Here is a 57,671-nt window from a genome sequence, read left to right as displayed (position 1 = left end):
CTTATTAAAAACGTTGACAGGACAAAGCACCCAGCAGCACATTCACGATAAGCTGATAGAAAAGGCAAAAGAAAAACTATCCACTACCAATTTATCAGTAAGCGAGATTGCCTACGAATTAGGGTTTGAACATCCCCAATCGTTCAGCAAATTATTCAAAACAAAAACCCATTTTTCGCCGCTGGAGTTCAGGCAGTCGTTCAATTAACGGAAATATGGGAAAAATAGGTCAGATTGTTTTTGCTATAACAAATAAGCCCAACGTGCCTCGTCAAACCGGCGGCACTCTTAGTTGACGTACTTTTTTATCTGACAAGGGTAACAGTTCCTTTTTGACGTGAGCTTGTACCATCGGGCATATTATAGGTGGCAATCCAATAGTACTCGCCAAACGGAGCCTGTTTGCCTTTATAAGTTCCATCCCAGCCCTGGTAAATACTGGGCGACTGAAATAACTGATTACCCCAGCGGTTATATATATAAAGTTTAAAATTGAGGGGGCTACTTTCCTGGTTCGGCCTAAAAATATCGTTTACACCATCTCCGTTAGGGCTAAACGCGTTGGGGAAAACCACCGGTTCGCATTCATCCTGTGTTATATCAATATCAATTTCATCTAAAATACACCCCTGCTGGTTAAGTATAATAAAATGATTAGGTCCCGGGGTTAAGCCTTTAATTGTTTGATCAATTGAAAATACATCATTGTCATGTTTAACTTTTACGGCACCTTTACTGTCTCCATTTATGCTGAATTTTACTTCGCCGAGTAATTTACAAACTGCGGCTTTAACCTTATAAATAAGGGCCGGTTTATCTAATGTAAAATCAGGAACTACTACCTGCTGTTCCTTATGATCACCTCCAGACGAGTTAATTATTAAGGTGTAAGTACCCGGTGTCAGAAAATCAAATACCCCTGTACTATTACTCACGTTATTTAGGGTATAAGTGTAAGTATCCGGATGGTTTTGGGTAGTTACTTTTACATTGGCCTGTCCGTAGGCATAGCACTCCGGCTGCACTTGTATATTATTTATGGTGATAGGTGGGCAATTATCCTGCAACAAGGTATAATCCTTTTCATCAGCAATACAACCATTTTGGTTTATGATAGTAAAATGGTAGTTACCCGCTGCTAAACCTGTAAATGTATGATCAAAAGTAAAAATCTGGCCGTTGTACTTTATGCTGTAGGCTGAGCCAACCGAACCCGCATCTAATTTCAGGCTGCCTTTTGCATCACATAAAGGTTTGGTTTCAGTAAATTTTATAGTCGGATTGCCTAACGTAAAATCAGGGACTGTTACCTGCTGTTCTTTATGGTCGCCGCCTGATGAGTTGATTATCAGGGTATAGGTACCCGGCGCCAGAAAATCAAATACTCCTGTATTATTACTTACATTATTTAAAATGTAAGTGTATGTATCGGGGTGAGCTTTAGTAGTTACTTTTACACTGGCTTGCCTATATACACTACATTCGGCTTGTATTTGCACGTCTGTAATGGTTATGGGCGGGCAATTATCTTGTTGCAGGTTAAAATCTTTTTCATCGGCTATACAACCATTTTGGTTCAGAATAGTAAAATGGTAGTTACCGGCAGCTAAACCGGTAAATGTATGATCGAAAGTAAAAATCTGGCCGTTGTATTTTATGCTATAGGTAGCAGAAGCTACGCCTGCATCAAGTTTAATGCTGCCTTTGGCGTTGCACAGGGGCTTTGTTTGCGTAAATGTAATAACCGGGTTTTGAAGCGAATAATCTGGAACTTCAAAATTCATGCTTGTGGCTTTGTTCAATCCGTCTGATTCTACCACTACGGTATAGTTACCTGGGTTCAGATTATTAAATACCCCTGTTGAATTAGTTGTTCCATTTAAAGTATAAGTATAATTATCTGTATGGGCCGGGGTTATCACTCTTATACTGCCCTTGTTATAAACATCGCACTCTTGTAATATCTGTTTATCAATGTCTGGTATTGGCGGGCAATCGTCCTGTGCCAGGGTATAATCCCGCTCGTCAGTTACACAGCCATTTTGATTTAATATGGTAAAATGATAATTGCCGGCTGCCAGGTCGGCAAAAGTATGGTCAAAGCCAAAAATCTGCTCATTATACTTAATACTAAGTGTTGCATTTGCGGCACCGGCATCAAGCTTAATACTTCCTTTTTTTGAGCAAATGGGGTTAGTTTTAACAACGGTTATAGCCGGGTTATTACTTGTGTAATCCGGCACTTTCAGCGTAACCTCATTTGGCGGTTCTGTGCCATCTGATGAAATTCTTACTGTATAATTACCCGGTGTAAGATTATCAAAAATACCCGTTTGATTGCTTTGCCCGGTATTTAGTTTATAAGTGTAATTACTGGTATGTGGCCCGGCAACCACTTCCGCGTGTCCTTTATTAAACACGTTACACTCCTGCCGGATGTTTACATGATCGATGTTGATATACTGTACAGTGCCTGCTTCCGAGTCACTCGCGGCATCCAAAGTTTGATATGGCAGCACACCAACAATACCTTTAATAACCCTTTTCTGCATATCAAGCTCATAAATCTGCCGTACGGGATATTCAGTAAAAGCATATACTTTAATCACTCCATTTATAGACGCGGCTGTTAAACTGTAAATACTTTCGCCCGGTATGGATATATATAATTTGCTTAGCGCAACATTCGCTAAGTTGATTTTCGCTATACCCTCGGCCGCGGCCATGTATAACTCATTGTTATAAAACATAAGATCGCCCTGGGCAGAATAAGGCATAGTCCCTATAAAAATGGTCAATCTTTTAACCGGGTCATATGAATATAACAGGTTACCAGTTGCGTAGTATAATATCCCCTTCTTATCAACGGTAAGCGCATTGCCAAAACCTCCTGCTCCCAAAAAAACACAATTGGTAATGGCAGGTGAATTGCCACCCGTGATATCGCCAACAAACATCGCCGAGCTGTTGCTGTAATATATTTTATTACCTAATATAGCTATAGAAAAAAAATCACCTGCTCCGCATCCTTCAACTGATACAGACACAGGCCCCTGGGGTGTTAAGGTAACGCGATGAAGCCGCAAGGGCTTAGTATCATATGCCGCTATATAAAATTGCTGACTATATCCTTTTAACAACGTTAAAAAAAAGATAGCAAAGCAAATTAATATGCCTTTAATATGAAAAGCAACAGTATTGGACAAGGATCGATTTTTATACACAAATATAAAAAATTACCCATCGGATATTACCTTTTTATAAACTAATAGCGCGCATATTTCATATTTCTCCACGATAATTCTATATACTAAAAACATATAACCCGGTTGACTTGCCCACCCGGGTTAACGCATCCGCCTACTGTTACTCTTTCAACAGGCTGTAAAATTGGGGCATAGAACCGGAGACATGCTCCATGTCATTTTGATACCACTTCACCATGAATTGCGGTACCATCCCCACACGCAAAATACAACCTACCCCTGGTTTAGCGCTTTTACATACTGGTTCAGTTTTTCCAAATTCTGCTTCAATCCTTCATCAGCTTTAAAGGTTTTTACAACTTGTATAAATTGTTCATGTGTTTCAAAAAGCATATGCCAGCTAAGATGGGTTTGTTCGCCCCTTGCTTCAAATTCAATGGTGGCAACAAACTTAGGACTGCTAACATGTTCATATACTATTTTTTTGAACGGGATAACCTCCTTAAATATACTTTTGTTTTTATAATCAGTTCCGTCGGGGCCATGCATTACCAGGTCCCACTCGCCTTCGGGTTCAACATCCATTTTACTAATGGTGTTTGTAAAACCGTTTGGCCCCCACCATTGGGCAATATGCTCTGGCTGGGTCCATACTTCCCATACCAGTTCAACGGGGGCATCTAATGTTCGGGTTAGGCGTAATTCGCGGTCGGCAGTGTTACTTTTTGTGTTTTCCATTTCGTTCATTTTTTAATTGTACTACATAGTTTTCAAGATTATCTAATTTACTTTCCCAATGCTGGCGGTACTGGTCTATCCAGGCCGATACCTCGCCGAGCTGATCGAGCCGGGCTTCGCAAAACCTGTCGCGTCCATGCTGCTTAACGTTAATAAGGCCGCAATCGGCCAGGATCTGGATATGCAACGATATGGCCTGTCGTGTAACATCAAAGTTTGCGGCTATAGTGTTCACATTATGCGGCTGCGTAGCAATCATGTTAATTATGGCCCTTCGGGTAGGGTCGGCTATGGCCTGGTAAACGTCTCGTCTGGTTTTCATTATTCGCAAGTACTTACTTGCAAATATAAGCGCAAGCATTTACTTGCGCAAATGTTTTTTTAATTAGATTTGAGATGTCAGATATGGGATTTGAGACCCTCGAACAGCGGAATCTGCGGGCAGCGGCCTGAAAATATATGCCATTGCTAACTGTCTATAACCACCACCCAAATCATTTTTTACTTTTGAATTTTAACTTTTAACTTAATCATGGGGTACGCCGCTGGTAGAAGCGGCGCCAGGCTATCCACTCATACGCCTTCAGGCATTACGCTCATTGGCCGGTACCCGTTTCTATCCTTTACGCAAGCTGCAGGTATATAAAAACACCCGGATGAAATTAAACAGCCGGGAGTTGCATATATTCAGTGAAAATACAGTAGGTATAAACTACAAGCATAGCCGTTCGAATACAAAGACATTCGAACAGCGACAGACTAAGAACAACTGGGGAGATCGAACAGCGGAAGACTACGGATAACTGGGGGCACAACTCGCAGTAGCTGGAGGGTTATTTAACAACCAATAAGGTGAACTTTCCAATAATGACCTTTGGAGTTGAATAGCCATGATCCCCAGCTTGAACTTTCCAAACAATTGTGTCGTTTGTGGGAAGCTTGTTAAAATCAGTCATCATTGAACTACCATAGCCACCATAAAATGTGCTGTCTTCCTTTGCTCCAATCAGCCAATTGTAGTCTATACCTTTTAAACTTTTTTTATCCGAAATAACAATTAATGTATATCCTTCGCTATCAATAGATGTTTCTTGTGTATTGAAGGAGCCTGTATAAGTCCATTTATGTTCCAGCCACGCTGATTTAACATATACTGCTAAACTATCATTTATTTTATAGGGATTTTGGGGTGGCATATACCCATGCACAAAAACACCTCTTTTTTTAGATTCCCCCATATCCGCACTTATCCCTTCCATTCCTTTGCGCATATGGAAATTGAAGTTTTTAAATTTTGGAATTACGAATAGGAATATTATTACAAGAAATAAAAAAAGAAATAACCAAATTTTTTGTTGCATAAATATGTTTTTCAAACCTAAGATAATACGTTTCATATTGCTTATTTATTTTTTTGGTGGATCTGGAAATTTAGGTGGTGATAATGATCCCGGTACCAAAGGGACTTGTATTGGCCAACAACAGGCACAAGTATTTGGATGCTTCTAAATTGAACGATCAATTTAGTGTTAACTATGTTAAAATACAAAAAAATGATTATTAAGTATTTACAAAAAATATATTTGAAATGTGTTAAGTTATGTTAACCCAATTAGCTGCGTTTGCCCTGACGGTACCAGGCTGTTGTATGTTAAAATATTTTTTAGCCAGGCAAACAATTAGCTGAATACCATATCTTTAACTATCTCGAAAAATGTACCGGAAATTCATCTCACTTTTACTGTTGAATGGTGTGTTGCTTGTCGCGCACGCACAAAAGCTGGATAAAATCCGGCCGGCTTATATTTCGGTAAAAGATGGCTTGCCTGATGCCACTATCAATACAATTTGCCAGGACGATGATGGCTTTTTATGGCTGGGTACCAGCTACGGCTTAAGCCGGTACGACGGGGTTGAGTTTAAAAATTTTTATCACTCCAAAACAACAAGCTCGCTGCCGGGCAACAATATCATCTCCATACAAAAATTACCCGGGCACCGGTTACTGGTAGCCACCTCAACCGGCTTATGTGTTTTTAATACCAGGGTCAATACATTTAATAACCTGCTGGTGCCGGCTTCGGCAAAAATGTTCCCTTTCGAAAATAATTTTTATATCGCATCGGTAGATAAGCAAAATAATATATGGGCGGCCTCGCAAACCGGGCTTTATAAGCTTGATCAAAACCTTAACGTCCTTCAATTTACCAGGGGGGCTAATGACCAGGGAGCAACCTGGGTTATGTTCGTCGAAAGCATCCACCCCCTACCCAACGGGAGCGTTCTTTTCAGATTGGTGAAGGGTAAAAAAACTCAATATCATATTTATACTCCCGCAAGCAATAAAATTATTCCGTTAAACCAGTTAAAGAGGTATCCCCTATCGGTGATAGATAGTTTAAATGTCAGGGATATCGCATTTGATAAAAAGGGTAATTCGTGGTTTGTAAAGCATATGGTTGATAGTATTTTCTTTTTTAACTCAACATCAGGCCAGGTTACTTCCTCGGCCTTCAATCATTTGCCCGGAAAAGGCCAGATATATTATAACACGCACATCAACCTGCTAAACAATGGGCTTGCAACCTGTACCCTAAGCGATGGGGGACTGGCATACTGGAATACCGACGCATCGGCCTTTGGGCGTACCGGTTTTAAAAGCGGCGTATTACTACCCAAACAACATGTGTTTTGCACGTTGTTTGATACCGAAGGCAACCTTTGGGTGGGCACTAACAATGGTTTATATAAGTATACGCTCATGGGCAACGGGGTTTCTACAGCTGAGCTGCCGGCCTATAACACCGAAGATCACCGGGGGATAGATCTATCGGGCATTTTTGTGGTTAAGGGTCATATTTTTTTAACCACCACCGGCGGCGGAGTGTTTTATACCAGCCAGTTTAATACGCCATGGAAGGAAATATTAATAGGGGAAACTACAGGCGTAAATGACACCTGGAATATCAGGGCTGCGGGAGGGGATAAATTTTGGATAGGTACACAGAGAGGCATATATGAATGGAAAAAAGGTATGGCCAGGCCCCGGCCTGTAAATGTACCAATGATTGGAAAATGCCCGGTAATTACCCAGTTTACCGACAACGAAAACTTACTTTGGATGGGCCTTGGTGAAGGGAATGGACTTGCCGCTTATAATTTGGCCAACAATAGCCTGCAGCTTTATTCAAAAAAAGACAAAAAAAACCAACTGCCCATCAGGTTCCCCGTTTGTATTGCCGAGGATGAATTTGGCGATCTGTGGATGGGCGGTACCGAAGGCCGCGGGCTGGTAAAATGGAGCAGGGCCAATCATCAATTTGCATTGTTCCCCCCGGCTTATAATACCGATTTTGATAATGGGGTTATCAATACCATCTATGCAGATGGCAGGGGCAAAATATGGATGGGCACTAATGCCGGCCTGGTGAAATTTGACATCAGCAGCCAAAAGTTTAAAAAGATTGATATGCCCGAAGCCCTATCATCAAACACCGTTTACAGCCTGGCTACCGACAATAAAGGCCGCCTGTGGATTGGCACCAAAAACGGATTAAACTGCATGGAGCCCGGCACCGGTCACTTTTTTTTATTTGGCGGTTATTACCCATCGTCAGAAGATCCTGTGTTAAGCGTAAAGTACGACAGCACCGTAGATAAGATATATTTTAATACTGCTCATATATTTTACAGCGCGATACCAAACCAATTGCTGCGGCCGCGCCGGGCCCCGGGCGTATTAATTACGGCTGTAACTTCGTCGGGTAACAATTTAAATCCGGCCCAAAACATTAGCCTGCCGGCCAATGATAATAATATCAGTATCGCCTTTAGCGCGGTTAACCTGGTTGATGGCATGCAAAACAGGTATTATTACCGGCTTAACGACCTGAGTAAAAATTGGATCTCGGCGGGCCGCACCCGGCAAATATCGTTTTCGAATCTGCTATCGGGCAATTACATTTTCAGGGTTAAAGCGCAAATGGCTGATGGTACCATGAGTACAAACCAGGCCATCTTGTTTTTTTCGGTGCAAACCCCTTATTATAAAAGCTGGTGGTTTATTGTTTTAGCCGTAACAACCACCGGCGGCATCATCTACTCCATCTACCTTAATCGCATCAGGCAGGTGCTGCGCGTTCAGGCCATCCGCAATAGTATCGCCACAGATTTACATGACGACATTGGTTCAACCCTCAGCAACATCAATATACTTACCGAACTCAGCAACGCCAACCTATCGGCGCCAGAACAAGCCCGGAGGTTTTTGAAACGGATAACCGAAGAAGTAAACGCCTCCAACCAATCATTAGATGATATTGTATGGAGCATAAACACCCTTAATGACAGCTATGAACAAACCGTGGCCCGGATGAAAAGATATACCGCCGAATTGTTTGAAGGTGCAAACATTGCCTACCATTTCCACTTTGACGAGAAGATAGCCAGCAAAAAGCTGCACATGGAAAAAAGAAAAGATATTTACCTGGTGTTTAAAGAGGCGGTAAACAACATCTACAAACACGCTGCCGCAACGTATGTCGACATCAACCTCCAGAGCCACCAAAACCATTTGCAAATGATTATTAAAGACAATGGCAAAGGCTTTGACCCAGCACAACCTACGGCACGTAATGGTATAAAAAACATGAAAATACGATTAGCAAAGTGGAAAGGGAGTATTTCAATTTTGTCGGCCAGCAATGAAGGTACTTTACTTACCATTATAATACCCCTGCTTTAATCACTCAAAAGAGTGATAGGCCAGTTAAATAGTAAACTGTAATTTAGCACTTATGCCGGTAAGTATAGTTTTATTTGAAGATAATGACCGCCTGCGCGAGTCATTGGCCTACCTGCTTAACAGCGACCCTGAATACGCGGTTAAGGGCGATTTTGATAATTGCAACCAGGCGGCAGAAATTATACAACGCCTTAGCCCCGATGTTGTGTTGATGGATATAGATATGCCCGGCAAAACGGGTATAAGCGGGGTTGCTATGGTAAAACAGGCCCGCCCGGAAACTGCCGTGATTATGTACACTGTTTTTGAGGATGACGAGAAGCTTTTTCAATGCCTTTGCGCTGGGGCCAACGGTTATTTACTAAAAAAAACACCGCCTGCCCGGCTATTTGATGCCATCCGCGAGGTGTTGGATGGCGGGGCACCTATGTCGCCCGTAATTGCCAGAAAAGTGCTGATGTCATTTCAGCGAAAAACTGATAACCAATATAACCTCACTTCGCGCGAAACGGATGTGTTGCAGCTTTTAATAAAAGGGAACAGTATTAAAATAATAGCCGATGAGCTGAATATGGCTTTTGACACCGTGCGCTCGCACCTCAAAAAAATATACCTGAAACTGCATGTAAACTGTGGCAAAGAAGCCATAGCCAAAGCGCTGAAAGAAAAAATATTGTAATAAGCCAATCTGGTCAACCAGCACCCAATTCACTCAAAAAGAGGATTGACCGTCATCCTAAATATGCTCAATTTCATGGGTAAGTAAACGCAGCTTTAACATCATAAGCTAAAACGTCAAACTATACCTTATGAAAACAAAACTCACCTATTCCATTTGTATACTTTTTGCGCTGCTTGTTATTTTACCCTCCTGTAAAAAAAGCAGCCCGGTAATCATACCTGTAAAAATACCTGCGGTTAATACCATCAGCCCTGCTTCCGGCATTGCAGGCACTGTCGTCACTATCAGCGGAGTAAACTTCAGCGCTACGGCCGCCGATAATACCGTAAAATTTAACGGAACTGCTGCAAGTGTTACATCGGCTACCGCAAGTACTTTGGTTGTAACAGCGCCCGCGGCTGCCAGCACCGGGGCCATAACCGTAACCACAACCGGCGGTACCGCCACCGGGCCGGTATTTACTTATTTATTGGCACCAACAGTTGCCACAATCAGCCCTGTTTCGGCCAAAGCAGGTGCTGCCATAACAATCACCGGGACAAACTTTGACGCAACTGCTGCCAATAACACCGTAAAATTTAACGGCGTGGCAGCGGTTATTACATCGGCTACAACCACCAAATTAGTGGTTACCGCGCCGGCCGCGGCCACCAGCGGGGCCGTAACCGTAGCCACTTCGGGCGGAACCGCCACCGGGCCTGTATTTACCTACATTGTAGCGCCAACTATCACGGCAATTAATCCAACGTCGGCTGCCGAAGGCGCGTCTGTAACCATTACCGGGACTGATTTTGATGCCGTAGCCGCTAATAACACTGTTAAATTTAACGGTACTGCCGCCAGCGTTACCACAGCAAGCACTACGCAACTGGTTGTTAAAGTGCCAACCGGCGGCAGTTCAGGAAATATAACCGTTACCACCGTTGGCGGCACATCTAACGGCATAGCTTTTACATACATCGTAGCCGGCCCAAGTGTTTATGTACTTGGTTCCGATATCGTCAAAGGCTTTGGTTATTGGAAAAACTCATCCTTCACGGCCATAGCCGATTGTACAAACCCTTACGCTATGGTGGGCTCGGGTACCGATATTTATGTAGCCGGGCCTGCATCTACCAATACACCAACCTATTGGAAAAATGGCACAGCTGTGCATCTATCTTCACAAACCGGGTACACGTTTTCGATAGTTGTTTCGGGTACCGATGTTTATTGCCTGGGCCAGGTTAATGGGGCTTACAATGTCTGGAAAAATGGCACGGCTACCCAGTTAACAACTACAACGGTCACTAATATTGGCGGCTCGGGAACAAGTAATTATTTAAACAACGCTTTAGCCGTGAGCAATGGCGATACCTACGTCGCAGGGTCACAATACCTGGGCAGTTCTACCATTTTAAAAGCAACTTACTGGAAAAACGGCACACCAATTGACATAACCGATGGCATACACTCGGGTAACGCGCTGGCCACGGCAATATGTGTTTCGGGCGGCGCAGTTTACGTGGCCGGTACTGAAGAAATAAGAGACCCTGCTACGGGCGGAATCATAAATAAAGCACCACGCCTCTGGAAAAATGGTGTTTCCGTCCCATTAACCACACCAGGCAACAGTTTATTCAACAGCATTTCCAGCATACTGGTAGCGGGCGGTAATGTATATGTGGGCGGGCAATACAATGGGGCGGGGGCAGTTTGGAAAAATGGCACCATGCTTACTCCATCGGCCTATGCAGTTGCCGAAAACGTTTCTTCGCTGTTCTTATACAATAACACCGATTTATATACCGGCGGCGCATCGTCATCATCGGGCGAAAACGGCTACTGGAAAAACGGCAGTTTTGTTGAAATGGATCCCGGATGCACGGTACTGAGCTCAAGCTGTGCGCGTACATCGGCTAACCAGGTTGTTTCTGTATATGTTAAATAAATTAGTGTTTAAGTTAGCACAATACGTTATTCCAACTGCCTTCAGTAGCCCCAGCCACCCCGATAGTTATCGGGGCGGCTGGGCAGTAATTATAAACTACAAACATAGCCGTTCGAAGCCGGAGACATTCAAACAGCGGTAGACTACAAACAGCAGGCTTATACAGCTGCCCCCACCCCCGGCAACATTTTTTTGAATTTTGAATTTTGAATTTTGAATTAACAGAGAGTTCCCCCCGCCGGTAGAAGCGGGTAGTTAGTATCAATACAAGAGGGTTTCGGGAATTGGACAGGGGCAGGTTTTAGGTACTTGCTGAGGGCAGCCTCCAACAATTATCCAAATATCAGCAAGCAATCGTGTTTTAACGATATATCGCCGCGCTGTTATAAATTAATATTAGTTAATTATTTGATTTTAAGCTATTTGTGTAATTGGCATTTGTTTGGTAATCATCGGTGTAAAAAGCAAAACACATTTACACTTAACACCATTACCATGAACGCATTATTTGTACTTACCCACATTACCATGGCTGTATGCCTATTGGCCGTGGTATATGTATCCGTGTTAAAGAGCGCAAATCCGCAACAAGAAATAAAAAGATGGGTTGTGCCTTTTGCCTCCTTTAAATTAAAACCTGTCCGGTTAAGCCGGCTCCAGCTTTATCGTGCGGCCGTAGGGCTTATTACGATAATTATGAGGTGGCGTTACGCCGATGCTCCCAGGTTACCGGCATAATTTTAAGGAGATGCGCTTTGGTAAATTTGTTGCCTGGCTGGGGTTGACAGCTATTTATTAGCCACTATTTTAAATACGCTCCTGGTAACACGCTGAAATATGGTGGCATCTTCGGTAATAATTTCGGCCTCGGCTATCATGCCTTGTTTTAAATGAATAGGGCGTTTAATATTTATCGGCTTGCCCACTTTAAAATCAACTTTCGATACAAAAACACTGTCGTTATAAGGCACCTCGGCAATGTAATTTATTTTACCTTTTATTAAGCCATACTCCTCAAACGGGTAACTCCTCAGTTTTATCAGTACCTGCTGCCCCTCCTTAACTTTTCCCATATTATCTTGCGGGATGTCCATTTCGCCAAAGAAAGCTTCGTTGCCGGGGTTTACATAAAAAACTTCCTGCCCTACGCTAAGCACCTGGTTTTCCTGGATAATGCCCGGAAACGATATTTTACCTGCCTGGGATGCCCTGAGAATATATTTGTTTTCCCAATCTTCGGCCTGGCTTATTAAACTGTTGAGCGACTGCCTGAACCTGGCTTTTTGTTCACTAATCTGGTTATCCAATTCCAAAATTTCTTTTTGTTTTCCTGTGTAATTGTTATTGGCGGCAACCAAAGCCGACTCTGTTTGTATCAATGGCGATTTTTGGGCCAAAAATTTGGCCTCTTGTTGCCGTAATTCAGACTGGGTTTCTACTTTTTGATCTGCAAGCTTTTTATGCATTGCATACTCATCATCTGCAAGTTTAAAATTACGTTGCTGGATGGCCTTGCTTTGTTGTAATTGTCCTGTTTGCCGGTTGATATCGGCAAGATCTTTTTCAAGATACGCCTTCTTTTTTAGATAAAATCCATTGTTAACGGCCGATTGATAGTTAATAAAATCCTGGTAAAAAGTTTGATAGGCAGTTTGAAGTTCGCCCAGTGCAACGCTGTTTGCCTGCATAAAAAGGCTGTTATTAATTGGTTTACCCGTGGCAATATCATTTTGTAGCATCGTTAAATTTTGAGCAAGGTGCATTATTTGCACATGATTGCCCGTACTCTCAATGAATGCCAACGGCTCGTTTTTTACAACCAGTTCATTTTCGTTCACCAAAAGCTTAACCAGTTTGCCCGGTATCTTTGCAACAACCGGCTTTGGCGAATTGGGTGATTGAATTTTTAACCTTGTTTTAATAATATCCGGGTATTTGATTAATGCCGCCAAACCAATTAATAAAATTAATATTGCAAAAAACAGCGTAATGCCCCAACGTAATATCCATGATGGCACGGCGGTTATAATATCCTGCATATCATCGGCATGCCTTTGCGGCAGAGATTTTAAAGCTATAACATTCCCCAGTACGGTGTTTTGGCCTTCGGGCGGAGTTTTTAAAACAATAATGCTCTTCGAGCCATCAGTTTTCTCGGGTGGTGGAGTTTCAAATACAATTGAAGGCATTTGTTTTACGTTGGCTTTTTATTTGTTTAATTATTTAACATGTGGAATTAGCATCTTGTAATCAAGTTCCTAATTCCAGTTGGTTTTTAACCAGTTGATAATAGCTTCCTTTCAGTGCCGTAAGCTCAAAATGACTTCCCTGCTCAATTATCCGGCCTTTATCTAATAAAATTATATTATCTGCATTACTTACTGTACTTAGGCGGTGCGCTACTATCACCACCGTGCGTCCGTTAAAAAACTCGCCCAGGTTATTCATAATTATCCGTTCGTTATTGGCATCAAGGGCATTGGTAGCTTCGTCAAAAAACAGGTATTCGGGGTTTTTGTAAACAGCTCTTGCTATCAGCATCCGCTGCCGCTGTCCCTGGCTTATTCCATTACCTTCGGCGCCTATTTTGGTATTAAGGCCTAATGGTAAACCATCAATAAAATCATGTATGTTGGCAACCTTTATAGCGTGGCGTAGTTTTTCTTTGTCTGGGTATTCATCACCCACCGCAATGTTACGTTCAATACTGTCAGAAAATATAAAGCCATCCTGCATTACCACCCCACACTGGCTGCGCCAGGTTTTAAAGCCAATATTGTTTATGGGGTGTCCGCCTACCTTAATTTCGCCTTTTTGCGGTTCATAAAAACGGAGCAGCAGTTTTAATACAGTGGTTTTACCACTACCGCTCATACCCACAATAGCTGTTGTTTTACCTTGCGGAATTTGAAAACTAATATCTTCCAGCACAGGTTCATTCCCTGCTCCCGGATAACGGAATGTAATGTTGGAAAGACTTAAACTTTTATTTTCGGGCAGGGTATGGTTCCATTCTTTATCCAATGGTTCTTCATCGGCCATCTGGTGAATTTCGTTTAATCGCTCTAAACTGATGCGGGCATCCTGAAACCCTTGTATGAAGCCCAGCAATTGCTCAATGGGGCTGCTTAGTTGGCCCACAATATATTGCACGGCCACCATTGCACCCAAAGTTAAATTACCATTAATAACCGCCTGCGCACTTAAAAAGGTAATAAGCAGGTTTTTGCCTTCGTTAATAAAGGTAGCGCCGCCCTGCTGATACTGGCTTAAGGCAAGGCTTTTAACATTAAACTTAAACAAACGGGCTTGTATATGTTCCCACTCCCAGCGTTTTTGCTGTTCGCAGTTGTTAAGCTTAATTTCCTGCATACCGCCTACCAATTGCACAATGCTGCTCTGGTTTTTTGAAGCCACATCAAAGCTTTTATAATTGAGTTCGCGCCGGCGTTTTAAAAACAGCATTATCCAAATGGTATAAAGGGCGCTGCATGTTGCAAATACCAAAAATATAGTGGCATTGTAATAAGCCAACACAACAGAAAATATTAAAAGGTTAAATAACGAGAATAAAGTACTTAAGGTTGAACCCGTCAAAAAACCTTCAATTTTTTTCTGATCATTCATTCGCTGCATAATATCGCCCGTCATTTTAGTATCAAAAAAGCTGATGGGCAATTTCATAAGCTTAATTAAAAAATCGGTAAGGATGGATATGTTTACCCTGGTGCTGATGTGCAGCAAAATCCACGACCGGATAAAATCAACACTTGCCCGCCCGATGATCAGGGCCGTTTGTGCAAACAGGATAATGTAAATAAAATTAAGGTTACGTGTATTAATACCAATATCAACTATAGATTGTGTTAAAAACGGGGTTATTAACTGTAGTAAACTACCTATACCCAGGCCAAATAAAAGCTGGGTTACCAATTGGCGATAAGTAACAAGGTAGCGCAATAAAAAGCCCCAGCGCAGCTCGCTGCCTTTTTCATCTTCCTGTTCATAAAATAGTGGGGTTGGGCTTAGCAATAATGCTATGCCTTCGCTGCCATCGGCCGTACTTAGCCAGTTGCGGTTAAAATCATCCTCGTTAACCACCACCAGGCCATTTGCCGGGTCGGCTATATAAAATTTATTGTTTTTTATTTTGTAAAGTACCACAAAATGGTTCTGTCTCCAATGTAAAATACAAGGTAATTCGGCTTCTTTCAAGCCGGCAATACTCAGCTTAACTCCTAATGACCTGAAACCTATCTTTTCTATCGCATCGCTCATACCCAACATGGATACGCCCTCCTTGTTGATCTCGCAAAGCTCGCGCAGGTTTTGCAGGCGAAAATTACGCCCGTAATGTTTAGCTACCATGCGTAAACAAGCCGGGCCGCAATCCATTTGATCATGCTGTTTATAAAATACAAACGGTTTCATGGGTAGTGATGTAGGTGTAATATTATTAACAACTGTTTCCCTTTACAATTTATCAAACAACTTTTCAAGGGCAGGATTACTGGGCCTTGGGGCATCCCAGCTAACTACCCTGCCATCCTTATTTAAAATAATGTAACGGGGGATGGACACCTGGCCTTGTTGATAAACAATTTTTTTTATATCCGACTGTAAGTTTTTACCCGCCAGGATATGATAGCCATCTAAATGGTTTTGCGTAACAAGATTAACCCATTGCGTTTTCATTATTGGTATATCTATGGATACAAATACCGATGTTATGTTTTTTTGTTTAAGCTTTGGTTGAAGGCCGGGGTAGAAGGGGAACTCGGCCCGGCAAGGAACGCACCATGTTGCCCATAAATCAATATAAACCGACTTTCCTTTAAAATGCCGTTTTATATCATTAAAGGTATTGTAAGTGGTAATAGTATCTATTGAAATGTTTGTAACCGGTTTAATGGTTTTAGCATTGGCGGCTGCCAATATTAATGACCTGAGCATGGCTATATATGGACTTTTAGGAAAATCATTGCAATACTGAGCAAAGGTGGTTGTGAAATCGAATTCACTGGTGCCAATTATTTTTTGAAATAGTAGTATATCGCCCAATAAAAAATTTTTTATTTCAGTGGGAGCTAATTGATACCCGTTGTAAGGGCCTAATTTATAAGTGTTTGATTTGTTGGCGTTGCTTTCTTCAAGTTTAGATTCATAGTAATAACCTAAAAACATAGCACCAAAGTATGTTTGGGTGTTGGTGATTTTGCCGGGGCCTGCAAAGCTGAATAAGGCATTTTTAATGCGTTGGTATTTATCATTTACCTGACTGTTTTTGTTTTTTTCCTGAAGAGTGGTAATGCCTTTAATTAAATTAAGTGCGTGCATATCCCGGATATCGGTTTTAGCAAGCAGGAAAAACTGAGGGCTTATTTGCTTTAATTTGTATAACGAATCAAGTGGCTGGGTTTGCTCAAAAATAAATTGCCCTATTTTTTTTAACCCCTGGTCTTCACTTTCGTTTGCAAGTGCCAACAATAGGCTTCCGTGGTGATTATAGTTATCAAGTGGTTGAAAATTATATACGTTATACCAGTACTGGCCGGTAGCATTGGTACCTTCAAATTTTAAAGATTTATATTTATCGGGATTGTCAAAATACTTGAAGCTGATATTATCGCCAGGAGCAACAATTAAGTAAATTGTTCTTAAACCAATCCTTACTCTGATAAACACCTCAGATGAAACATTGAAATTTATATTAAATTTATTATTTACAACAGGGTAAATTGTTTGGCGATAATCATTGGGGTGATTTCCAACCGGCAAAAATACGCCTATCCCTGTTGCTCCCTTTATGCCAACCAACTCTCCGCTGATTTTAACATTGCAAAACCCGCATTGGGAAAATAACATGAAGCATAAAAATGATATGTATTTCATATTTGTATAAGTTACGAAGCAAGCTATCAATTTGCATCGATAGCTTGCTTCATTTTGTTAGTTAAATTTAACTAATGGTTACTATGACGCAGGTTCTGTACATTGGCAAGAACCACCGCCGCTGCAATAGGTTTGAAGATCATGATACGCGGCCGATGCTGAGCTGTATGAAGCGCTCCAGGTACCTGCGCCATTGCACTGGCAGTTACAAGCCAATTTTCCACCAGTAATGGCTTTCATCTCTTCTCTTGAAAGTTTTTTCTGCATTTCCATAATAATAGTTATGTTTTAAAATCGATAGTCAATTTCACCTGACAAATAGTGGCATACATTATCGAAGTACATGCTCCTTCACCTTTGGCCAAAAAGTATTTTGAACGCTTATTCAAGCATATATTTTAAATCGGGTAGTTGGTAAATATTTGGAAGGCGGTATCCGTTAAGTAATAAAGCCGGAGTTGCCGTAACCTCAGCCATTTGGCACCAGGCTTTTTGCTGGTCTATTTTATAAAATTCTGTTTCATTTAGTTGTACCGGGTAGGCTTTTGCCCATGCATCGTAGCTTTTTTGCTTTTGCCTGTACCAATCATGCAGGGCATGTTTAACAATGGTTTTATCGGCCAGCTTATTAAGCGCCATCAGATGACGGCTTACCGGGGTTTTAATATCACTGTCGTTATTGTTGGCGGTAAATATAATACGCGCCTGTAAATTTGGATTTTGGTTAAGCCAGTTATCAAGCACCTGGTGGGTTTTACTACAGGGCGGGCAGTAAGGGTTGGTTACCATCGTGATAATATTATCGGCCTCGGCGTTGCCCAAAACGATGCTCCAGTCTTCGGCAGGCATAGCGTACCGGGGCTGTGCTTTAAGCATATTATTAAACAATTCAACATTGTATTTAAATGTTCGTAATTGTTTTTTCAGGGGGGATAAAAGCTGTAGCCTGAGCAGGTAAGGTTTTACTATTGCCCACAATACAATGGGCACTAACAGGCATATAACCAGGCTGCTTAAGCCGGCAGCGGTAAACACCGGCACCCCGGTTATGTTTGATAAAGCCATGGTAATAAACTCCAGCCACAATATGGCCTGCACCGTACAACAAAGCAAACACCATTGTTTAGCAATGCGGGCCTGATAATAAATAGAGTAAAATGTATATGGCAGGCTTACCAGGTTAAGCGCAAGCAATGTGTACCAAACTAAAGCCGAACCATCACCAAAAAGCAACAGCAACCACGTGCCTGCAAAATAAAGAAAGCCAACTTCGCTCCAGCTAAGCCATGCAAATACGTTTGCCGCTTTGGATGTTAAAACAGCATTACAATTGCTTTTACCTACGCTTTGACACAGTTTTTGCACCAATGGATTGTTGCCGTCAATACCCTGGATAAGCAATAATACCGTGGTAGCCAGCCCGGATGTTTTAACGATGGTTAAAAATGCTTTTTGCCACGTTAAATTAACAAGGTAAGTTGAATGGATAATTAATGAACCTGAAAGTATAATTAATATACCGGCAATAATAGCAGGTAACCGATAGCTTGCAACCGATAGTTTTGTTTTAGCCTGGCGTTCCAATAAATCGCTGCTTTTTTCGGCGGTTAGCACAACGCCACCAAAAAACTTATCAAAAGTTGTCCGTGGTAATTTCTGTTTCCCTTTATCGTTATAAAAAAACACTTCCCCGGCGTTTAATTTATCTACTACAATAAACTCACCGTCGCCCCTGTTAAGGTTGGTAATAAAAGGGCAGGGTACCTTGCCCGCATCGTGTATGCTAACCTGGTAGGCAGCATTATTCACGTTAAAATTTTGTAATACATCACTTATAGCCAACAAGCTTGGATAGTCTGGGTGTTTGCTTAATTCAGCTACTATTTCATGAGCGGGAATATTTATCCGTAAACATTTTAAGAGCATGATGACCACGGCATCAGCATTTTCATAATTATTGATAAACAGCATTCAGGTAGATTTTCGTTGAAGTTAATCTCTGTTTCTATCAGTCGCAACCCGTATTTTAACGGGTTACTATCACCGTTAAAATACGGGTTGTATATATGAAAAATATTCTTATAATATTTGGAGTGCTGTTCGCCGGGCGCTGTAAATGCCGGGATGAAACAGGCCCCGGCCGGGATTTACCATCATAAATTGGAGCACACGTGAAATTGCAGGTACGGAGGCTAAAGATTGTTTTTTTCGGCTCTGACCTGCACGCTTATCTTTTAACGGTGCAAACACACAAACATTTGCCGCAATAGCTGATAGACTTGCAACCTCATTTGCCAATTTTCCAAATAGCGTGCATCCAACCGTGTTTTAACGATATATCGCAGCGGATATAGTAATTAAAATTGCTAACTAACTGATTTTAAGCAATTTATTTAATTGGCCCGTATTTGGTTATCAGGGTTATAACCAAAGCAAAACTCATTTACACTTAACACAATTACCATGAACGCATTTTTTGTACTCACCCACATTACCATGGCTGTATGCATGTTCATTATTTTATATACATCCCTATTAAAGAACGCGAGGCCGCAGACCGAAATAAAAAAATGGCTTACTCTTTTTGCCTCGTTCAAATTAAAACCCGTAAGGCTAACCAGCTTCCAGCTATATCGTACCGCCACAGCGCTCATCACGATAATTATGAGGTGACATAGGGCATGCGCACCAGTATTTTAAGAAATACTTAAGTAGGCAGAGCGCCAACTACACAACACATGCTTAAAAGGAGGCGACCTTTAATAATTATGGCTCGGGTGCAATGGCAGCCGGCTGTTCTGTATCATCAAAACTTTCCCAAGCATACTGGATGCTTTTCATCCTGATATAATAGGGAATAATAGCAATTAACTCCAGCCGAACTAAAGCCGTGATCGGATTCAACAATCGACAAAATAATGGCTACGGGCATGATAACTAAAAATGCGGTAAAAACCATAGCCGTTAAGCTGGCCTGGCAACGCCAGCACAGCCGGGTAATAACTTATTTAAGATCGACGTTGAATTTACCGTTGGTAATTGTTTTGGTTGCGCCAGAGTTGTTTGCTGCAATTAAAGTTCCGTTAAAAGTGCCTTGTATATTGGTGCTGGTGATGGATGATATAGTTATTGATGCCGGATGATTGCCTGTGTAATCAATAACATAAGCGTTAGCAAAATTACTGCTGCCGCTAATTTTATAGATGATTAAAATTCCGAAAGGTGGGTTGTAATTTTTAGTCAGGCTGTATGTGCCCACAGCAATGGGGTTTGGCGAATATATATCCAGTTCCATTTTATCGGCGGTAGCGGAGGTACCGGTTTTTGCCGAAACGAAAGCCGAGTAATACGTTGCGGTATTGCGATAGCCCGAGCTATCAACAGTAATGAAATTTTCACTGGTTCCGTCGATAGTTGCTGATATAGCACTGCTGGCTGCCACCACTGGCGCGGTGGTTTTATTGCACGATTGCCAAATAAATGCCAAACAAACAGCAAAAATGGACAATTTTATCATCTGCGTTGCTTTCATTTCCGGTTGATTTTATTAGTATGAATGTAAGGTTTTTTTGAATTAAAAATAACGTTGGTCCATGTAAATTATTCCTTACAGAACCGTGGCTGCCTGCAACCGCAGTGCCCTCAATAATACTGTAAATAAATACGTTAAACAGGCAGGCCATCGCTTTTAAAAGTTGATCCTGAAGAAAGGTAGCTCCTAAGGACAAGACACAACACCCCGGATGTTCAATTTCATCCGGGTGTTTTTGTATACCCGCAGCTTGCGTTAAGGATTGCAGTGAAAAGCCCACAGCGCGGGCAGGCCGGGGCGGCAAAGGCAAAGCGAGGACTTGTAACGGAAAGCCTGACCGCCGCTTCTACCAGCGGGGGGAACGCCCTGTTCGTTCATTGGTTCACTGGTTCATTGGTGAAAAGTTTAGTACCTGCAAGGCGATTATTGAATTGGCAAAGCCGAAAAACAACGCTTTACTTGCCAGCCCTATCCCGCTATCCAACTAATGAACCAATAAATTTGCATATATGTAGTTAACTACGTAGATTTGTACATAAATAAATTATTATGAATACTTCACTTGAAATTACCCCCTTAAACAACGCTTACTGTGAGCAGATCATCGATATCATACTACCCATACAGCAAATAGAATTTAACGTGCCTATCACCCTTAAAAGTCAGCCCGATTTGCTGGATATTGAAAGCAATTACCACCAAAACGGCGGCACTTTCCTGGGCGCCAAAATTGATGGTGAACTGGTGGGCACCATAGCCTTAATAGCCATCGACGGTAAGGCCGGTGCCTTGCGCAAAATGTTTGTGCGTAAAGAGTACCGGGGCAAAGAACTGGGCATTGCGCAGCGTTTGCTGGATGAATTGATTGCTTATTGCAGGCAGCAGGATATTACAGCTATATACCTGGGCACGGTAGATATGCTGAAGGCGGCACACCGCTTTTACGAAAAAAATGGCTTTACCCAATTGGCCAAACAGCACTTGCCGCCATCGTTTCCGTTGATGGGTGCCGATAATATTTTTTATGAGTTACATTTGAACAATTAACCACAAGCAGATGAACGTTATTGATGAATCGGGCATTTTAGCCATTAGTACCCGGCTGCAGCGCCTTGCCGATACCCTGCGCAAGGATGGCGTGCTGATTTACAAAGCCAACAATATTGATTTTGAGCCCAAGTGGTTCCCGGTTATTTATACCCTGCATTATAAACCTGTACTTAGCGTTGTGGAGCTGGCAAATGAAATTGGGTACACCCACCCTTCCACCATCAGCCTGCTGAAGGAGTTGGAAAAAGAAAAACTTATCCGGTCGAAAAAAGACAAGGCCGACGAGCGCAAACGCCTCGTGCTGCTCACCGCCAAAGGCCAGGAACTGGTGGAGCGCATGCGCCCCATTTGGGCCATCATCAAAGCCGCCGCCGCCGAACTTACCAACACGCAAAACAACATCATGAAGGCCATCGACGAAGTAGAAGAGCAAATAAGCCTGCAAAGCTTTTTCGCCCGGGCACAGCGATTAAAGGGGGAGAAGTAAACCGCCCGGATTTTTTGTCGGATGGCGTTTGGAACGCTCGTTTCAAAATGAGGGGGAGGATTTCTTTACAAACATCGGCTGTTGGATTGTTTGGGGAGGTGGCCGAAAGACTATCGCCCGCCTGCAAAAATACCGGGTGCCTGGCAAGGGGTAGTAAAGGTGTAGCAAGTAGTTAACAATAGCTTGCCGGGGGTGTGGCAGGTATATATGAAGGGTTGGCGAGGGGGTAATATTTTACGCTGATTTTTATAAAAATGGGGTGGTGCAATAGCCAATTTTCTCGCAAAACCCAGAAGCCCGAACACAAAAACCAAAACCCCGAACACTTAATTAATTAAATAACAATACCTTACACGTTCGGCAGTTTTCCCCGAACAGTAAGGTGTAAATCCGAACACCCGTACCGCGCTGTTAAACTGGTGTTATTTTTGCTTGTGTTAAAAATTGCAATCGGCAAACCAAACTGGCGGTTGCAAACCGGCAACTGCCAACTAAATTTGCTATTTTTACACTACACATGGATTTTAATTTAACTTCCCAATACTTCCCCACCGGCGATCAGCCTGAGGCCATCAGGCAACTGGTTGAGGGTGTAAACAATGGCGATCCGTTCCAGACCCTTTTGGGGGTTACGGGCTCGGGTAAAACTTTTACGGTGGCCAACGTTATCCAGCAAACGCAAAAGCCCACGCTGATACTGAGTCACAATAAAACCCTTGCGGCCCAGCTTTATGGCGAGTTTAAGCAGTTTTTTCCCGAGAACGCAGTTAACTATTTTGTATCCTATTACGATTATTACCAGCCCGAGGCTTTTATACCCACCACTAACACCTACATTGAAAAGGACTTACAGATAAACGAGGAGATTGAAAAGTTGCGCCTGCGCACAACCTCGGCCCTGATGTCGGGCCGCAGGGATGTGATTGTGGTGTCCTCGATATCGTGCATTTACGGTATGGGTAACCCCGAGGATTTCGCGCAGTCGGTATTCAAATTCGCGGTGGGCACCCGCATCAGCAGAAATGCTTTTTTACACCGCCTGGTCGAGATATTGTACGCCCGCACTACAGCCGATTTTAAGCGCGGCACTTTTAGGGTTAAGGGCGATACGGTTGATATTTTCCCAGCCTATATGGACCATGCTTACCGCATTTCCTTTTTTGGCGATGATATTGAGGAACTTACAACATTTGATGTAAGCACCGGCAAAACCATCGAAAAAATGACCCATATGGTGGTTTACCCTGCCAACCTGTATGTGGCCCCGCGTGAACGCTTTGTGCAATCTATCTGGGCTATACAGGAGGAACTGGAAACCCGCAAAAAACAATTCATAAACGATGGTCGTTTCCTGGAAGCCAAACGCCTGGAAGAAAGGGTTAATTACGACCTCGAGATGATCCGCGAACTGGGCTACTGTTCTGGTATCGAGAACTATTCGCGCTTTTTCGATGGCCGTTTGCCTGGGGCGAGGCCCTTCTGTTTATTGGATTATTTCCCGGATGATTACTTGATGGTTATAGATGAGAGCCACGTAACTGTACCCCAGATCAGGGCGATGTATGGTGGCGATAGGTCGCGCAAGATGTCGTTGGTCGATTATGGCTTTAGGCTGCCGGCGGCATTGGATAACCGGCCGCTCAACTTCCAGGAGTTTGAAAAGCTGGCGCCGCAAACGGTTTATGTAAGCGCGACTCCGGGCGATTTTGAACTGGAAAAATCAGAAGGTGTAGTAGTACAACAGGTTATACGCCCCACTGGGTTGCTTGACCCAATCATCGAAATACGCCCGGTGATAAACCAGGTGGATGATTTGTTAGATGAGGTTGACCGCACCATAAAAATGGGCGACCGCATATTGGTAACTACACTCACCAAACGTATGGCCGAAGAATTAGCTAAATATATGGACAGGCTGGGTATTAAATGCCGTTACATTCACTCCGAAGTAAAAACACTGCAAAGGGTTGAAATTTTAAGGGGATTACGCCTGGGCGAGTTTGATGTATTGATAGGGATAAACTTATTACGTGAGGGATTAGATTTGCCGGAGGTATCGCTGGTGGCCATCCTGGACGCTGATAAGGAAGGTTTCTTACGGTCGGAACGTTCGTTGATCCAAACCATTGGCCGTGCCGCACGTAATGATCGCGGGCGGGTTATCATGTATGCCGATAAAATTACCGACTCAATGCAGATAACGATGGATGAGACTAACCGCAGGAGAGAAATCCAAATTGCATACAATACAGCGCATGGCATTACACCAACTACAGTCGGCAAATCAAGGGAGGAGATCATGGAGCAAACATCGGTTGTCGACTTTAAAGGCGGGGTACAAAAGGCTTATGTAGAAGCTGATATGGCAACGTTAGCCGCCGACCCTATCGTTCAGTACATGACCAAACCCGATCTGAAAAAATCGATAGACAACACCAAAAAAGAGATGCTGGCCGCAGCCAAAAATATGGACTTTTTATTGGCAGCCAAACTGCGCGATGAAATGTTTGCATTGGAGAAGATGATGGAGGAAAAGTTTTGATTTGAAAATTTGAGGGTTTGAAAATTTAAAAATGGGAAGTCACAGCATCTTCAAATTTTCAAATTGCCAAATCTTCAAATTGAATCGTTATTTTTGATTAAAAAAAGTTATGCAACTATCTGATCTTGATCTTACTAAAAGCTATTCGTACGCCGATTACCTTCAATGGACGTTTGAGGATAGGCTTGAATTGATTAAAGGTAAGATTTTTAAAATGACGCCGGCACCGGCATCAAAACACCAATACATCTCTTGGATTATTGCAAGTGAATTATACGCCTATTTAAAAGGAAAGAAATGTAAAGCCTATCCAGCACCTTTTGACGTTCGCCTCCCACGCAGGGGCGGGGACGAGGACAAAAAGATATTTACAGTGGTGCAGCCTGACATATGCGTTATATGCAACCCTTTACAGGTTGATGCCCGTGGTTGTACAGGTGCACCTGATATTGTTGTCGAAATTCTTTCTCCCGGAAATAATCAAAAGGAACTTCGTAATAAGTATGAAGTATATGAAGAAGCTGGTGTTAAAGAGTACTGGATAGTATCCCCGCAAGATAAAACTTTTTTAAAATACACATTGACAAACAGTGCTTACCAGCCATCAAAACTAATGACGATGGGCGATATCATTACAACAGAAATACTCCCGGGACTTGAATTGAGCCTTGAAATAGTTTTTGCAGATAATTAAATGCAGATGCGCAAATTATAAATGTGCAAATATGCAGATGAAAAAATTGCACGATAGGTTTGATACCTGATTGTAAAATGATTGCAAGATTTGTCCGTCTGCATACCTGAAAATCATCTGCACATCTGAAATCTGCACATTTGCACATCTATCCATACATCTAAAAAACAATTTCTCCGTTATATACTTATATTTGTAAGCTTAAAATTAATCAGATGTTACTTATTCGTTTCCTGATCATATCAATTTGTGTTTTATACATTATTCGCAGTTTAATGCGTTACCTGATACCTGCTTTGTTTCAAAGCGTTATCAATAAAGCGCAACAACAGGCTCAGCAGCAGCAAAACTATCAGCAAAGAAAGCCCGAAGGCGCCATAAAAGTTGATTACATTCCCGAAGGAAAAAAAGGCAAATTACCGGATACCGAAGGTGAATTTGTTGATTATGAAGAAGTAAAATAGACCTTTTATGCTGCCCGACGAAGTATACAAACGACGCCCAAACCACAATAATACGCCCGAGTCGATAACATTGATTATTGCAAATTTTATTGTTTTTGCTGCGGCTACGCAATTATTTGTATCTGCTGCCAGGATCAATACTTTTTTTTGGGTGATAGTTGGCACACTGGCGGTTTATAACTTTTTTAATATCCGTAAATACCGTGAAGATTATAATAAAGCGCAGGTGATAGCTTACGTTTTAAGCCTCGTTATCATGGTTATTTTCTTTTTTGTAATGCGCGGCCGCTCCTAAGGCTGTTAAGTAATTCCTTTACAACTAATAATTCCTATTCCCGTTCAATTTTCTATTTTTGAGGAATTAATATCCATTTCAAAAAACTTAAATGAATAACTGGTTCAAGCGCAATAGTGTCCATCTCATTATTGTAGCAATTTTCATAGCAATTTCCTTTGCTTACTTCATTACTCCGCTAACACAGGGTAAAGTATTATTTCAAAGTGATGTATCTCAGGCACAGTCCATGCAAAAAGAGATCAATGATGTTAAGGCCGCTACCGGCAAAGCACCGTTATGGACCAATCAAATGTTTGGTGGCATGCCGGCTTACCAAATCTGGGCTTCGTTCCCCTCAAACATTACCTCACATGTTATTGATGTTTTAAAGGTGGTATTCCCTAACCCGGTTGATACTATACTGCTTTATCTATTAGGTGCATACCTGTTATTCAGCGTATTGCGGCTTTCGCCCTGGCTGGCAGCCGCGGGGGCAATAGCTTTTGCGTTTTCGTCGTACAATTTTATTTATATCACCGCGGGGCATAGTAACCAGGCTTATGCTATTGCATTTTTTGCGCCTTTGCTTGCGGGCATTATTTTAACGTTACGTGGCCGGTACCTTTTAGGTGCTTCGCTTACAGCGTTTTTCCTGGCAATGGAGATCCGCAGCAATCACGTGCAAATGACTTATTACCTGCTGTTATCTATAGCTATATTATTGGGTATAGAGCTTTATTATGCTATAAAAGACAAGCAGACCAAGCCATTTTTAAAGTCGATGGGCTTTTTGGCGGCAGGTATAGTGTTGGCTATCGCGGTAAATGCAGGTACTTTATGGACAACTTATGAATACAGCCAATACACTATCAGAGGCAAAGCAAACTTAACCGCCAAAGGCACAGACGGCCCTAACCATGGATTAGATAAGGATTATGCTTACACCTGGAGTCAAAGCGTTGGCGAGTGCCTTACCTTTTTAGTGCCTAACGCTTATGGCGGTGGCAGTAGCACGGTTGCCGGCGACGACTCCAAAGCTGTAAAAATATTAACCGATAAAGGTGTTGATGCAGGCCAGGCGCAGGGGTTTGTTTCCCAATCATTGTATTACGGGAATAAACCAAGTACATTTGGCCCCTGGTATTTTGGCGCAGCCATATGCTTTCTTTTCATTTTGGGCCTGCTTATTGTTAAAAACCGCATTAAATGGTGGGTTTTAGGAGCGGTATTGTTAAGCATGCTGTTATCATTCGGTAAAAATCTGCCTTTCCTGTCCGATTTCTTTTTCAACTACGTACCCATGTACAACAAGTTCAGGGCGGTTGAATCAACTCTGGTAATCGCGGCATTTTGCTTCCCTATATTGGCACTGCTTGCTGTTAACGAAGTTATTACCAATACAGACAAGGCATTTATTTTCAAGCGTGCTAAAATTGCGTTTTATATTACGAGCGGCTTATTATTAATTATGATAGGGGTTCCGCAGATATTGTTAAGTTTCAAGGCTGATGAGCATGCGGCATTTGTGGCCAACCTTACCCAAATATTCAAAGGCGACACCAGCACTGCAAATTCTGTTGCCAACGCAATAATAGATGATAGGGAAAGCCTTGAACGTGCAGACGCTATCCGCTCGCTAATTTTCGTTTTGTTAACTGCAGGCCTGTTATGGTTAATTATCGAACAAAAAATCAAAGCGAATATTGCTGCCTTAGTCCTGGCCGTTATTGTTATAATTGATATGTGGGGCGTTGATAAGCGCTACCTGAAGGATGCAAACTTTGTAGCCAAATCCGACCTGGAACAGCAATATACACCACGCGAGGTTGACCAGTTTATTATGAAAGATACCGATCCAAACTTCCGCGTATTTGACATGACATCGGGCGATCCTTTTCATGACTCACACTCATCTTATTTTTATAAAACTGTAGGCGGTTTCCACTCAGCAAGGTTGAGAAGATTTGATGAATTGATTCAAAACCAATTTACCAAAAGCGTAAACCATGATGTACTGGATATGCTGAATACTAAGTACATCATCACTGTTGACCCTAAATCGGGCAATGCCGGTATGCAAGCTAACCAAACCGCCTGTGGCAACGTATGGTTTGTAAAAAGCGTAAAATTTGCCGATAACGCCGACCAGGAGATGCAAGCCATCAGCAGCTTCTCGCCAAAAGATGAAGCCATTGTCGATAAACAATATAAAAGCATGATTGATGGAAAATCGGTGGGTGCCGATCAAGCTCCAACTACCACTATAAAACTAACCAAATATGAGCCGGAGCACCTGACCTATGAAAGCAGCAGCCCGGTAGCACAGGTGGCCGTGTTTTCAGAAATTTATTACGATAAAGGCTGGAGCATGACTATTGATGGTAAAGAATCGCCTTACTTCCGTGCCGATTATTTATTAAGGGCTGCAGTTATTCCTATCGGCAATCACACCATCAAATTCGATTTCCATCCCACATCTTATTATGCAGGTGAAAATATATCTTTAGCGGGATCTATATTATTGGTATTGGCTTTAGGTGGTGCAGCTTATACTGAAACTAAGAAAAAGCCAGCTGCTAAGCCAGCTGCAAAAAAAGCTTAATACTTAGCAGATTAAAATTATCTGACAAAGAGCGATGGGCGAAAGTTCATCGCTCTTTTGTTTTCTGATAAAATCATAAGTATTTTGTAAATTTACATTATGAGCAATTTACTCGAAAGAATTACTGTTGATCCGGCTATATGCCATGGCAAAGCGTGTGTTCGTCACATGAGGTGGCCTGTCGAGGTTATCATTGACCTGATAGCTTCAGGAATGTCATTTGATGATATTTTGAACGACCATCCCGAGCTGGAAAAAGAAGATATACTTGCCTCCTTATCTTACGCCAAAATCAGCTTATCAGGTAAAACTTTAGAAGAAGTTAACTAATGAACTTTTTAGTTGATGTTCATTTACCTATAATGCTTTCGAAATTCCTTAGTAACCAAGAAGGCTGTATAGCAATACATGTTAACCAGATATTGCAAAAATGGAATACCACTGATGCCGAGATCTGTAAATATGCTGATGAAAACGACATGGTGGTAATCACAAAAGATCAGGACTTTAAAGATTTTCACTTTGTTAATAAAACACCAAAAAAGATCATCAGAATTACTTTAGGAAATATTTCAAACAACGATTTAGTGTCGGTTTTTATGAAGAATTTACCCCTCATCTTACATATGTCATCAAAAGAAGCTTTTTATCTTGAGATTGGGAAGGAACGGATTACCTCAATTGGTTAATCATTTGTCCGCTTATTCTTGAGCCAATACCATCCAAGATTAAAAGCTATCACAAAATGATTTAATACTGTTGGAATCAAACCATAATATCGCTTCATAATATCAAAACGTTCCTGTAAACTCTGGCGATGCTTCTTTTTCGACATCCCGCCTACCAGGTATCTGGCAACATACCTGTTTACATTGACTATCTTTTTCGCTTTTTTCGCAGCGCGGATAATCCATTCAATATCTGCACTTAACTGATATTGCCTGTCGTATGGTTCGGCTAATGTCCGCCTTACATAAATAGCCTGGTGACTGATACTCATGCCGTACTTGAACCCGCGCCAGGTAAACTTTTCCGGGGCCTTATGACGGCGCTGGCCTAAACTTTCGCCACTGTCTGCTATCATTTCAGTTTCGCCGTAATACATATCGGCATCAGCAGCGGCCGCAAAGACAGCGGTTACGGTATCTGCATCAAAAAACTCGTCGCCGGAGTTCATGAAAATCACGTAATCGCCGCTGGCAATGGCAAGTCCTTTGTTCATCGCATCATAAATGCCTTTATCCTTCTCACTAATGATCTTGCTTACACGATCCTGGTATTTCGTAATCACCTGCAAAGTTCCATCTGTAGAAAGGCCATCTACAATGATATACTCAATATTGTTATAGGTTTGATTTAAAACCGACAAGATGGTACATTCAATATCGCGCACGTTATTGTATACTATGGTTATAACGCTAAGCTTAGGATTAAACATCGGCGCCTCCCGTACTCTTTAACAGCCCTTCATAAAGTTCGATGTGCTTTTTGGCAATCACCTCTTCAGAAAATGTTTCCACTACCGTATCCCTGGCCTGCTTTTGCAGCAACTGTGGCTGGGGATGTGTAATAACCCACTCCATACCATCTGTAAAGCTCTCTGCCGAACGATAGGTGGCCAGGTAGCCATTATATTTATGCCTAACCATATCTGGGATACCGCCCGTTGTAAAGGCTATTACGGGCGTTCCGCAGGCCAGGCTTTCCATAACAGTATAAGGCAGGTTATCTTCAAGGGAAGGAATCAGGAATGCATCGGCAGCCGCATAATACAATGCCAGCTGTTCGTCGTTATTTATGGTGCCTAAAAAGCTGGTTTTAAATGGGAAATCCGGCAGACCTTCCGTTCCGCGATTACCAAAGACAATAAGTTCTATTTTTCCGGCATTGACGCCTAAACGCTGCTTCAGCAATTCCATGCTGTCCAGCAAATATTGGGTGCCCTTATGCGAATCTTTGCGCGACGGCATAAACCCGCTTAAAAAAATGAATTTGTCAGTTGGCAAACCCGCCTTTTCTTTTGCCTGTTGTTTGGCAATTGGTTTAAAAATATCAGTTTCGAGGGAGTTGGGTATATGATGAACGGCTTTGCCTTGCATCAGGCTGCTGGTGGCTATTGATTGCTGCATCCACAAGCTCGGAGCAATTATGGCAAAATCCAATACTTTATAAGCTTCCTTTTTTTGCTTCCAGATCTGGTGCGAAATATCGTTATCCGAAGGCTTAATCAGCAGAGGGCAGTTACCGCATTCGCGCATAAAATGATCGCAGGCATAACGTACATGGCAACCGCCGGTAAAGGCATTGCTATCGTGAAAGGTCCATACAACAGGCTTATTGAGTTTGGCAATCCCGGCAATATGCTTCGGATCAATAAAACCATGATTAATCCAGTGCAGGTGAATAATATCGGCATTCTTAACATCCGGGTGATGGATGACAGAACGGCCAAACCAGGCAAATGAAAACGGTGTTTTCATCAGTGGCTTTAAAAAACGTTTGGCCAAAATCCGCTCCAATATGATCGTAAAGGCAGTGTATGATTTTTGGATTTTGTTGGAATTGAACGTACCTATTTGCGGGTTGCTGCCAAATTTATAATGCACCAGCATTTTTGATCCTACTCCCTGGCTTATTAATGCCCGGTTAAGCCGCATGGCTCCGCGACCTGCGCCGCCGTTGCCATCATAGGTATTAAGATGCACTACTTTTAACATGCCCCAAAAATACGTTTATTCCTATTAACCGAAATTATGGAAATCAGCCTACCCTTTGTTTAACAAACCTTACGGCACGCTGCAGTAAAGTACCTTTACGATGTGCCAGGAAGTGCTTAATTGCCTGGTATGCCTTCTCGTCTTCTTCTACTACATCCGGGAATTTTTTTACCGGTTGCTGCGAAATATGCACATCGTACATATTCTCTTTATTGCTATGAAAGCCTGTACCATCGTGCCCAATGTTGTTAATTAGCGATTTGGCCGGATTTAGGGTAAGGCCCCCTTTTAAAAATATAGAAGCATACCAGCGAATAGCCCATGAATTATTTTTACCTGCCTTAAACTCTTTAATCTGTTTCCAGAAATTCATTTTACCTTCTATAGAAAACTTAAGGATATTGACCGTATCAAACTGGGCTATCAGTTTATCAATATCGGGTTCAAAGCTATCCCAGGCACGTGCCCAGGTTGCCCAACCCCAACTGCTTGCAGCACGGTAAAAGAAGGCCTCGGGCAGGTCTTTTTCCTTCAGGTTGTACATATAGGCGCCTATATGCATCACTTTATCATTGTTTGCGTAGCGGGTTAATGCCTCGTTAAAGTATTGCAGGGTATACGGCGATGATAACAGATCATCTTCAAAAACAATTACTTTACCATATTCATAAACCAACTGTGTAACGCCGCTGATGATCGACTCTGCCAAACCAAGGTTATGATCGCGCAGGATAACTTTTACCGATTTAAAGCCAGATGTTTCTTTAGCAACCTGCCTTACCTCCTCAACTTTGGCCCGGTCCGCTTCTGTTTTGGGTGCATCACAAAAAATATACAGGCGGGATTCATCTGCCAGTACATTTTTTTGCAAATGGATGATGGTACGGCGCATATGATCGGGCCGGTTGTATACAAACAGGGCTATAGGGGCAAGTTTTTGCATCGATCAGGTTAAAGTCAGAATAATTCGGGTTGATGGTCGGCTTTTTTACACAAAACGGTATAAGCGTTGGCAAATTGTTCACGCACCTTTTTTCCCATCAATTTACTTAGGATTTGCTTAACTGAATATTCGGCTGCTATTTTCAAATTTTTCAGTAAGCTCTTCGTTTTCCTTTGATTAACGTAGGTATTAAACCTTGTAACCTCCGGTTCAATCATCGATGTAAGGTCATTCTCCAGCTCGAAACCCTCGGTACTTAACAAATACCGCAGCGAGGTGGGGGTGTACACATTGATGTGACCGTAAGCCAAAAAATGTTTAATCCGTGTATCAACGCCCGTTTTATAATCGCGCGGAACCTCGATAACACAACGTTTTGCAACGCGTTTTATCTCTCGCAGTAAAATGCGCTCATGCTCGACATGTTCCAGCACATGCGACAGAATGATCAGATCAAAGCTATCATCGGCAAAAGGCAATTTATAACCATCAAATACCTGAACCGATTTTAGATTGGGTATCTGGCGCGATTGTATATATCCTACGCCGCTTTCAGAGATCTCGACAGCATGATACTCAGATGCAAAGTTATTTTCGGATAAGATTTTTAAGATACTGCCATCGCCGGCTCCCACTTCCAACACTTTGGCAAACATGAGCCCTTTGCATATATCCATAATATGCTGCGCTTTGTATTTTGCTCCCAGCATTCGCCAGGCTTCATCGTGTTTTTCGTAAAATTGATCGTAAGCGGTTTTATAATCACCGCCAATAATTGATTCCTGCATTATTTACGAAGGTAAAATTATAGCTTTAATTATCTCTTCTGTTTTAAGCGAATTATTATTTAATAATGGCTTTAAGCTTGCGCCAGGTGGAATTTATTTTCTCGTTCACATCTTCCGAGATCTTAAACAGATAGGTCATCAGGATATAAACCAACGTTGTTACTCCGCTACGTAGCACTATATCGAGGTATAAATTAGGCATGCGCCAAAAATATTTACCAGTAAAAAAACTCACCGCCGATACTACCAACACCAGCAGATGCCTGTAATTGAATGGCTGCATTTTAAAGCGGTATTTAATGTAAAACCAGGTGCAGAAGTTTAAACCTGTCATAGTAATTAAATAAGCTATAGCAGCCCCCATTCCTCCAATTTTAGGGATCAGGATATAGTTTAAAACAATACAAAAAATACTGGCCAACAAAACCAATATGGTAATGAGTTTATACTTATGCGAAGTAGTGATGATATAGGTATTTAACCCGCCGGTTATGTCAACCAAAAATCCGAGACCTATCACCAGAAAAAGCGTAAAGTATTTAGGATCGGTAAACTCTTTATTGCGGGCAATGGCATACAAGTTTTCGCGGTTAATAATTATACCGATAAACAACAGGCATCCAAATACCATTTGAATGATAGAGGTTTTAGCATACACGTCGGCAATATTTTCCATGTTTTTTGATTTCCATGCATCTGCAACGATGGCATAGGTTGTTCTGCTCAAAGCAGTGGCCGGCACACTTATCAATAACGCGATATTGAAATACCAACTGTAAATACCCTGCACACTATCCCCTGCCATTGAACTTAGCATCAAAGTATCTACTTTTTGCAGCAGCACATACACCGCGCTTGCAACTAAAGTAAACAAGCCAAAATTTACAATCTCTTTCTTTTTTATGATTTTAAAACTGCCATTATTTACGCCGTAAGCAAATTTACCGGTGCTCATGATGCTTAAAAGCAGCAATAAAGAAATTAAACCATTGCTACCGATGTACAAGAATATAAAATCTTCAAAGTTTATCCATTTGCCCGCTATCATCAATAAATAAACAGTTGTAAGCAACCGCAGCAAAACATTTTGCAGAAAATTGGAATAAATAGTTTGATAAACCACCCGGCCGGTCATTTCCAGGTAGTTGAACACTACTATAAATAACGAAAGCGGAATAAGGTAATAGTAATATTTGGCAAAAAATACCGAATTACCTGCATACGCGCCCAATATTACCGGCTTAAGCGCAATGTACAATACAGTGGCTAACGCGAACCCGGCAAGGGTTAAACCTGCCACCCAGTGCATAAAACCGTTATGTTTATTATCTTCGGTACGATAAAAAGGAAAGTATTTGGCTATAATACTTGGCGCCCCCATACTGGCCACCAACGAATATAAAACCGATACGCTGATGATCAGATTATAAAAACCGTATTGCCCGGCATTGGTAAAAAACGGGAAAAGCAAAACAGTGTTTATATAAGCTACCGCCATGCCCGCATACGAGAGGATGGTATTTTTATAAACCTGCTTTTTTACTATTCCCATGCCAGCAATTAATATTTAATACCAATACGACCGGTATAATCTATCCTGTTTAACAGCAATGGTAATTTTTGGGCTTCAATATACTCATCAACTGCTTTGCGCGCGCCTTCCCAATGGCCATAATCGTCGATAATGATAACGCCACCTGGCACCAGTAAGGGATATAAGTGCTCCAACTCATGAGCAGTGGATTCATACCAATCGGTATCCAGCCTTAGCAAGGCTATTTTGCCGGGCATGGTTTGCGGGATGCTATCTTCAACCTTTCCTTTTACATAATGCACCTTCGCTGCTGGATAATTGAGGGTGCCTACATTCTTTTGTACCTCATCTAATGCCGAGTAGCACCAAACGGATGTTGGATCGTCCTTAGCACTGCTGTTCATCAATTCATCAGCCCCTGTGCCTGTAAATATCTTATCGTGCTCAGTAGGTTCCGACATACCTTCAAAAGTATCATACAAATAGATATTCCTTGTAATATCTCCAGCTTTCATTAAGGTATCTATTGCCGCCATGGTACTGCCGCCCCGCCAAACACCACATTCCACAAAATCGCCATGAATATTATTTTTCACAAGGTAGTTTACAGCATTGCATAACGAGGCAATCCGCTCCGGCGTGGTCATGGTATATGTTTTTACCTTGTAGTATGTATCAAGCGTCGCTTTTTCAAAATCGGCAGGCAGGCCGTTAACAACAAGGCGTTTATCGGGCTTTACCAGGTCGTAGCCTAAATTCTTGATCACCTTGTGCATCAGTTTTTTTAACATGTTAATTTTTTTTTATTGATTGCTTTATTATACTGGTAAGTGTTTTTATTCTGTCCCTAATATCATAATTATTACGGATATGGGTTGCCTCCTTTGCCCCAAGTGAGGCTGCAAGTTCAACATCTTCTGCAATTCTTATCATACAGGCAGCCATCCCTTCTATATCATGTTCAGCAACAAGAAAGCCTGTTTCCCCGTTAATCACAGCTTCCTTTATGCCAGTATGCTGTGTACTTACAATAGCCAAACCAGAGGAACCCGCTTCTAAAATAGTCACGGGAGTACCTTCTTTATCTCCGTTGGCGGCTGTTACTGAGTGTTGCACAAAACATCGCGACTGCTGTATTAACGCTTTGATCTGGTCGGTTTTCAACACCCCGGTTAGTGTTATTCGCCCGTCAAGCCCCAATTCGGTTACTAAAGATTTGGTTTCATCAAACAAAGGTCCCTGGCCAACCATCCAAAGTTTAGCGTCGGGAATTTTGTCAGCCACCAACTTAAAAGCCTTCACTATCGATTGAGGCGATTTCTTTTCTACAAAGCGCCCAACAGCCAAAAAATTCCTTTTTGTTCCGGCAATATTTAGTTGAGGAAACTTAATGGTATCAACTCCACAGGAAGCATTGGTTATTTTACCTGCGGGTGCCCCCAGATTGATTAAATCAATCACCATATCTGCCGATACGGATATAAACGCACTTCCGTATTCAAACAATTTATTATAAAGCTTGCTGTAGCTTTTTACCGTTTCCCTGTGGTAAACATCGGCACCATGAAAATGCGTAGTTAATGGCACATTCGCAAGTTTACAAGCTTCGGTCACCATGGCCCCTACCATTCCATATTCCGCAAATACGGCATCGATTTTTTCCTTTTTCAGGTAGTTAACCAAGGCTATCGTTCGCACCCGGATACTCTTTTTTTTAAATAACCTTTTTTGTATTAAATAACTTAACAATCCAAGTTTGGAACGGATAAGAAACTTTCCTTCGTGGTCATAAACAGGAAAAGCACCGCCGTATAACACTTTTTTATCACCAGGCAACCTGTCAATGTGCTCCTGTACAAATGTTTCAGAAAAAGCGTCTTTGTTCGGCTTTATAATACAAAGATTAAATGCATCCATTACACGACACCCTTGCTTTTTTGAGCTACAACTACATATAGGGAGGCATCACGGTCGCGTTGCGCCTGAGAGTGTATTTTATCAAACAGCCGAATAAAACTTTGCATCACAAACGCAAAAGGCGGCACCAAAAATTTAGGTAACTTTAAAAGGATGGCATCCTGAAAAAGCTGAATACCGCTTGCGGCAAGACCCATGATACCATGAAAAGACTCCACCTCAAAACCTTCGGCTTCAATGGTCTTTCTTAATCCGGCACTTGTCCACCTCCAGTAATCATACGGCGTGGGGTGATAATACCAATACCCATGGGTAGTAAGGATAATTTTGCCGCCGGGTTTTAGAAGGCGTAAAGCCTCGGAAAGATAACTATGGGGAGAATCCACATGCTCCAGTACCTGGTTAGATAAAATGATATCGCAATAATTATCGGGCAAAGTTGTTTTGCTATCATAATCAATATGATAATCTGCCAGAGGATTTATATCGAGGTCTACACCAATGTATTTACCTACCATTGGCTCTATAACTGATCGGTACGGCATGTCGCCACACCCAAAATCAATAAGTTGCAGTTTATTGCTACCGGCAGTTAATTCCTGCATTATTTTTAAAGTGGCATCACGCAGCTTTGTTAAATGAACATATCTGGTAGAAAACAAGGTTGGATTAAGCCGGCTATTGCTATTCATAACCGCAAATTTAATTTTTTTATTTTAATACGTTAATGTAAACATCAGCGGCAGCCTTGTAATGTTGCCAATAACTAGGCTGGGAAATAAAACAGGTCTGTGTTCAGACGAACGCAGACCTGCTTTTACTTTGTTTTACAGCAATTATTTAGTTGCAACAAATAGTTTATGAACCTCGTGAGTATTGAATGCCCTTTTATATATCCTAATGTCATCTACTCCACCTTTTGTAAGGTAATCATAATAGCTTGGATTGGCTGAACCCTGGCTATCAGCACCGATATACAAATCTTTAGTTACATTACCATTGGGTGTAGGTATATTTTTGCTTATCCTATCAAAAACACCGTCGACATATAAAGTTACTTCATTTGAATCATAGTTATATACAATCGTAAGCATATGCCACGCGCTTAAACCACAAACCAGTTGACCATAAGCAAACGGATCTGATCCACCAGCAACGTTATAGGTAATTGTACCCGATTTCCCGACGATTGAAGCCGCATTTAAAACGCCGCCAACTCCGGTTATCCATCCTTGTTGATAACCAACATCGCGCTTACTTAACACTGTTGTGCCGTATGAAGGACTGTAATTATCCAGTTTAATCCAATAATTGATTGTAAAATCAATACCATTTAACCTAAGCGCCGGCTTATCGCTAACAGTTATAAAACTGCTGGTGCCATTAAAGTTATAAGCCGAATTTGGTTTGCCAAATCTGTCAGCAATACTGGTAATATCGTGCGCTGTCCCATTATAATTATGGCCCGAGAAATCATTAGCGCTATTATTAAATGGATAATAAGCAATTAACCCTACGCCTAAACTATCCTTAACAGTTACCAAACAGCTTACGCTTTTGGTTTGCGCCACATTACTCAACGATATCTGCGACGTCCCTTCGTTTTTTGCTGTGATAACACCACGGTTAGTAACAGAAATCACAGAGGTATCTGATGATTTCCAAACCAGTTTGGTACTATCGTAGGATGCCGGGGTTACCTTAACATTTAGTTTTACAACATTGCCGGTATACATAGTAAGGGTATCGGTTAATAATAAACCCTGAAGCGGATCTGGTGCTGGCCCGTCATCGCTAATTTTGGTACAGCTGCTGCAAAGCACAGCAAGTAAAGGCACTAACAAAAAGTAATATCTTTTCATAATAAGGCTTGGGTAAGTAATAATTTATTTAGTTAATTTTTATTCCTTAAAAATAAATAATAATGGCTTGTCTGCAAAATATTATTTTCGAAAAAAAGCCCTCCGGCTAACCGAAGGGCTCTATATTATAACCTACTTACCAAATTATTGGCTTGTAAATTTCTTGGCGTTAATTTTACGCTCGTTTTCGTTCAGGTAAATTTTACGTAAACGGATGCTTTGCGGCGTTACCTCGATATACTCATCAGCCTGGATGTACTCCATTGATTCTTCTAACGAGAATTTAATTGCTGGTGCAATCCTAACGTTGGTATCGCTACCAGACGCACGCATGTTGGTTAACTGCTTGCCTTTGGTTAAGTTAATAACCAAATCGTTATCGCGGATGTGCTCGCCTAATACCTGTCCTTCGTAAATATCAACTCCCGGATCAACGTGGAACCTGCCACGATCCTGTAATTTATCAATTGCGAAAGCGGTGGTTTTACCTGTATCCATAGATACCAATACACCATTTAAACGGCCTGGAATAGTACCTTTCCATGGCTCATATGCTTTAAAGCGGTGTGCCATAATAGCCTCGCCACCTGTAGCGGTTAATACGTTGTTACGTAAACCAATGATACCACGTGCCGGGATATCAAACTCCAGGTGTTGTAAATCGCCTTTAGGCTCCATTACCAACAGGTCGCCTTTACGTTGTGTCACCAACTCAATTACTTTACCGGCAACATCGCCCGGTACATCAACAATAAGGGTTTCAACCGGCTCGCATTTAACACCGTCAATTTCTTTAACGATAACCTGCGGCTGACCTACCTGCAATTCGTAACCTTCGCGACGCATGGTCTCGATTAATACTGATAAGTGAAGGATACCACGACCATACACCAGGTATGAGTCAGGCGATTCGGTTTCAACAACCTTAAGCGCCAGGTTTTTTTCCATCTCTTTGTACAAACGGTCACGTAAGTGGCGCGATGTAACAAATTTACCTTCTTTACCAAAGAAAGGTGAAGTATTGATGGTGAACAACATGTTCATGGTTGGCTCATCAATTTTGATAACCGCCAGTTGCTCTGGTTTTTCAAAATCGGCAATAGTATCGCCAATATCAAAACCTTCAATACCAACTACGGCACAGATATCGCCCGAGCTAACTTCTGTAGCGCGTACTTTACCTAAACCTTCAAAGGTATAAAGCTCTTTAATTCTTGATTTTTGGATGGTGCCATCGCGTTTTACCAAAGATACCGGCTGGTTTTCTTTGATAGTACCACGTGCCACACGACCGATAGCGATACGACCTACGAATGAAGAATAATCCAAAGAGGTAATCTGCATTTGTAAAGTACCTTCGGCAATAGGTGCAGGAGGAATGTTAGCTAATATGGCATCCATTAACGGGAAAATATCCTCAGTAGGTGTTTTCCAGTCGGTGCTCATCCAACCTTGTTTTGATGAACCGTAGATAACCGGAAAATCCAGTTGGTCTTCAGTTGCTTCAAGGTTGAAGAATAATTCAAATATCTGTTCGTAAACTTCTTCCGGACGACAGTTTTCTTTATCTACCTTGTTTACAACCACAATTGGTTTTAAGCCTAAAGCCAAAGCTTTTTGGGTTACAAAGCGGGTTTGAGGCATAGCACCTTCAAAAGCATCGCAAAGTAGTAATACACCATCCGCCATTTTCAACACACGCTCAACCTCGCCACCAAAATCGGCGTGACCAGGAGTATCAATAATGTTGATCTTAACGTCTTTATACCTTACCGAAACGTTTTTTGATACGATGGTAATACCTCGCTCACGTTCCAGGTCATTGTTGTCCAATATTAATTCACCAGTTTCCTGGCCATCACGAAAGATGGCGCAACTGTGTAAAATTTTGTCAACCAATGTAGTTTTACCGTGGTCAACGTGTGCGATGATCGCAATGTTTCTTATTTTTTGCATGAAATATGCCCCTATAAATTTGGCGCAAAGGTACGTTTAATATATGAGATTTTAAAACGCAGTCAAGTTATAGTGACAGATTTAACAATTTCATTACCAAAGGGTGGTAATGATGATATCTATGAGGGTAAAAAACATTTAGCGAATCCCCAAAAATAGGTAGGTCATGCCGAACTTGTTTCGGCACCCCACACGCTAAGTACGTTACATATAGGTTAGAGTGCAAGTGGATTACATATCTATGAAGCCCCGAAAAATTTCACTGACGACATACAAACGTGTCGCCCCTATATTGATTATGTTCGAAATTTCTCTTCTATCTTTTTTACTTTCCCGGGCAAAAAATCCGGGCCAGCATACTTATTAAGCGCATCATTTACTGTACACCTGATGAAGATATTACGCGGCTTGTTTGGTTTATCGATTTTGCTTTGATCTTTCATCTCGCTTAAATATTCAATTGATTTGTTCGGATTTAGCCTCATACTTCTTTTTCAGCATCTGATCAGTTATCAACTCCAATTCATTTTGCATCGGTATGGGCAACGCCTCAATCTTTTCGATAAACTTAATGTCCATCGTATACATATAGTCGTGAAATTCTTTTAGCGGCTCATCAAAATCTGTTGCCATTAACACTCCGCCAACATCGCTTAAATCTATCTTTGCACCATTCTTTTCGGCTTCGTTAAGCAATTTAATTATAAAATGCTCAACCTGATACCTCGAACTTAATGGGAGTTTTTCTATCAACTTAATAACTACATCATTCTCCATGTAGGCAATTTAAGCATTCGAAATTTATGTTCCAAAAGCCCAGCACAAAAACTTACCCATTACCCTACCCCATGTTTCGGTATTATGACTCCCGCCAACAACTTCTACATACTGAATATCCTCAGGGCGTTTATAGCCTTTTATCTCCAGTTCCTTGATCAGGTCGATGGTATCGTCAATAGCATCGATAATTCCGTTTTTGTTCCTGTCGCTGGTTTCATCTTTGGTGCCTGTTTGCAGCCAGAACTTTAAACAGGGTTTACCTTCGGTTTCTCTAACTAAGGTATGCGCAATGCGGTCGTTATCTGTGTACCCTTTAGCCAAGTCCTTACTTCTCCACCAGAACGAACCGGAGAATACCCCCACTTTATCAAAAATGTCCGCATTATTCCAGCAAATATCAAAGGCCGATAATCCGCCTAATGAAAAACCGGCAAAGGCCGTACTTTTAAATTCGTGAATACCTGTTTGCGCTTTTATCTGCGGCAGCAATTCGGTTATTATAAATTGAGTATAAATATCAGCTTTAGCGCCCCGTTTTTTAAAATCGGACCGGCCGGCTACGCCATATTCCTGCAGCCGGTCTTCACCGGCATATATGGCTGCAATCATTATTGGCTTCAGTCGGTTGGTATTGTAAAGTTTTTCAAGTGTCTGGCTAAGTTCCAGGTTCTCCAGCTCCTGCCCATCATTCAGCAGCAACAGGCTTAACGGTTCTGCAATTTCCTGTTCATCGGGTATTAATAGCGTGCATAATACCTCTCTTTTAAGCAAGGCAGAATTTATCGTTATCCTTTTTTCTATTATCGTCATTTCTGTTTCAGCCCAGCCCCAATTCATCTTATGTTAATTTAAAAGGGCACAAAAGTACGCTATGTTTTCAATTTATTAAGCTAATGTATTAATTTATCAGTTAGTTGCCTTTTTCAGTTAAACCACTTAACTTACATCATTCAAAACTTAAACTGCTCATTTTGACCGAAAAATATCATCGTTGGTACTCGCCAAATTTGAACCTGCATGTAGAGATGCTGGTATTTGGCGACCGCGGGTTTCCTGTCATCCTGTTCCCTACTACAAAGGGGCGCTATCACCAAAATAAAGATTTTGGCCTGATTGATAGCGTAAAATGGTTTATAGACCAGGGCCTGGTAAAGATTTACTGCCCCGATACATTGGACGACAGAACCTGGTATGATAAAGGCATCCATCCTGCCGACCGCGCCCGCAATTACAGTTGGTACGATAAAATGCTTTTACACGAGCTGGCGCCCTGGGCTATGCACGAAACGGGCATTGGCAAAGTAGCGGTGGCCGGATGCAGCTTTGGCGGTTACCATGCGGCAAACTTTGCATTTAAGCATCCCGAAAAAGTGGCCCACCTTTTTACTATGGGTGGCGCCTTTGATATCAAAATGTTTACCGACGGTTTTTATAACGACGATATTTTTTACAACAACCCCGTAGATTATTTGCCCGGCAGCAACACGGGCGACCTATGGAACATCAACATCATCCTGGGCACATCTGAGCACGACATTTGTAAAGATTATAATATACAGCTATCAAACATATTAAACAAAAAAGGTATTAACCATTGGTTGGATATCCGCCCGAATGCCAGTCATGACTGGCCGATTTGGAAGGAAATGTTTCCGCATTATTTGTCAACGATAAAATAGAATTAAGAATTAAGAGTCAGGAATCAAGACAGAAAAACAATACTATCTAAAACTTAAAATCTACATAAAAACAGCCAGGAGCCTAAAAATGCAAACTGCAAACCGGCGACTGCAAACTGAACAACACTATGAAAAAAATAGGCATCTTATTCGGACAGGAGAATTCGTTTCCGCAGGCTTTTGTGGATAGGATAAACCAGAAAGCTGAGAAAAACATATCGGCGGAGTTTGTACGCATTGATAAAGTAATGCAGGCCGAACCATTGGATTACGCGGTGATTGTGGATCGAATCTCGCAGGATGTTCCTTTCTATCGTGCGGCTTTAAAAAACGCGGCCATTTGCGGCACAGCGGTTATTAACAACCCATTTTGGTGGAGCGCCGACGAGAAGTTTTTCAACAATGCACTGGCTGTTAAAATTGGTGTGCCGGTTCCTAAAACCGTAATCCTGCCTTCAAAAGATCTGCCGGATGATACTACCGACAAATCTTTCCGTAACCTGGCTTACCCGTTGGATTGGGATGGAATTTTTAACTACGTTGGCTTCCCTGCCTACATGAAGCCCTTTGACGGTGGCGGCTGGAAAGAGGTTTATAAGCTGGAAGATAAAGAGGATTTTTTTGATATGTACAACAAAACCAAGCAATATGTAATGATGCTGCAGGAAGAGGTTGTTTTTGACGATTACTTTCGCTGTTACTGCATTGGCGGCAAGCACGTACGCATTATGCAGTACGAGCCGCGGAATCCGCATCACCTGCGTTATGAGCACGGCAAAGCACCGGCAGCCAAAAAACTTTTAGATACTGTTAAGGATTATGTAATAAAACTGAACCAGTTTTTAGGTTACGATTTTAATACCGTGGAGTTTGCCATTCGCGATGGTATCCCTTACGCTATCGACTTTTGTAACCCGGCCCCCGATGCCGAAGTAACAAGCGTTGGCCAGGAAAACTTTGAGTGGGTGGTTGAAACAGCCGCCGACTACGCCATTGAACGCGCCAAAAAACAAAAAGACGGCCTGGATAACCTTACCTGGGGCGAGTTTGTAAAAACATCGGCAGCAAAAACACCGCTGATTGGTGTAAAAGCAAAACCGGCTAAAGTGGATGTATCCGTGGGTGTAGTTGAACATGCTATTGAGGCTGAGGGGAAAGTGAAGAAGGAGAAGGTGGTGAAGGCGAAGAAAGTAGCAAAGAAGTAATATAGGATAGCGAGGGGTTTAAGGTCATCGCTTTAGTTAAAAAAGCCCGGACTGGCGCGATTCCCCTCTTGAGAGGGGCGGAGGGGTGTGTTCTGAATGTTGTATAACACACCCCTGCCCTCGCACAGCCAAACCCACCCCCTCTCGAGAGGGGAACTTTTACGTATTTAACCTAACCAATTATGAACAAGTTTACCTTAGGTGTTGAAGAAGAATTTATGGTGATTGACCCCGTAACCAGGGAACTAAAATCGCACGAGCAGAGAATTGTGGATAGTGCACAAAAAATCCACGAAGACCAGGTGAAAGCCGAAATGCACCAGGCGGTTGTGGAGGTAGGCACGCATATTTGCCATAATACCACCGAAGCCCGTAAAGAGGTAAGCAAACTGCGCACGACCGTGGCCATGCTTGCCGGCGATATAGGCTTGCGCATTGGTGCAGCGGGAACGCACCCGTTTTCGCATTGGCAACATCAACTCATCACAGATCATCCGCGTTATTTCGAGATTGTAGATGAGATGCAGGAGGCTGCACGCTCCAACCTTATTTTTGGTTTACACGTGCATGTGGGCATCCAATCGCGGGATATGGCTATCCACATTGCCAACCAGGTACGCTATTTTTTACCACACGTGTATGCCCTATCAACAAATTCGCCTTTTTGGGAAGGGCGTAATACCGGCTTTAAATCCTTCCGTACCAAGGTGTTTGATAAATTTCCGAGGACGGGCATTCCTGATTATTTCAGCAGCATCGAAGAGTACGACAATTATATCAAGCTGCTGGTAAAAACCAACTGTATTGATAACGCCAAAAAAATCTGGTGGGATATCCGGGTTCACCCGTTTTTCGAAACCATCGAATTTCGCATTTGCGATTGCCCCATGCTTGTTGATGAAACCATCGCTTTTGCAGCGCTCTTCCAGGCGCTATGTGCTAAGCTATATAAGCTTCGCCAGCAAAACATGAAGTTTATAACCTACTCGCGGGCACTTATTAATGAAAATAAATGGCGGGCCGCCCGATATGGTATTGATGGTAAAATGATTGACTTTGGAAAAGAAATGGAAGTGAACACCCGATCGTTGGTGTTGGAGCTTTTAGATTTTGTTGACGATGTGGTTGACGACCTTGGCTCGCGCGATGACCTGCAATATGTACACAAAATACTGGAAACCGGTACCGGCGCCGACAGGCAGCTGGCAGTTTACCAGCAAAATAATAACTTTGCCGATGTGGTTGATTACATCACTTCACAAACTTTAAAGGGGCTGTAATAAAATAAGATGCCAATATCGAACCACAAGAGACTAAATTTTATAATAAGGAAGAACAAGGGCATTCACAAATTAAAGCAATATAAGCAGTTTTTTATCAACCTTAATTTGGAGGATCTGGAATATATTGATTTGGAGCAGTCTGATGATATAACTGGAAGCATAAACGATATATTTCCGTTTATTGTGCCCGATTATGAAATGATAGAGGGAAATTCCGAGCTAAAAGATTCCAAGCTTTTAACAGAAATCCTTAACTCATCAAATAACAATGATTTTTGTTATATTTTTATTGATGACGTGGATGAATGTGGTATGTTTAGGGCAAAGACTATATCTGCGCTTAATCATTGCTTATCAGCAACAAAACTCTCTTTTGAAAATACTTTTTTTTTGACTGACAGTGCATTTAAGTTTTCATTCAGAATAAACTACTACAATGAAGAATGCACTGAAGAAAAAGACAAATTTGACATTCAAAGGCAAATGCAAGAAAAGAAATTAAAGAATGAATTTAAAATATAAACCGGAAATAAAAGTAGCCATACTTGATTTGTATGATGGGATAGCGAACGAGGGGATGCGCGGTTTCCAGGATATTTTAAACAGGTACAAAACGAAACACGATTTAAATATCACCTATAAAATTTTTGATGTTCGTAGGGGATGCGAGGTGCCGGGGCTTGATTTTGACATTTACATATCAAGCGGGGGCCCCGGCAGCCCTTTACATGAGGGCACAGAATGGGAAAAGAAATATTTCAGGCTGACAGACAGGCTTGAAGACCACAATCTATCCAATACTACCGATAAAAAGCATTCTTTTTATGTTTGTCATTCTTTCCAGCTGATGTGCCGTAAATACGAACTGGGGGATATCAACACTCGCCGTTCGCCATCTTTTGGTGTGTTGCCGGTAAATAAAACCGGGGCCGGTTTAACCGAATCCCTGTTTGAAGGCCTTGCCGAACCATTTTACGCGGTTGATTCAAGAAGCTGGCAGGTGATCAATCCGAACGAAAACCGGTTTAAAGAATTGAATATGCAGTTGGTGGCTATCGAAAAAGAGCGCCCGCATATTGATTTGCCACGGGCCATGATGGCCATTCGTTTCGACGAGTACTCCTTTGCTACCCAATTTCATCCCGAAGCCGACGCCAATGGCATGAAAAACCTGCTTTTAAAGGAAGACAAAAAAGATGAGGTAATTAACGAGCACGGCGACGTAAAATACAAGGAAATGCTGAGCCACCTTGCCGACCCTGACAAAATTAGCCACACCCAACAAACGCTGATCCCTAACTTTTTAGATCAGGCTGTGATGAGTTTGCAGGGGTTGGCGTAAGAAAATCATTACAAGAAGTAAAATCCAGATGGTTGTAAAACCCGCAGACCCTGAAAGAGCAATGGATCTGATAACCCGCTATGACCACCGCTGTTGCGGTTTTGTTGCGGTTTTCATTTTATGACAAATTCGTAATTTGTTGACTATCAGATAAATGATATTTTTTACTGTTTCACCTGTTGCGCAACACTACAGCAACGATTCTGGAAATTCTAAAATCCTGTAAATCCTGATTCAGACAGAATAGAATTATATTAACAAAGCCGCAACCCAATAGGCCTGCGGCTTTGTTAATATTAAATATTTTCTTGTTAGTTGCTCTTGCTGTTATCAGCATTAAACAACTTCGCTTTATCAACTTTTTCAATAATCATACCATCGGCCAGCGTTTTAGTGATGGCAGCATAAGGGGCAGATACTACCTCTTCGCCTCCTTTAAGCCCACTCAATACCTGGATATAAGAATCATTCTGGATACCTGTAGTAACCTGCACTTGTTTTAGCTTGTTACCCGCAGTTAACACAAATACATATTCTTTTGACGGCTGTGTAATTGATGGCTTACTCTTGTCGTCGTCCTTTTTAGGCGGTCCGTTTTGGTCTTTTTTCTCCTCGCGGGTGGTTACCGATTGAATAGGTACCGATAATGATTTTACCTGGTTGGTATTAATGTCAACCGTAGCTGTTAATCCCGGGCGGAAAGGTGATGGGTTATCTGCCGTTTTTTTCAATAACGACATGTATGAATCTGCATTGATGCGTACTTTAACGGTAAAGTTAGTCACCTGGTCGGCAGTGGTACCAACCACGTTGGCCGAACTTCCGATTTCAGAAACAACACCTGTAAATTTCTTACCCAAAAACGCGTCGATCTCGATATTCGATGAATCGCCCAACGAAATGCGGTTGATGTCGTTTTCGTTCACATCAACGTTAACATCCATTTTGCTCAGGTCAGATATGGTCATGATCTCGGTACCTGCAAATTGCTGGGTACCTAAAACACGCTCGCCCAACTCAATAGATAGTTTTGATACTACGCCATCAACCGGCGAATAAATGGTTGTTTTAGCCAGGTTATCCTGCGCTTCTTTTACCGAAGCCGATGACTGTGCCAAACCATATTGCGAGCCGATAACATTTTGTTTGGCAGCTTCTAACGAAGCTTTAGCACCTTCATACGCAGCTTTGGCATTTTCATATTCAGACACAGTAAGCACTTTATTTTTATAAAGTTCTTCGCTACGTTTAAAAATACCTGCCTGGTTGTTAAAGGTGGCCTCTGCCTGTTTCAGCATCTGGCCAGAGTTACCTACACTGGCTTTTTGAGTATTGTATGATGCAATAGCCCTATCGTAACCCGACTTTAATATATCAGGACGGATTTTACAAAGTAATTGCCCTTTTTTTACCACATCACCTTCTTTGATAGGTAATTCAACAACCTCGCCAGATACTTCGGGGCTTATTTTAACTTCGATATGCGGTTTTATTTTACCGCTGGCAGATACGGTTTCGTTAATAACGCGTGTATCAGCTTTTTCGGTGGCAACCTGCGTTAAAGGTGGCTTACCAATAAGGCCGGTTACTTTGGCAATGATCAGCAGAACAATCAGTGCGACAAGTCCTATCAGAATATATTTAGTAGTTTTTCCCATGATTATGAGTTTGGATATTTACGGTTTTAGTTTCTTTATTTACAATGATATTGGTTTGCCCAGGTAGTAATCAATCACTTTCGCCCTAAACACAACCATATATTGCGCGTTGATCATATCAAACTGCGATTTATTGAGGTTGGTTAACGATGTATTATAGTCAAGCGAGTTTACCAAACCAACATTATAACGCTGTTGTATAATATTAAAGGCTTCTTTATTGGCCTGGTAAGTTTGCGTATATGACAGGTATGATTTTTCGGCAGCTTTTACATCCAATACCGCCTGGTAAATAATCTTGCTCAGGTTATTACGTGCAAGTTGTGTGGTTACCTTAGCGTTTTCATACTGTATTTTTGCTTTGCGTACCGATGTACGTGAGCTAAAACGGTTAAAAATGGGTATCTGCAAACTAACCCCTACCGATTGGTTAAAGTTATCGCTAAGCTGTTTAAAAAAAGGATACTTATTATATACAGCAGCATATTGTGGTACAGTAGCAGGCAGGGCCCGGTTGCCATTAACAAAACCAACGGTATCAACTCTTCCGGTAGGTGTTATCCCTCCCAATAAAGTACGCGCGTCTGAATAATTTGAGCCCAACTGGCCAAACAATACTACGCTTGGGTAATAATTACCCTGGGCTATTTTAATCCCCTGCTGAGTGGCCTTTTCCCGTTGCTCTGCCAGCAACAGATCCGGGTTAACCGATTCGGCGGTTTTTAAAACTTCTTCCGCGTTATATAATGTTTGAATGTCTGTCAGTTTGCTGATATCCGGTTTCTCAACTACGATATTTGTTTGCGGAGCCATTTCCATATATTGCTTTAAAGTAAGCAACGAAATTTCATAGGCATTTTGAGCATTGGTGTAGTTCAAATCGGCTGTAGATACAGTCGCTTTGGCCTGCGAAAGGTCTGCCAGCGTTTGGTTGCCAACATCAAAGTTTTTTTGTGCCCTGTCTAAAGTAATTTTAGATACATCTATTTGCTGCTGAGCGGCTTTTACCAAATCCTGGTTGGTTAATACCTGTAAATAAGTAGTAACCACATTTAAAATAAGGTCGTTCCTCACTTTTGCTGTGGCAGTTTTATCGGCATCAAGCAATAAACGGTTCTGAATGATGGTATTGCGCAATTGCCCACCCTGAAACAGGGTTACCTGTGTTTGTATGGTACCATTTAACGCAAAAATGCGCTGGTTGATGAACTGGTTGGTAGATGGGTCGATGTTACGGCCAAAGTTAAATGATGCCTGCGGGCCTGCGGTAAGGTTTGGGAGTTGATTATATTTCGACTGCTTTAAAGTCTCATCATCCAAAGCCTCGGTAAACTGCGATTGTTTGATGGTAAGGTTACGCTCCAGGGCCATATCAACAGCCTTTTGCAACGATATTACCTCCTGCGCATTAACCCTGAAGCTTAACGACGAAAACATGATGGCGCAAATTACAGTAGCTTTAAAAGATGGTATAAATTTTAGTTTCATAAGGTTTTTCTATACAATGGTAAGCAACTGATTACTACCTTGCGGTGTTGTTTTCTATCTACCGGAAAATTTAACATTAACTTTTGTTTTGAATATGTACCTGGTTAAAACTCCCTGGCTGCTAAAAAAGCTTTATCCCGAGCTTATTTGGAATGTAAACCAAACTAACCGTTGTATTTATCTCACTTTTGACGATGGACCCATACCTATTGTTACACCATTTGTTTTAAATATTTTAAAACAGTACAATGCCAAAGCAACGTTCTTTTGTATTGGCGACAATGTAGGCAAACATCCCGATATTTTTGAGCAGGTAGTTAATGATGGGCACGCTATTGGCAACCATACCTACAATCACCTTAAAGGATGGAAAACTGATAACAAAACTTACCTTGATAATTTTCTCTCGGCAGATAAAATACTCCACACTAATTTATTTCGGCCACCTTACGGCCGCATTAAAAAACAACAGATAAAGGATTTAAAATCTATTAAACCCGATATTAAAATCATTATGTGGGATGTGCTTAGCGGCGATTTTGACATTGGGCTGAAGCCGGAAGACTGCTTGAGGAACGTACTTAAACATACTGAAGCGGGATCAATAGTGACATTTCATGATAGTTTGAAGGCCTTTGATAGGTTGGAATATGTTTTGCCAAGAGCGATGGAGGCCTGGAGTAATTTGGGGTACAGTTTTGAGTTGATCAAGCTGGATTGGGCTGATTGAGTTGATTGGGCTGATTGGGTTGATTGGGTTGATTGGGTTGATTGGGTTGATTGGGTTGATTGGATTGATTGGGTTGATTGGGTTGATTGGGTTGATTGGGTTGATTGGGTTGATTGGGTTGATTGGGTTGATTGGGTTGATTGGGTTGATTGGGTTGAAAATAATTATTGCATTTCAATAAAGGCATATTCTAAAAATAAATAAATGGCATCATTTACTGAATTGGAAACATGGAAACAAGCTCGAAAAATCAGGGTATTTATTTCGGATTTAGTTAAAAGATTTCCATCCGAAGAAAAATTCAGGCTAACGGATCAAATAATCAGGTGCTCCAGATCTATCGGTAATAATATAGCTGAAGGTCACGGTCGCTTCCATTTTCAGGATAATATTCGTTTTTGCATTATAGCCCGTGGTTCGTTATCAGAAACACTTGATCATATGATCATTGCAAAAGACGAAAATTATATTGACGATGAAATATTTAGTTTATTTCAAAACGACTATGATCAATGCCTCAAATTATTGAATGGTTATATATCATTTATCAAAAAGAAAAAAAATGACGAATTAGGTTGAGTGAGTGATTAATTAGTTGGATTGAGTTGAATAGGTTATTAATGAATCGAATGGACACAACCTAATCAACCCAATCCAATTTATTCCGACTTAATCAACTCAATCCAACCTAACCAACTCAATCCAACCCAATCAACTCAATCCAACCTAATCAACCATAACCTAATTTAGAACCTATCCAAATAAGAATTGACGAAACCTTGATTATTAATTAGATGTTATATTTTGTAAATTCGCCGCACTAAGTTTCTGACAATCAATTTTAGTGTCAATTTCTTTTACTTTTCACCTAAAAATCAAATACAAATGGCTTTTGATTTAGATATGATCAAAAAAGTTTACAACCGCTACAGCACCCGCGTGGATGCTGCCCGTAAAGCGACTGGTAAACATCTTACTTTAACCGAGAAAATTTTATACGCCCACCTTTCAGAAGGCGACGCTAAGACAGCGTTTGGCCGCGGTGTGGATTACGTTGATTTTGCACCCGACCGCGTGGCTATGCAGGATGCAACAGCGCAAATGGCTTTATTGCAGTTTATGCAGGCTGGCCGTCCGCAGGTTGCTGTTCCGTCTACCGTACATTGCGATCACCTGATACAAGCAAAAGTTGGCGCCGTTGCCGATTTAAATACTGCCATTGACATTAACCGCGAGGTTTATGATTTCCTGGCTTCAGTATCTGATAAATATGGTATTGGTTTCTGGAAGGCCGGAGCCGGCATCATTCACCAGGTAGTGTTAGAAAACTATGCATTCCCGGGCGGTATGATGATTGGTACCGATTCGCACACGCCAAATGCGGGTGGTTTAGGTATGATAGCTATTGGTGTTGGTGGTGCCGATGCCTGCGATGTTATGGCAGGTTTACCATGGGAGCTTAAATTCCCTAAGTTAATTGGTGTTAAATTAACCGGTAAATTATCTGGTTGGTCATCAGCTAAAGATGTTATTTTAAAAGTAGCAGGTATCCTTACTGTAAAAGGTGGTACCGGTGCTATTGTTGAATATTTTGGCGAAGGTGCACGTTCACTTTCTGCAACAGGTAAAGGTACCATCTGTAACATGGGTGCCGAAATTGGCGCAACCACCTCGGTATTTGGTTACGATGAAAAAATCGCTACCTATTTAACAGGCACAAAACGTGGCGATATTGCTGAATTGGCTAACGCCATTGCAGAACACTTGACGGGTGACGAAGAAGTTTACGCCAACCCTGAGCAATATTTTGACCAGGTTATTGAAATTAACCTAAGCGAACTGGAGCCACACATTAACGGCCCTTTCACACCGGATCTGGCCTGGCCAATATCTAAATTTGCTACAGCTGTTAAAGAAAACAACTGGCCTGCAAAATTAGAAGTTGGCTTAATTGGCTCATGTACCAACTCATCTTACGAAGATATTACCCGTTCTGCATCTATTGCAAAACAGGCTATCGATAAACACCTTACTACCAAGGCCGAATTTACCATCACCCCGGGATCGGAGCTTGTGCGTTATACGGTTGACCGTGACGGTTACCTTGATACCTTTGCACAAATGGGCGGTGTGGTATTGGCAAATGCCTGCGGACCATGTATTGGTCAGTGGGCCCGTCATACCGACGACCCTACACGCAAAAACTCTATCATCACATCGTTTAACCGCAACTTTGCTAAACGCCAGGATGGTAACCCTAATACACACGCGTTTGTAGCATCTCCAGAAATTGTAACAGCTTTGGCCATTGCAGGCGATTTAACTTTTAACCCACTTACCGATACTTTAACCAATATTAATGGTGAACAAGTTAAACTTGATGAGCCACTGGGTATAGAAATGCCGGTTAAGGGTTACGCTGTTGAAGATGCCGGCTACCAGGCCCCTGCCGAAGATGGTAGCCAGGTACAGGTATTGGTTGATCCAAAATCGGCACGTTTACAGTTATTGGAGCCGTTTGCCGCATGGGAAGGTGTAGACATTAAAGGCCTTAAATTGCTGATTAAAGCAAAAGGCAAATGTACAACTGACCATATTTCGATGGCTGGTCCATGGTTAAAATTCCGCGGCCACCTGGATAACATATCAAACAATATGTTGATTGGTGCCATCAATTACTTTAACAACACTGCCGATAGCGTTAAAAACGAATTGACCGGCGAGTACGGCCCGGTTCCTGCTACTCAACGTGCTTATAAAGCAAATGGCATTGGATCAATAGTAGTAGGCGACGAAAACTATGGTGAAGGTTCATCACGTGAGCACGCTGCCATGGAGCCACGTCACCTTGGTGTACGTGCCATATTGGTAAAATCATTTGCCCGTATCCACGAAACCAACCTTAAAAAACAAGGTATGTTGGGTATCACCTTTGCTGATAACAACGATTACGACAAAATCCAGGAGGACGACACTATTGACATTACCGGCTTAACAGAATTCGCCCCCGGCAAACAGTTAACCGTTGTGTTAAACCACAAAGATGGCTCGGTTGAATCATTCCCGGTTAACCATACTTACAACGGTCAGCAAATTGAGTGGTTTAAAGCAGGTGGTGCATTGAACATCATTCGTAAACAAATGGCATCTTAATAAGACTAAAAGCTGAAAGCTAATTATATGAGCCTCCCTTTGGGGAGGCTTTTTTGTTGTACTTGGCGTTATTATATACTACTTGTTATATAACGGCAATTGGTTTTCTGTCAAATAAGTTTGAACGAACTTTTCCGTATCTAAATTTTTAATTTCCCTACGAATACTATATTCATCATCCAATATTTTACATACATTCTCTTCGGTCATGAAGTCCTCTTCCTCGTCAAAGGAATCATCGGCAGCCAAGTTTAATTCTTCCTCGACAAGCATAAATGTATCAAACCAATTGATTCTATTTTGATGATATTTTTCAATTTCTATGGCTAAAGGGATAAGCAATTCATTCCTTTTTTCCATAGAATTAATATCGGGATATGTTTTGCCAGAAAAATGAATTATAACATCTGACAATTTATTTGAGCCCCGAGTTGCAGCAAGCTCTTTAATCAGATAGTCTCCAACTTGCCTGTTATTAACGTAAATAGTAATACTATTTTTATTAGCTTCAATATCTATTTTCATATAAGCAAATATAGAGCAGAATTCTCTTTTTTCAAGCCTTACTGTTAGTCGACTGTTTTATCAAATTGAATACCAAAGCATTACGCATTAGAATATTTAATTTAGAGAAGCTTTCACCACCCTCTTCAACACCAACAAATTTTGCCCATTCAAACTAAAGCCTGATATGTTATTTTGATAAAGGTTTACCAATTTATCATAGTACAAAACAACCACCGGCGATTGCTCCATTACCAGGTTATCCATTTGCTGATAAATGGCATAGCGGGCCGAATCATTTTTTACCTGGTAGGTTTGCTCAAACAATGCATCGAACTTTTTATTGTTGAAACCTGTATAGTTTGGACCGTAGGGGATTTTATTTTTAGAGTAGAAGACCGACAGATAATTTTCACCATCGGGATAATCTGCAATCCATTGACCGTAAAAGAAGTTGATGCCATTTTTAGATACCAATTCGCGCAGGCTCGCTCCCTGCGTAATCTCTACGCTGGTCTTAATACCTATCCTATCCAGCTGGCCTTGCACATATTCAATCAGGCTGCGATAGCCTACGGTAGTAGCCAACGATATTTCTGGTAATCCCTTACCATCGGGAAAACCGGCTTCGGCTAGTAGCCGCCGGGCTTTATCAGGATCGTAAGAGTACCCCTTAACACATTTACCATCAAAACCCGGCATACCCTGGGGGATAAAACCTGCATAACCGGGGGTTCCCATGCTATTGCGCAGGTATTTAATCATCTTTTGGCGGTCGATAGCGTAGTTTATAGCCTGCCTTACTTTCAATATTTTCAGGGGTGATTTTTTGACGATGGCCAAATTACTATCAACCAAAATACCAAGGTACATGGTATTTAGGTAGGGGGCCGTATTTAAAATGAATTTACCTTTATATTTTTGTGTTACCGCGCCCGATTTGGTAAGGATATCATCGCGATAGCTACCGTCTATATCATTCAAAAAATCAAGCTTCTTTTTTACAAACTCCAAAAATGACGTTTGTTTATCGGCAATAAATGTGGCCCTTACGGCATCCAGATACGGCAGGTGCCGGCCATTTTTATCGGTTTCCCAGTACTTATCGTTTTTAAGCAGTACAAGTACCTCTCCCTCTTTCCAATATTTAAACCGGAAAGGGCCGGTGCCTATAGGATGGCTCCTGAAATCTTTACCATAAAACGCGACAACTTCCCTGGGAACAACCGAGCAATATTGCGCCGTAAGCATGCTTAAAAAAGGCGCGAACGGCTGTTTTAGCCTGATTTGGAACGTACTATCATTAGGCGCTGTAAAGGCATCGCAGCCCTTTACTTTATCGCTAAAAATCCAGGAGCCAGATGAGGCCACTTTAGGATCTATCAATCTCCCGAAACTGTAAACAAAATCAGATGCCACAGCCTTTCGACCTACGCCGTTTTTAAAATGCGGGTCATCGTGAAAATAAACATCATTGCGCAGATGAAATGTATATAGCAATCCATCAGCAGAAACATCCCAGCTTTTTGCAATGCACGGCGTAACTTTTAAACTATCATTAACCTGTACCAGGCCGTTAAAAACCTGGTTATCCATCCAAATGGTATAATGGTTGCGGCAAAAAGCCGGATCGAGCGAGGTGAGGCCCTCCTCCAGGTTGATATTGAAAACTGTTTTATGCGAATTTGCAGATTTTGAAGAGCAAGCCGAAAGCTGGATCATCAATCCCAAAAACAGCAATAAGACCAGTTTATTCATCAAAAGCTAATGTAATAATTATTGACCAAGCGGCCTGACGCATTAGTGATTTATTACGCAGGGATGAAGGTTTACAATTAATGATTTATTGAATTACTGAATTATTGATTTTTTTGTTTTTATTGGAATTGACGGTTCCGTATTCGCACATTTAATCAGCTTAGCGAGGCCTTTATTTTATCACCTTACAAATCCTCTTCGCACACCTTCCGGTACCTTTCAACACCTCCTCAACACCCCAACTTACCCCTCTGGGAACTAAACTTACACCGCTTCAACAAAAACAAAAAGCCTCCCAAAATGAGAGGCTTTCAAATATCTATAAACCATCAAAACTGAACAGACATTCAAAAAAATCCTGTCAATCCTACAAAATCCTAAAATCGTGTTAGGCTTCGGCTAAATGCTCGCCGGTAACGGTTTCTTTAATTTTAGTTTCCAGTTCTTCCATCAGCTCGGGGTTATCCAATATTAATTGTTTAACCGCATCGCGGCCCTGGCCTAAGCGGGTATCGCCGTAGCTAAACCACGAGCCTGCTTTTTTGATGATGTTGTATTCAACACCCAGGTCGATGATTTCGCCGGCTTTAGAAATACCCTCGCCAAACATGATATCAAACTCGGCAATACGGAACGGAGGCGCAACTTTATTTTTAACAATCTTCACCTTTACGCGGTTACCGGAAACCTCGTCGGTATCCTTAATTTGTGATATACGGCGTACATCCAAACGTACCGAAGCATAAAACTTCAAAGCGTTACCACCGGTGGTAGTTTCGGGGTTACCAAACATCACGCCGATTTTATCGCGCAGCTGGTTAATGAATATACAGCAACATCCCGTTTTGCTGATTGTACCGGTTAATTTACGCAAGGCCTGCGACATTAAACGTGCATGTAAGCCCATTTTCGAGTCGCCCATTTCGCCTTCGATCTCGGCCTTCGGCACCAATGCGGCAACAGAGTCAATAACCAGGATATCAATAGCGCCTGAACGGATCAGGTTATCGGCAATTTCCAATGCCTGCTCGCCATTATCCGGCTGCGAGATTAAAAGGTTCTCAACATCTACACCTAATTTTTTGGCGTAGAAACGATCAAACGCATGCTCCGCATCAATAAATGCGGCAATGCCACCTTTCTTTTGCGATTCGGCAATGGCGTGGATAGCCAAAGTAGTTTTACCTGACGATTCAGGCCCGTATATTTCAATAACCCTGCCTTTAGGCAAGCCGCCAACGCCCAGGGCGATGTCGAGGCCCAAAGAGCCGGTTGATATTACCTCTGTAGGCTCAATAACAGAATCGCCCAACTTCATGATGGTGCCTTTTCCGTATGATTTTTCAAGCTTATCCAGCGTAAGCTGTAATGCCTTTAATTTGTCTGAGTTATTTTTATCTGTGTTAGCCATCTTCAAATTATCTTTAGCAAATATAAATGTATTATTTAAAAATACTAATTTTTTTAGTAAATATTTTTCGGGGGAAGTGAGTGGTTGATTAGTGGATTAGGTTGATTAAGTTTTAGCTGCCGG

The 57,671-nt window shown here is 41.7% G+C and carries 51 protein-coding genes (1 of these 51 only partly in view); 23 read left to right on the top strand and 28 right to left on the bottom strand.

Translation table 11 applies throughout. From position 1 onward, the window contains the following. On the top strand, positions 1-208 hold the final stretch of the coding sequence (locus tag AC1RM2_RS20305; RefSeq protein ID WP_492986980.1) for a helix-turn-helix domain-containing protein. It extends 710 nt beyond the left edge of the window; only the last 208 of its 918 coding nucleotides appear in the window; the start codon falls outside the window, past its left edge; its stop codon occupies positions 206-208. A 97-nt stretch (positions 209-305) separates the two neighbouring features. Here AC1RM2_RS20305 and AC1RM2_RS20300 read toward each other — a convergent pair whose 3' ends face one another. From AC1RM2_RS20300 to AC1RM2_RS20285, 4 genes are all read right to left on the bottom strand, one after another. After that, positions 306-3,047, bottom strand: a complete 2,742-nt coding sequence (locus AC1RM2_RS20300; protein ID WP_492986979.1) for a T9SS type B sorting domain-containing protein — start codon at positions 3,045-3,047, stop codon at positions 306-308. Positions 3,048-3,479: 432 nt separating this feature from the next. Next, a complete protein-coding gene (locus AC1RM2_RS20295) occupies positions 3,480-3,944 on the bottom strand; it encodes an SRPBCC family protein (protein WP_492986978.1) in 465 nt (154 codons plus the stop codon). Further along, positions 3,925-4,266 (bottom strand): ArsR/SmtB family transcription factor, encoded by a 342-nt coding sequence (locus tag AC1RM2_RS20290; protein ID WP_477383594.1) that lies wholly within the window; start codon positions 4,264-4,266, stop codon positions 3,925-3,927. The genes AC1RM2_RS20295 and AC1RM2_RS20290 overlap by 20 nt, the downstream gene beginning before the upstream one ends. Before the next feature lie 511 nt (positions 4,267-4,777). Beyond that, a complete protein-coding gene (locus AC1RM2_RS20285) occupies positions 4,778-5,341 on the bottom strand; it encodes a hypothetical protein (RefSeq protein WP_492986977.1) in 564 nt (187 codons plus the stop codon). A 317-nt stretch (positions 5,342-5,658) separates the two neighbouring features. Between AC1RM2_RS20285 and AC1RM2_RS20280 the strand changes: the two genes are divergently transcribed. From AC1RM2_RS20280 to AC1RM2_RS20265, 4 genes are all read left to right on the top strand, one after another. Further along, positions 5,659-8,688: a sensor histidine kinase gene (locus tag AC1RM2_RS20280; protein WP_492986976.1), complete on the top strand. Its 3,030-nt coding sequence runs from the start codon at positions 5,659-5,661 to the stop codon at positions 8,686-8,688. A 52-nt stretch (positions 8,689-8,740) separates the two neighbouring features. After that, positions 8,741-9,367 carry a response regulator gene (locus AC1RM2_RS20275; RefSeq protein ID WP_492986975.1) on the top strand — a complete coding sequence of 209 codons (627 nt, stop codon included), beginning with the start codon at positions 8,741-8,743 and terminating at the stop codon, positions 9,365-9,367. A 130-nt stretch (positions 9,368-9,497) separates the two neighbouring features. Further along, positions 9,498-11,300: a beta strand repeat-containing protein gene (locus tag AC1RM2_RS20270; RefSeq protein WP_492986974.1), complete on the top strand. Its 1,803-nt coding sequence runs from the start codon at positions 9,498-9,500 to the stop codon at positions 11,298-11,300. 495 nt (positions 11,301-11,795) lie between these two features. Next, positions 11,796-12,038 (top strand): hypothetical protein, encoded by a 243-nt coding sequence (locus AC1RM2_RS20265; protein WP_492986973.1) that lies wholly within the window; start codon positions 11,796-11,798, stop codon positions 12,036-12,038. 50 nt (positions 12,039-12,088) lie between these two features. Here the strand turns inward: AC1RM2_RS20265 and AC1RM2_RS20260 are convergent, their stop codons facing one another. The 5 genes from AC1RM2_RS20260 to AC1RM2_RS20240 all read right to left on the bottom strand — a co-directional run bounded on the left by AC1RM2_RS20260 (position 12,089) and on the right by AC1RM2_RS20240 (position 19,163). Continuing rightward, positions 12,089-13,489, bottom strand: a complete 1,401-nt coding sequence (locus tag AC1RM2_RS20260) for an HlyD family secretion protein (RefSeq protein WP_492986972.1) — start codon at positions 13,487-13,489, stop codon at positions 12,089-12,091. Between the two features lie 61 nt (positions 13,490-13,550). Beyond that, positions 13,551-15,731, bottom strand: a complete 2,181-nt coding sequence (locus AC1RM2_RS20255) for a peptidase domain-containing ABC transporter (RefSeq protein ID WP_492986971.1) — start codon at positions 15,729-15,731, stop codon at positions 13,551-13,553. Between the two features lie 42 nt (positions 15,732-15,773). Beyond that, a complete protein-coding gene (locus tag AC1RM2_RS20250) occupies positions 15,774-17,192 on the bottom strand; it encodes a TlpA family protein disulfide reductase (protein WP_492986970.1) in 1,419 nt (472 codons plus the stop codon). An 81-nt stretch (positions 17,193-17,273) separates the two neighbouring features. After that, positions 17,274-17,465 carry a bacteriocin-like protein gene (locus tag AC1RM2_RS20245; RefSeq protein ID WP_492986969.1) on the bottom strand — a complete coding sequence of 64 codons (192 nt, stop codon included), beginning with the start codon at positions 17,463-17,465 and terminating at the stop codon, positions 17,274-17,276. A gap of 108 nt (positions 17,466-17,573) precedes the next feature. Continuing rightward, positions 17,574-19,163, bottom strand: coding sequence for a vitamin K epoxide reductase family protein (locus AC1RM2_RS20240; RefSeq protein ID WP_492986968.1), 1,590 nt, complete (start codon positions 19,161-19,163; stop codon positions 17,574-17,576). A gap of 492 nt (positions 19,164-19,655) precedes the next feature. Here AC1RM2_RS20240 and AC1RM2_RS20235 point away from each other — a divergent pair, with 492 nt between their 5' ends. Further along, entirely contained in the window at positions 19,656-19,865 is a 210-nt protein-coding gene (locus AC1RM2_RS20235; protein WP_492986967.1) for a hypothetical protein, read from the top strand. A gap of 331 nt (positions 19,866-20,196) precedes the next feature. On the opposite strand, the gene AC1RM2_RS20230 is transcribed toward AC1RM2_RS20235, so the two are convergent. Further along, on the bottom strand, positions 20,197-20,724 hold the full coding sequence (locus AC1RM2_RS20230) for a hypothetical protein (RefSeq protein ID WP_492986966.1): 528 nt from the start codon (positions 20,722-20,724) through the stop codon (positions 20,197-20,199). A 549-nt stretch (positions 20,725-21,273) separates the two neighbouring features. Between AC1RM2_RS20230 and AC1RM2_RS20225 the strand changes: the two genes are divergently transcribed. The 9 genes from AC1RM2_RS20225 (at position 21,274) to AC1RM2_RS20185 (ending at position 29,529) form a co-directional block, all read left to right on the top strand. After that, positions 21,274-21,771 (top strand): GNAT family N-acetyltransferase, encoded by a 498-nt coding sequence (locus AC1RM2_RS20225; protein WP_492986965.1) that lies wholly within the window; start codon positions 21,274-21,276, stop codon positions 21,769-21,771. A gap of 10 nt (positions 21,772-21,781) precedes the next feature. Then, positions 21,782-22,261 carry a MarR family transcriptional regulator gene (locus AC1RM2_RS20220; RefSeq protein WP_492986964.1) on the top strand — a complete coding sequence of 160 codons (480 nt, stop codon included), beginning with the start codon at positions 21,782-21,784 and terminating at the stop codon, positions 22,259-22,261. A 517-nt stretch (positions 22,262-22,778) separates the two neighbouring features. Next, a complete protein-coding gene (gene uvrB / locus AC1RM2_RS20215; protein ID WP_477389135.1) occupies positions 22,779-24,803 on the top strand; it encodes an excinuclease ABC subunit UvrB in 2,025 nt (674 codons plus the stop codon). Between the two features lie 109 nt (positions 24,804-24,912). After that, entirely contained in the window at positions 24,913-25,497 is a 585-nt protein-coding gene (locus tag AC1RM2_RS20210; protein WP_492986963.1) for a Uma2 family endonuclease, read from the top strand. Positions 25,498-25,712: 215 nt separating this feature from the next. Further along, on the top strand, positions 25,713-25,961 hold the full coding sequence (locus tag AC1RM2_RS20205; RefSeq protein WP_477353918.1) for a DUF4834 family protein: 249 nt from the start codon (positions 25,713-25,715) through the stop codon (positions 25,959-25,961). A 7-nt stretch (positions 25,962-25,968) separates the two neighbouring features. Further along, positions 25,969-26,256 (top strand): hypothetical protein, encoded by a 288-nt coding sequence (locus AC1RM2_RS20200; protein WP_492986962.1) that lies wholly within the window; start codon positions 25,969-25,971, stop codon positions 26,254-26,256. A gap of 91 nt (positions 26,257-26,347) precedes the next feature. Beyond that, the gene (locus AC1RM2_RS20195; protein WP_492986961.1) at positions 26,348-28,840 is read left to right on the top strand and encodes a YfhO family protein; all 2,493 of its coding nucleotides are present in this window, start codon (positions 26,348-26,350) and stop codon (positions 28,838-28,840) included. Between the two features lie 99 nt (positions 28,841-28,939). Then, complete coding sequence (locus AC1RM2_RS20190) at positions 28,940-29,170, top strand: DUF433 domain-containing protein (protein WP_492986960.1); 231 nt, start codon at positions 28,940-28,942, stop codon at positions 29,168-29,170. Then, a complete protein-coding gene (locus AC1RM2_RS20185; protein ID WP_492986959.1) occupies positions 29,170-29,529 on the top strand; it encodes a DUF5615 family PIN-like protein in 360 nt (119 codons plus the stop codon). The genes AC1RM2_RS20190 and AC1RM2_RS20185 overlap by 1 nt, the downstream gene beginning before the upstream one ends. Here the strand turns inward: AC1RM2_RS20185 and AC1RM2_RS20180 are convergent. From AC1RM2_RS20180 to AC1RM2_RS20125, 12 genes are all read right to left on the bottom strand, one after another. Further along, the gene (locus AC1RM2_RS20180) at positions 29,526-30,278 is read right to left on the bottom strand and encodes a glycosyltransferase family 2 protein (RefSeq protein ID WP_492986958.1); all 753 of its coding nucleotides are present in this window, start codon (positions 30,276-30,278) and stop codon (positions 29,526-29,528) included. The two genes, AC1RM2_RS20185 and AC1RM2_RS20180, sit on opposite strands and share 4 nt — an antisense overlap. Next, positions 30,271-31,557 carry a glycosyltransferase gene (locus AC1RM2_RS20175; protein WP_492986957.1) on the bottom strand — a complete coding sequence of 429 codons (1,287 nt, stop codon included), beginning with the start codon at positions 31,555-31,557 and terminating at the stop codon, positions 30,271-30,273. Before AC1RM2_RS20175 ends, AC1RM2_RS20180 begins: the two co-directional genes overlap by 8 nt. A 43-nt stretch (positions 31,558-31,600) precedes the next feature. Continuing rightward, entirely contained in the window at positions 31,601-32,500 is a 900-nt protein-coding gene (locus AC1RM2_RS20170; RefSeq protein WP_492986956.1) for a glycosyltransferase family protein, read from the bottom strand. A 14-nt stretch (positions 32,501-32,514) separates the two neighbouring features. Then, on the bottom strand, positions 32,515-33,288 hold the full coding sequence (locus AC1RM2_RS20165; RefSeq protein WP_492986955.1) for a class I SAM-dependent methyltransferase: 774 nt from the start codon (positions 33,286-33,288) through the stop codon (positions 32,515-32,517). Between the two features lie 55 nt (positions 33,289-33,343). Further along, a complete protein-coding gene (locus tag AC1RM2_RS20160; RefSeq protein WP_492986954.1) occupies positions 33,344-34,840 on the bottom strand; it encodes a lipopolysaccharide biosynthesis protein in 1,497 nt (498 codons plus the stop codon). Between the two features lie 8 nt (positions 34,841-34,848). Further along, positions 34,849-35,613 carry a TylF/MycF/NovP-related O-methyltransferase gene (locus tag AC1RM2_RS20155; RefSeq protein ID WP_492986953.1) on the bottom strand — a complete coding sequence of 255 codons (765 nt, stop codon included), beginning with the start codon at positions 35,611-35,613 and terminating at the stop codon, positions 34,849-34,851. A 1-nt stretch (position 35,614) separates the two neighbouring features. After that, positions 35,615-36,739 (bottom strand): glycosyltransferase, encoded by a 1,125-nt coding sequence (locus AC1RM2_RS20150; protein ID WP_492986952.1) that lies wholly within the window; start codon positions 36,737-36,739, stop codon positions 35,615-35,617. Then, positions 36,739-37,431, bottom strand: coding sequence for a class I SAM-dependent methyltransferase (locus tag AC1RM2_RS20145; protein ID WP_492986951.1), 693 nt, complete (start codon positions 37,429-37,431; stop codon positions 36,739-36,741). The genes AC1RM2_RS20150 and AC1RM2_RS20145 overlap by 1 nt, the downstream gene beginning before the upstream one ends. 144 nt (positions 37,432-37,575) lie before the next feature. Then, entirely contained in the window at positions 37,576-38,601 is a 1,026-nt protein-coding gene (locus AC1RM2_RS20140; RefSeq protein ID WP_492986950.1) for a LamG-like jellyroll fold domain-containing protein, read from the bottom strand. 144 nt (positions 38,602-38,745) lie between these two features. Beyond that, positions 38,746-40,557 (bottom strand): translational GTPase TypA, encoded by a 1,812-nt coding sequence (typA, locus tag AC1RM2_RS20135; RefSeq protein WP_477448622.1) that lies wholly within the window; start codon positions 40,555-40,557, stop codon positions 38,746-38,748. 456 nt (positions 40,558-41,013) lie between these two features. Then, positions 41,014-41,334 (bottom strand): hypothetical protein, encoded by a 321-nt coding sequence (locus AC1RM2_RS20130; RefSeq protein ID WP_492986949.1) that lies wholly within the window; start codon positions 41,332-41,334, stop codon positions 41,014-41,016. Between the two features lie 24 nt (positions 41,335-41,358). Continuing rightward, positions 41,359-42,174: an alpha/beta hydrolase gene (locus tag AC1RM2_RS20125; protein ID WP_492986948.1), complete on the bottom strand. Its 816-nt coding sequence runs from the start codon at positions 42,172-42,174 to the stop codon at positions 41,359-41,361. 134 nt (positions 42,175-42,308) lie between these two features. Here AC1RM2_RS20125 and AC1RM2_RS20120 point away from each other — a divergent pair, with 134 nt between their 5' ends. The 5 genes from AC1RM2_RS20120 (at position 42,309) to AC1RM2_RS20100 (ending at position 46,846) form a co-directional block, all read left to right on the top strand. Beyond that, a complete protein-coding gene (locus tag AC1RM2_RS20120; RefSeq protein ID WP_492986947.1) occupies positions 42,309-43,016 on the top strand; it encodes an alpha/beta fold hydrolase in 708 nt (235 codons plus the stop codon). Between the two features lie 128 nt (positions 43,017-43,144). Then, positions 43,145-44,221, top strand: coding sequence for an ATP-grasp domain-containing protein (locus AC1RM2_RS20115; protein WP_492986946.1), 1,077 nt, complete (start codon positions 43,145-43,147; stop codon positions 44,219-44,221). 182 nt (positions 44,222-44,403) lie between these two features. Continuing rightward, on the top strand, positions 44,404-45,501 hold the full coding sequence (locus tag AC1RM2_RS20110) for a carboxylate-amine ligase (RefSeq protein ID WP_492986945.1): 1,098 nt from the start codon (positions 44,404-44,406) through the stop codon (positions 45,499-45,501). Positions 45,502-45,609: 108 nt separating this feature from the next. Further along, positions 45,610-46,026 (top strand): hypothetical protein, encoded by a 417-nt coding sequence (locus tag AC1RM2_RS20105; RefSeq protein ID WP_492986944.1) that lies wholly within the window; start codon positions 45,610-45,612, stop codon positions 46,024-46,026. Then, positions 46,010-46,846 (top strand): type 1 glutamine amidotransferase, encoded by an 837-nt coding sequence (locus AC1RM2_RS20100; protein ID WP_492986943.1) that lies wholly within the window; start codon positions 46,010-46,012, stop codon positions 46,844-46,846. Before AC1RM2_RS20105 ends, AC1RM2_RS20100 begins: the two co-directional genes overlap by 17 nt. 311 nt (positions 46,847-47,157) lie before the next feature. Here the strand turns inward: AC1RM2_RS20100 and AC1RM2_RS20095 are convergent, their stop codons facing one another. Both AC1RM2_RS20095 and AC1RM2_RS20090 read right to left on the bottom strand, forming a co-directional pair. Beyond that, the gene (locus AC1RM2_RS20095) at positions 47,158-48,504 is read right to left on the bottom strand and encodes an efflux RND transporter periplasmic adaptor subunit (RefSeq protein WP_492986942.1); all 1,347 of its coding nucleotides are present in this window, start codon (positions 48,502-48,504) and stop codon (positions 47,158-47,160) included. Positions 48,505-48,543: 39 nt separating this feature from the next. Beyond that, positions 48,544-49,992: a TolC family protein gene (locus tag AC1RM2_RS20090; protein WP_492986941.1), complete on the bottom strand. Its 1,449-nt coding sequence runs from the start codon at positions 49,990-49,992 to the stop codon at positions 48,544-48,546. Between the two features lie 94 nt (positions 49,993-50,086). Between AC1RM2_RS20090 and AC1RM2_RS20085 the strand changes: the two genes are divergently transcribed. Next, complete coding sequence (locus tag AC1RM2_RS20085; RefSeq protein ID WP_492986940.1) at positions 50,087-50,722, top strand: polysaccharide deacetylase family protein; 636 nt, start codon at positions 50,087-50,089, stop codon at positions 50,720-50,722. On the opposite strand, the gene AC1RM2_RS20080 is transcribed toward AC1RM2_RS20085, so the two are convergent. Next, the gene (locus AC1RM2_RS20080) at positions 50,700-50,909 is read right to left on the bottom strand and encodes a hypothetical protein (RefSeq protein WP_492986939.1); all 210 of its coding nucleotides are present in this window, start codon (positions 50,907-50,909) and stop codon (positions 50,700-50,702) included. The two genes, AC1RM2_RS20085 and AC1RM2_RS20080, sit on opposite strands and share 23 nt — an antisense overlap. Before the next feature lie 17 nt (positions 50,910-50,926). Between AC1RM2_RS20080 and AC1RM2_RS20075 the strand changes: the two genes are divergently transcribed. Both AC1RM2_RS20075 and AC1RM2_RS20070 read left to right on the top strand, forming a co-directional pair. Next, the gene (locus AC1RM2_RS20075; RefSeq protein ID WP_492986938.1) at positions 50,927-51,301 is read left to right on the top strand and encodes a four helix bundle protein; all 375 of its coding nucleotides are present in this window, start codon (positions 50,927-50,929) and stop codon (positions 51,299-51,301) included. 306 nt (positions 51,302-51,607) lie between these two features. After that, the gene (locus AC1RM2_RS20070; protein ID WP_492986937.1) at positions 51,608-53,875 is read left to right on the top strand and encodes an aconitate hydratase; all 2,268 of its coding nucleotides are present in this window, start codon (positions 51,608-51,610) and stop codon (positions 53,873-53,875) included. Between the two features lie 78 nt (positions 53,876-53,953). Here AC1RM2_RS20070 and AC1RM2_RS20065 read toward each other — a convergent pair whose 3' ends face one another. The 3 genes from AC1RM2_RS20065 to recA form a co-directional block, all read right to left on the bottom strand. Then, on the bottom strand, positions 53,954-54,400 hold the full coding sequence (locus tag AC1RM2_RS20065; protein WP_492986936.1) for a hypothetical protein: 447 nt from the start codon (positions 54,398-54,400) through the stop codon (positions 53,954-53,956). A 96-nt stretch (positions 54,401-54,496) separates the two neighbouring features. Next, entirely contained in the window at positions 54,497-56,137 is a 1,641-nt protein-coding gene (locus tag AC1RM2_RS20060; RefSeq protein WP_492986935.1) for an ABC transporter substrate-binding protein, read from the bottom strand. 388 nt (positions 56,138-56,525) lie between these two features. After that, the gene (recA, locus tag AC1RM2_RS20055; protein WP_492986934.1) at positions 56,526-57,548 is read right to left on the bottom strand and encodes a recombinase RecA; all 1,023 of its coding nucleotides are present in this window, start codon (positions 57,546-57,548) and stop codon (positions 56,526-56,528) included. Positions 57,549-57,671: the final 123 nt, after the last annotated feature.

Source organism: Mucilaginibacter sp. GW822-FHT03E02 (assembly GCF_058801545.1).
This window is presented reverse-complemented; position numbering and strand designations above follow the sequence as displayed.

What these genes read in the sequence shown, in the direction of transcription:
- AC1RM2_RS20295 (WP_492986978.1), bottom strand. Translation starts at nt 3,944, where the DNA reads ATGGAAAACACAAAAAGTAACACTGCCGACCGCGAATTACGCCTAACC.
- AC1RM2_RS20290 (WP_477383594.1), bottom strand. Translation starts at nt 4,266, where the DNA reads ATGAAAACCAGACGAGACGTTTACCAGGCCATAGCCGACCCTACCCGA.
- AC1RM2_RS20285 (WP_492986977.1), bottom strand. Translation starts at nt 5,341, where the DNA reads ATGAAACGTATTATCTTAGGTTTGAAAAACATATTTATGCAACAAAAA.
- AC1RM2_RS20280 (WP_492986976.1), top strand. Translation starts at nt 5,659, where the DNA reads ATGTACCGGAAATTCATCTCACTTTTACTGTTGAATGGTGTGTTGCTT.
- AC1RM2_RS20275 (WP_492986975.1), top strand. Translation starts at nt 8,741, where the DNA reads ATGCCGGTAAGTATAGTTTTATTTGAAGATAATGACCGCCTGCGCGAG.
- AC1RM2_RS20270 (WP_492986974.1), top strand. Translation starts at nt 9,498, where the DNA reads ATGAAAACAAAACTCACCTATTCCATTTGTATACTTTTTGCGCTGCTT.
- AC1RM2_RS20265 (WP_492986973.1), top strand. Translation starts at nt 11,796, where the DNA reads ATGAACGCATTATTTGTACTTACCCACATTACCATGGCTGTATGCCTA.
- AC1RM2_RS20260 (WP_492986972.1), bottom strand. Translation starts at nt 13,489, where the DNA reads ATGCCTTCAATTGTATTTGAAACTCCACCACCCGAGAAAACTGATGGC.
- AC1RM2_RS20255 (WP_492986971.1), bottom strand. Translation starts at nt 15,731, where the DNA reads ATGAAACCGTTTGTATTTTATAAACAGCATGATCAAATGGATTGCGGC.
- AC1RM2_RS20250 (WP_492986970.1), bottom strand. Translation starts at nt 17,192, where the DNA reads ATGAAATACATATCATTTTTATGCTTCATGTTATTTTCCCAATGCGGG.
- AC1RM2_RS20245 (WP_492986969.1), bottom strand. Translation starts at nt 17,465, where the DNA reads ATGGAAATGCAGAAAAAACTTTCAAGAGAAGAGATGAAAGCCATTACT.
- AC1RM2_RS20240 (WP_492986968.1), bottom strand. Translation starts at nt 19,163, where the DNA reads ATGCTGTTTATCAATAATTATGAAAATGCTGATGCCGTGGTCATCATG.
- AC1RM2_RS20235 (WP_492986967.1), top strand. Translation starts at nt 19,656, where the DNA reads ATGAACGCATTTTTTGTACTCACCCACATTACCATGGCTGTATGCATG.
- AC1RM2_RS20230 (WP_492986966.1), bottom strand. Translation starts at nt 20,724, where the DNA reads ATGAAAGCAACGCAGATGATAAAATTGTCCATTTTTGCTGTTTGTTTG.
- AC1RM2_RS20225 (WP_492986965.1), top strand. Translation starts at nt 21,274, where the DNA reads ATGAATACTTCACTTGAAATTACCCCCTTAAACAACGCTTACTGTGAG.
- AC1RM2_RS20220 (WP_492986964.1), top strand. Translation starts at nt 21,782, where the DNA reads ATGAACGTTATTGATGAATCGGGCATTTTAGCCATTAGTACCCGGCTG.
- uvrB (WP_477389135.1), top strand. Translation starts at nt 22,779, where the DNA reads ATGGATTTTAATTTAACTTCCCAATACTTCCCCACCGGCGATCAGCCT.
- AC1RM2_RS20210 (WP_492986963.1), top strand. Translation starts at nt 24,913, where the DNA reads ATGCAACTATCTGATCTTGATCTTACTAAAAGCTATTCGTACGCCGAT.
- AC1RM2_RS20205 (WP_477353918.1), top strand. Translation starts at nt 25,713, where the DNA reads ATGTTACTTATTCGTTTCCTGATCATATCAATTTGTGTTTTATACATT.
- AC1RM2_RS20200 (WP_492986962.1), top strand. Translation starts at nt 25,969, where the DNA reads ATGCTGCCCGACGAAGTATACAAACGACGCCCAAACCACAATAATACG.
- AC1RM2_RS20195 (WP_492986961.1), top strand. Translation starts at nt 26,348, where the DNA reads ATGAATAACTGGTTCAAGCGCAATAGTGTCCATCTCATTATTGTAGCA.
- AC1RM2_RS20190 (WP_492986960.1), top strand. Translation starts at nt 28,940, where the DNA reads ATGAGCAATTTACTCGAAAGAATTACTGTTGATCCGGCTATATGCCAT.
- AC1RM2_RS20185 (WP_492986959.1), top strand. Translation starts at nt 29,170, where the DNA reads ATGAACTTTTTAGTTGATGTTCATTTACCTATAATGCTTTCGAAATTC.
- AC1RM2_RS20180 (WP_492986958.1), bottom strand. Translation starts at nt 30,278, where the DNA reads ATGTTTAATCCTAAGCTTAGCGTTATAACCATAGTATACAATAACGTG.
- AC1RM2_RS20175 (WP_492986957.1), bottom strand. Translation starts at nt 31,557, where the DNA reads ATGTTAAAAGTAGTGCATCTTAATACCTATGATGGCAACGGCGGCGCA.
- AC1RM2_RS20170 (WP_492986956.1), bottom strand. Translation starts at nt 32,500, where the DNA reads ATGCAAAAACTTGCCCCTATAGCCCTGTTTGTATACAACCGGCCCGAT.
- AC1RM2_RS20165 (WP_492986955.1), bottom strand. Translation starts at nt 33,288, where the DNA reads ATGCAGGAATCAATTATTGGCGGTGATTATAAAACCGCTTACGATCAA.
- AC1RM2_RS20160 (WP_492986954.1), bottom strand. Translation starts at nt 34,840, where the DNA reads ATGGGAATAGTAAAAAAGCAGGTTTATAAAAATACCATCCTCTCGTAT.
- AC1RM2_RS20155 (WP_492986953.1), bottom strand. Translation starts at nt 35,613, where the DNA reads ATGTTAAAAAAACTGATGCACAAGGTGATCAAGAATTTAGGCTACGAC.
- AC1RM2_RS20150 (WP_492986952.1), bottom strand. Translation starts at nt 36,739, where the DNA reads ATGGATGCATTTAATCTTTGTATTATAAAGCCGAACAAAGACGCTTTT.
- AC1RM2_RS20145 (WP_492986951.1), bottom strand. Translation starts at nt 37,431, where the DNA reads ATGAATAGCAATAGCCGGCTTAATCCAACCTTGTTTTCTACCAGATAT.
- AC1RM2_RS20140 (WP_492986950.1), bottom strand. Translation starts at nt 38,601, where the DNA reads ATGAAAAGATATTACTTTTTGTTAGTGCCTTTACTTGCTGTGCTTTGC.
- typA (WP_477448622.1), bottom strand. Translation starts at nt 40,557, where the DNA reads ATGCAAAAAATAAGAAACATTGCGATCATCGCACACGTTGACCACGGT.
- AC1RM2_RS20130 (WP_492986949.1), bottom strand. Translation starts at nt 41,334, where the DNA reads ATGGAGAATGATGTAGTTATTAAGTTGATAGAAAAACTCCCATTAAGT.
- AC1RM2_RS20125 (WP_492986948.1), bottom strand. Translation starts at nt 42,174, where the DNA reads ATGAATTGGGGCTGGGCTGAAACAGAAATGACGATAATAGAAAAAAGG.
- AC1RM2_RS20115 (WP_492986946.1), top strand. Translation starts at nt 43,145, where the DNA reads ATGAAAAAAATAGGCATCTTATTCGGACAGGAGAATTCGTTTCCGCAG.
- AC1RM2_RS20110 (WP_492986945.1), top strand. Translation starts at nt 44,404, where the DNA reads ATGAACAAGTTTACCTTAGGTGTTGAAGAAGAATTTATGGTGATTGAC.
- AC1RM2_RS20100 (WP_492986943.1), top strand. Translation starts at nt 46,010, where the DNA reads ATGAATTTAAAATATAAACCGGAAATAAAAGTAGCCATACTTGATTTG.
- AC1RM2_RS20095 (WP_492986942.1), bottom strand. Translation starts at nt 48,504, where the DNA reads ATGGGAAAAACTACTAAATATATTCTGATAGGACTTGTCGCACTGATT.
- AC1RM2_RS20090 (WP_492986941.1), bottom strand. Translation starts at nt 49,992, where the DNA reads ATGAAACTAAAATTTATACCATCTTTTAAAGCTACTGTAATTTGCGCC.
- AC1RM2_RS20085 (WP_492986940.1), top strand. Translation starts at nt 50,087, where the DNA reads ATGTACCTGGTTAAAACTCCCTGGCTGCTAAAAAAGCTTTATCCCGAG.
- AC1RM2_RS20080 (WP_492986939.1), bottom strand. Translation starts at nt 50,909, where the DNA reads ATGCCTTTATTGAAATGCAATAATTATTTTCAACCCAATCAACCCAAT.
- AC1RM2_RS20075 (WP_492986938.1), top strand. Translation starts at nt 50,927, where the DNA reads ATGGCATCATTTACTGAATTGGAAACATGGAAACAAGCTCGAAAAATC.
- AC1RM2_RS20070 (WP_492986937.1), top strand. Translation starts at nt 51,608, where the DNA reads ATGGCTTTTGATTTAGATATGATCAAAAAAGTTTACAACCGCTACAGC.
- AC1RM2_RS20065 (WP_492986936.1), bottom strand. Translation starts at nt 54,400, where the DNA reads ATGAAAATAGATATTGAAGCTAATAAAAATAGTATTACTATTTACGTT.
- AC1RM2_RS20060 (WP_492986935.1), bottom strand. Translation starts at nt 56,137, where the DNA reads ATGAATAAACTGGTCTTATTGCTGTTTTTGGGATTGATGATCCAGCTT.
- recA (WP_492986934.1), bottom strand. Translation starts at nt 57,548, where the DNA reads ATGGCTAACACAGATAAAAATAACTCAGACAAATTAAAGGCATTACAG.